At 61.9% G+C, this 57,186-nt stretch carries 50 protein-coding genes and 1 pseudogene (1 of these 51 only partly in view); 21 read left to right on the top strand and 30 right to left on the bottom strand.

Annotation, left to right across the window (positions count from 1 at the left end; translation table 11 throughout):
* From CO655_RS24555 to CO655_RS24505, 11 genes are all read right to left on the bottom strand, one after another.
* On the bottom strand, positions 1 to 936 hold the 5' portion of the coding sequence (locus tag CO655_RS24555; RefSeq protein WP_097608667.1) for a transporter substrate-binding domain-containing protein. Its footprint begins 198 nt before the window's first position; the window shows 936 of its 1,134 coding nt (coding positions 1-936); it begins with the start codon at positions 934 to 936; its stop codon lies beyond the left edge, outside the window.
* A 260-nt stretch (positions 937 to 1,196) separates the two neighbouring features.
* Positions 1,197 to 2,090: an amidohydrolase gene (locus CO655_RS24550; protein WP_097667184.1), complete on the bottom strand. Its 894-nt coding sequence runs from the start codon at positions 2,088 to 2,090 to the stop codon at positions 1,197 to 1,199.
* A 65-nt stretch (positions 2,091 to 2,155) separates the two neighbouring features.
* Complete coding sequence (locus CO655_RS24545; protein WP_097667198.1) at positions 2,156 to 3,133, bottom strand: substrate-binding domain-containing protein; 978 nt, start codon at positions 3,131 to 3,133, stop codon at positions 2,156 to 2,158.
* A gap of 40 nt (positions 3,134 to 3,173) precedes the next feature.
* Positions 3,174 to 4,184 carry an ABC transporter permease gene (locus CO655_RS24540; protein ID WP_097667183.1) on the bottom strand — a complete coding sequence of 337 codons (1,011 nt, stop codon included), beginning with the start codon at positions 4,182 to 4,184 and terminating at the stop codon, positions 3,174 to 3,176.
* Positions 4,181 to 5,683, bottom strand: coding sequence for a sugar ABC transporter ATP-binding protein (locus CO655_RS24535; RefSeq protein ID WP_097667182.1), 1,503 nt, complete (start codon positions 5,681 to 5,683; stop codon positions 4,181 to 4,183). The genes CO655_RS24540 and CO655_RS24535 overlap by 4 nt, the downstream gene beginning before the upstream one ends.
* Before the next feature lie 10 nt (positions 5,684 to 5,693).
* The gene (locus CO655_RS24530; RefSeq protein WP_097667181.1) at positions 5,694 to 6,953 is read right to left on the bottom strand and encodes a TRAP transporter large permease subunit; all 1,260 of its coding nucleotides are present in this window, start codon (positions 6,951 to 6,953) and stop codon (positions 5,694 to 5,696) included.
* Entirely contained in the window at positions 6,950 to 7,480 is a 531-nt protein-coding gene (locus tag CO655_RS24525; protein ID WP_097608663.1) for a TRAP transporter small permease subunit, read from the bottom strand. The genes CO655_RS24530 and CO655_RS24525 overlap by 4 nt, the downstream gene beginning before the upstream one ends.
* Before the next feature lie 26 nt (positions 7,481 to 7,506).
* Positions 7,507 to 8,514, bottom strand: coding sequence for a TRAP transporter substrate-binding protein (locus CO655_RS24520; RefSeq protein ID WP_097667197.1), 1,008 nt, complete (start codon positions 8,512 to 8,514; stop codon positions 7,507 to 7,509).
* Between the two features lie 59 nt (positions 8,515 to 8,573).
* The gene (locus tag CO655_RS24515) at positions 8,574 to 9,611 is read right to left on the bottom strand and encodes a transketolase family protein (RefSeq protein ID WP_097667180.1); all 1,038 of its coding nucleotides are present in this window, start codon (positions 9,609 to 9,611) and stop codon (positions 8,574 to 8,576) included.
* Complete coding sequence (locus CO655_RS24510; RefSeq protein ID WP_097667179.1) at positions 9,608 to 10,447, bottom strand: transketolase; 840 nt, start codon at positions 10,445 to 10,447, stop codon at positions 9,608 to 9,610. Before CO655_RS24510 ends, CO655_RS24515 begins: the two co-directional genes overlap by 4 nt.
* A gap of 24 nt (positions 10,448 to 10,471) precedes the next feature.
* Entirely contained in the window at positions 10,472 to 11,233 is a 762-nt protein-coding gene (locus CO655_RS24505) for a glucose 1-dehydrogenase (protein WP_097667178.1), read from the bottom strand.
* 140 nt (positions 11,234 to 11,373) lie between these two features.
* Between CO655_RS24505 and CO655_RS24500 the strand changes: the two genes are divergently transcribed.
* Positions 11,374 to 12,246 carry a LysR substrate-binding domain-containing protein gene (locus tag CO655_RS24500; RefSeq protein WP_097667177.1) on the top strand — a complete coding sequence of 291 codons (873 nt, stop codon included), beginning with the start codon at positions 11,374 to 11,376 and terminating at the stop codon, positions 12,244 to 12,246.
* A 239-nt stretch (positions 12,247 to 12,485) separates the two neighbouring features.
* On the opposite strand, the gene CO655_RS24495 is transcribed toward CO655_RS24500, so the two are convergent.
* Entirely contained in the window at positions 12,486 to 13,082 is a 597-nt protein-coding gene (locus tag CO655_RS24495; RefSeq protein ID WP_097608658.1) for a TetR/AcrR family transcriptional regulator, read from the bottom strand.
* Between the two features lie 103 nt (positions 13,083 to 13,185).
* Here CO655_RS24495 and CO655_RS24490 point away from each other — a divergent pair, with 103 nt between their 5' ends.
* Positions 13,186 to 14,232: a saccharopine dehydrogenase NADP-binding domain-containing protein gene (locus tag CO655_RS24490; RefSeq protein WP_097608657.1), complete on the top strand. Its 1,047-nt coding sequence runs from the start codon at positions 13,186 to 13,188 to the stop codon at positions 14,230 to 14,232.
* Between the two features lie 285 nt (positions 14,233 to 14,517).
* On the opposite strand, the gene yghX is transcribed toward CO655_RS24490, so the two are convergent.
* Complete coding sequence (yghX, locus tag CO655_RS24485) at positions 14,518 to 15,405, bottom strand: YghX family hydrolase (protein WP_097608656.1); 888 nt, start codon at positions 15,403 to 15,405, stop codon at positions 14,518 to 14,520.
* A gap of 332 nt (positions 15,406 to 15,737) precedes the next feature.
* Between yghX and CO655_RS24480 the strand changes: the two genes are divergently transcribed.
* The 5 genes from CO655_RS24480 (at position 15,738) to ugpC (ending at position 21,153) form a co-directional block, all read left to right on the top strand.
* Positions 15,738 to 16,895: a Gfo/Idh/MocA family oxidoreductase gene (locus tag CO655_RS24480; protein WP_097667176.1), complete on the top strand. Its 1,158-nt coding sequence runs from the start codon at positions 15,738 to 15,740 to the stop codon at positions 16,893 to 16,895.
* A 13-nt stretch (positions 16,896 to 16,908) separates the two neighbouring features.
* Positions 16,909 to 17,793, top strand: a complete 885-nt coding sequence (locus CO655_RS24475) for a sugar ABC transporter permease (protein ID WP_097667175.1) — start codon at positions 16,909 to 16,911, stop codon at positions 17,791 to 17,793.
* Positions 17,790 to 18,647, top strand: a complete 858-nt coding sequence (locus tag CO655_RS24470; protein WP_097667174.1) for a carbohydrate ABC transporter permease — start codon at positions 17,790 to 17,792, stop codon at positions 18,645 to 18,647. The genes CO655_RS24475 and CO655_RS24470 overlap by 4 nt, the downstream gene beginning before the upstream one ends.
* 75 nt (positions 18,648 to 18,722) lie before the next feature.
* A complete protein-coding gene (locus tag CO655_RS24465) occupies positions 18,723 to 19,928 on the top strand; it encodes an ABC transporter substrate-binding protein (RefSeq protein ID WP_097667173.1) in 1,206 nt (401 codons plus the stop codon).
* Between the two features lie 91 nt (positions 19,929 to 20,019).
* Positions 20,020 to 21,153, top strand: a complete 1,134-nt coding sequence (gene ugpC / locus CO655_RS24460; protein WP_097667172.1) for a sn-glycerol-3-phosphate ABC transporter ATP-binding protein UgpC — start codon at positions 20,020 to 20,022, stop codon at positions 21,151 to 21,153.
* 115 nt (positions 21,154 to 21,268) lie between these two features.
* Here the strand turns inward: ugpC and CO655_RS24455 are convergent, their stop codons facing one another.
* From CO655_RS24455 to CO655_RS24445, 3 genes and pseudogenes are all read right to left on the bottom strand, one after another.
* Complete coding sequence (locus tag CO655_RS24455; RefSeq protein ID WP_141514356.1) at positions 21,269 to 24,835, bottom strand: ATP-binding protein; 3,567 nt, start codon at positions 24,833 to 24,835, stop codon at positions 21,269 to 21,271.
* Between the two features lie 549 nt (positions 24,836 to 25,384).
* A pseudogene (locus tag CO655_RS24450) lies at positions 25,385 to 25,685 on the bottom strand (D-TA family PLP-dependent enzyme); the annotation flags it as partial.
* Between the two features lie 28 nt (positions 25,686 to 25,713).
* Positions 25,714 to 26,613: an AraC family transcriptional regulator gene (locus tag CO655_RS24445; RefSeq protein WP_097667170.1), complete on the bottom strand. Its 900-nt coding sequence runs from the start codon at positions 26,611 to 26,613 to the stop codon at positions 25,714 to 25,716.
* Positions 26,614 to 26,783: 170 nt separating this feature from the next.
* Between CO655_RS24445 and CO655_RS24440 the strand changes: the two genes are divergently transcribed.
* The 3 genes from CO655_RS24440 to CO655_RS24430 are packed head-to-tail and all read left to right on the top strand — an operon-like array spanning position 26,784 to position 28,933.
* Positions 26,784 to 27,542, top strand: coding sequence for an SDR family oxidoreductase (locus CO655_RS24440; RefSeq protein WP_097667169.1), 759 nt, complete (start codon positions 26,784 to 26,786; stop codon positions 27,540 to 27,542).
* Between the two features lie 47 nt (positions 27,543 to 27,589).
* Positions 27,590 to 28,264, top strand: a complete 675-nt coding sequence (locus tag CO655_RS24435; RefSeq protein ID WP_097667168.1) for a glutathione S-transferase family protein — start codon at positions 27,590 to 27,592, stop codon at positions 28,262 to 28,264.
* 54 nt (positions 28,265 to 28,318) lie between these two features.
* Positions 28,319 to 28,933: a cysteine hydrolase gene (locus tag CO655_RS24430; protein WP_097667167.1), complete on the top strand. Its 615-nt coding sequence runs from the start codon at positions 28,319 to 28,321 to the stop codon at positions 28,931 to 28,933.
* Between the two features lie 75 nt (positions 28,934 to 29,008).
* On the opposite strand, the gene CO655_RS24425 is transcribed toward CO655_RS24430, so the two are convergent.
* The 3 genes from CO655_RS24425 to CO655_RS24415 are packed head-to-tail and all read right to left on the bottom strand — an operon-like array spanning position 29,009 to position 32,098.
* Complete coding sequence (locus tag CO655_RS24425; protein WP_097667166.1) at positions 29,009 to 30,109, bottom strand: D-TA family PLP-dependent enzyme; 1,101 nt, start codon at positions 30,107 to 30,109, stop codon at positions 29,009 to 29,011.
* Positions 30,110 to 31,585 (bottom strand): M81 family metallopeptidase, encoded by a 1,476-nt coding sequence (locus tag CO655_RS24420; protein ID WP_097667165.1) that lies wholly within the window; start codon positions 31,583 to 31,585, stop codon positions 30,110 to 30,112.
* Positions 31,586 to 31,615: 30 nt separating this feature from the next.
* Positions 31,616 to 32,098 (bottom strand): hypothetical protein, encoded by a 483-nt coding sequence (locus CO655_RS24415; protein ID WP_097667164.1) that lies wholly within the window; start codon positions 32,096 to 32,098, stop codon positions 31,616 to 31,618.
* 111 nt (positions 32,099 to 32,209) lie between these two features.
* Here CO655_RS24415 and CO655_RS24410 point away from each other — a divergent pair, with 111 nt between their 5' ends.
* The 5 genes from CO655_RS24410 to CO655_RS24390 all read left to right on the top strand — a co-directional run bounded on the left by CO655_RS24410 (position 32,210) and on the right by CO655_RS24390 (position 36,891).
* Positions 32,210 to 32,599: a RidA family protein gene (locus CO655_RS24410; protein WP_097667163.1), complete on the top strand. Its 390-nt coding sequence runs from the start codon at positions 32,210 to 32,212 to the stop codon at positions 32,597 to 32,599.
* Positions 32,600 to 32,620: 21 nt separating this feature from the next.
* Positions 32,621 to 33,484 (top strand): MurR/RpiR family transcriptional regulator, encoded by an 864-nt coding sequence (locus tag CO655_RS24405; RefSeq protein WP_097667162.1) that lies wholly within the window; start codon positions 32,621 to 32,623, stop codon positions 33,482 to 33,484.
* Positions 33,485 to 33,509: 25 nt separating this feature from the next.
* Positions 33,510 to 34,286, top strand: coding sequence for an SDR family oxidoreductase (locus CO655_RS24400; protein WP_097667161.1), 777 nt, complete (start codon positions 33,510 to 33,512; stop codon positions 34,284 to 34,286).
* 103 nt (positions 34,287 to 34,389) lie between these two features.
* Positions 34,390 to 35,610, top strand: a complete 1,221-nt coding sequence (locus CO655_RS24395) for an MFS transporter (protein WP_097667160.1) — start codon at positions 34,390 to 34,392, stop codon at positions 35,608 to 35,610.
* A 78-nt stretch (positions 35,611 to 35,688) separates the two neighbouring features.
* Positions 35,689 to 36,891, top strand: a complete 1,203-nt coding sequence (locus CO655_RS24390) for an ROK family transcriptional regulator (RefSeq protein WP_097667159.1) — start codon at positions 35,689 to 35,691, stop codon at positions 36,889 to 36,891.
* A gap of 71 nt (positions 36,892 to 36,962) precedes the next feature.
* Here CO655_RS24390 and CO655_RS24385 read toward each other — a convergent pair whose 3' ends face one another.
* Positions 36,963 to 37,973 (bottom strand): DMT family transporter, encoded by a 1,011-nt coding sequence (locus CO655_RS24385; protein WP_097667158.1) that lies wholly within the window; start codon positions 37,971 to 37,973, stop codon positions 36,963 to 36,965.
* A gap of 277 nt (positions 37,974 to 38,250) precedes the next feature.
* Here CO655_RS24385 and CO655_RS24380 point away from each other — a divergent pair, with 277 nt between their 5' ends.
* Positions 38,251 to 38,991: an AraC family transcriptional regulator gene (locus CO655_RS24380; RefSeq protein WP_097608690.1), complete on the top strand. Its 741-nt coding sequence runs from the start codon at positions 38,251 to 38,253 to the stop codon at positions 38,989 to 38,991.
* Between the two features lie 113 nt (positions 38,992 to 39,104).
* Here CO655_RS24380 and CO655_RS24375 read toward each other — a convergent pair whose 3' ends face one another.
* Positions 39,105 to 41,126 carry a beta-N-acetylhexosaminidase gene (locus tag CO655_RS24375; RefSeq protein WP_097667157.1) on the bottom strand — a complete coding sequence of 674 codons (2,022 nt, stop codon included), beginning with the start codon at positions 41,124 to 41,126 and terminating at the stop codon, positions 39,105 to 39,107.
* 396 nt (positions 41,127 to 41,522) lie between these two features.
* On the opposite strand from CO655_RS24375, the gene CO655_RS24370 reads away from it, so the two are divergent.
* Positions 41,523 to 42,431 carry a flagellin gene (locus CO655_RS24370; protein WP_010056808.1) on the top strand — a complete coding sequence of 303 codons (909 nt, stop codon included), beginning with the start codon at positions 41,523 to 41,525 and terminating at the stop codon, positions 42,429 to 42,431.
* Between the two features lie 217 nt (positions 42,432 to 42,648).
* Positions 42,649 to 45,936 carry a cellobiose phosphorylase gene (locus CO655_RS24365; protein ID WP_097667156.1) on the top strand — a complete coding sequence of 1,096 codons (3,288 nt, stop codon included), beginning with the start codon at positions 42,649 to 42,651 and terminating at the stop codon, positions 45,934 to 45,936.
* Between the two features lie 115 nt (positions 45,937 to 46,051).
* Here the strand turns inward: CO655_RS24365 and CO655_RS24360 are convergent, their stop codons facing one another.
* The 6 genes from CO655_RS24360 to CO655_RS24330 form a co-directional block, all read right to left on the bottom strand.
* On the bottom strand, positions 46,052 to 46,798 hold the full coding sequence (locus tag CO655_RS24360; RefSeq protein ID WP_097667155.1) for a FadR/GntR family transcriptional regulator: 747 nt from the start codon (positions 46,796 to 46,798) through the stop codon (positions 46,052 to 46,054).
* A 123-nt stretch (positions 46,799 to 46,921) separates the two neighbouring features.
* Complete coding sequence (gene kduD, locus CO655_RS24355; protein WP_280953073.1) at positions 46,922 to 47,686, bottom strand: 2-dehydro-3-deoxy-D-gluconate 5-dehydrogenase KduD; 765 nt, start codon at positions 47,684 to 47,686, stop codon at positions 46,922 to 46,924.
* Positions 47,683 to 48,519: a 5-dehydro-4-deoxy-D-glucuronate isomerase gene (kduI, locus tag CO655_RS24350; protein WP_097667154.1), complete on the bottom strand. Its 837-nt coding sequence runs from the start codon at positions 48,517 to 48,519 to the stop codon at positions 47,683 to 47,685. The genes kduD and kduI overlap by 4 nt, the downstream gene beginning before the upstream one ends.
* A gap of 593 nt (positions 48,520 to 49,112) precedes the next feature.
* Positions 49,113 to 49,259, bottom strand: coding sequence for a DUF1127 domain-containing protein (locus CO655_RS24340; protein ID WP_010026285.1), 147 nt, complete (start codon positions 49,257 to 49,259; stop codon positions 49,113 to 49,115).
* 184 nt (positions 49,260 to 49,443) lie between these two features.
* A complete protein-coding gene (locus CO655_RS24335; RefSeq protein ID WP_097667152.1) occupies positions 49,444 to 50,424 on the bottom strand; it encodes a 3'-5' exonuclease in 981 nt (326 codons plus the stop codon).
* 108 nt (positions 50,425 to 50,532) lie between these two features.
* Positions 50,533 to 51,423: a haloalkane dehalogenase gene (locus tag CO655_RS24330; protein WP_245423901.1), complete on the bottom strand. Its 891-nt coding sequence runs from the start codon at positions 51,421 to 51,423 to the stop codon at positions 50,533 to 50,535.
* On the opposite strand from CO655_RS24330, the gene CO655_RS24325 reads away from it, so the two are divergent.
* From CO655_RS24325 to CO655_RS24315, 3 genes are all read left to right on the top strand, one after another.
* Entirely contained in the window at positions 51,424 to 51,936 is a 513-nt protein-coding gene (locus CO655_RS24325) for a MarR family transcriptional regulator (RefSeq protein ID WP_097667150.1), read from the top strand. It abuts the gene before it with no gap.
* Between the two features lie 309 nt (positions 51,937 to 52,245).
* The gene (locus tag CO655_RS24320; protein WP_097667149.1) at positions 52,246 to 53,514 is read left to right on the top strand and encodes an FAD-dependent oxidoreductase; all 1,269 of its coding nucleotides are present in this window, start codon (positions 52,246 to 52,248) and stop codon (positions 53,512 to 53,514) included.
* A gap of 223 nt (positions 53,515 to 53,737) precedes the next feature.
* A complete protein-coding gene (locus tag CO655_RS24315) occupies positions 53,738 to 54,769 on the top strand; it encodes an aldo/keto reductase (protein WP_097667148.1) in 1,032 nt (343 codons plus the stop codon).
* 257 nt (positions 54,770 to 55,026) lie between these two features.
* On the opposite strand, the gene minE is transcribed toward CO655_RS24315, so the two are convergent.
* From minE to minC, 3 genes are all read right to left on the bottom strand, one after another.
* Entirely contained in the window at positions 55,027 to 55,287 is a 261-nt protein-coding gene (gene minE, locus CO655_RS24310) for a cell division topological specificity factor MinE (RefSeq protein WP_012490694.1), read from the bottom strand.
* Entirely contained in the window at positions 55,284 to 56,099 is an 816-nt protein-coding gene (gene minD / locus CO655_RS24305) for a septum site-determining protein MinD (protein WP_016736745.1), read from the bottom strand. Before minD ends, minE begins: the two co-directional genes overlap by 4 nt.
* A gap of 83 nt (positions 56,100 to 56,182) precedes the next feature.
* Positions 56,183 to 56,905, bottom strand: coding sequence for a septum site-determining protein MinC (gene minC / locus CO655_RS24300; RefSeq protein ID WP_097667195.1), 723 nt, complete (start codon positions 56,903 to 56,905; stop codon positions 56,183 to 56,185).
* Positions 56,906 to 57,186: the final 281 nt, after the last annotated feature.

Raw genomic sequence — 57,186 nt, 5'->3', positions numbered from 1 at the left:
TTCTTCGGAAATACGATGGGTATCGAGCGAGCCAGCCCGGGCAAGCGCACGGGCGAAGAGGTGAACCTGCGCATAGGCTGGCTGCGACCACACGCTCGTCGTGCAGTCCTGGCCGAAACGGGCCTTGAACGCACTTACAAAGCGCTCATTTGCCTCGTTCTCGACCGTCTGGAAATACGTCGCCGAAAGAATATGGCCGGTGCAAGCGTCGGCTCCGATCTCGCGGATCTCGCTCTCGGCCATGGTCAGGCTGGCGATCGGAACCTTCTTGCGATCGATTCCGGCCTCGGCATACATGCGGTAAAAGCGCTGCGCCGGCCGGCCGATGATCGTCGAGAAAATAGCATCGGGCTGAAGGCGGACAATATCGGAAATAACCGAACGCAAGGTTTGTTCGTCGGCATGAAGGGGAAGATATCGCTCGCTGACGACTTCGCCGCCCTTTGCTTCTACCACATCGCGCATCACCCGATTGGATTCGCGCGGATAGATATAATCCGCGCCGACGAAGAGGATGCGGCGTCCATGGTGGCGGAGAAGATATTCCGCGAGCGCGAAAGTATTCTGATTGAGGGTGGCGCCGGTATAGACGACGTTCTCCGAATATTCGAAACCTTCATACATCGACGGATAAAACAGCAGTCCATTGTGCCGCTCGACGATCGGCAGCACGGCCTTTCGGCTGGCCGACATCGAGCCACCGAAAATGATGTTGACGTCGTCGTCCGCCAGCAAGCGCCGCGCCAGATTGCGATAGGCGGTTTGGTCCCCGCCGGGATCATAGGCGATCGGGACAATGGGCTTGCCAAGCACGCCGCCCGCCGCATTGACTTCCTCGATCGCAAGTGCGGTGCCAAGAAAGTGCTCGGTTTCCGTAACTTCGCTAATTCCGCTTCTGGAAAACAGCACTCCCACCCGCCATTCGGAGCTTGTCATCTTTGCCTTTTCCGACGTGTTGGAGGATCGAAAGCGGTGAATGCCTCAGTTCCGCGCCTTCGACTTCCATACCCTTAGTGCTTTTTAATGGGATGCTGCAAGCGGGTACGATGCGGGGTCGCTGTCCCAGTGGACGAAGACGGGACGACATCGGCATCCGGCCCGGAAATCGCGGTACAAATTTTGCTGAGTGCAACCCAACGAATGTCGGGAACCGTCGATCCCTATCTGTGGCCGGTCCCCATTCTCATACATTTGCATCAAATCCGATATAGGCGAGCGGCGTTATGATGAAATAAGGCAAGCTGCTCGTCGCCGGTGTAGTTCGCTGTAATCACCTTGAAGGCGTCCATGATCTTGTCGTAGCTGCCGAACAGCTTGTCGACCGGGAAGTTCGAAGCGAACATGCACCTCTCGACGCCGAACGCTGCAATCGCCTCCTCCACATAGGGCCTGATGCTTTCGACCGTCCAGGTCCAGTCGCCCATTCCGAGGCCTGAGATTTTGCAGGCCACATTGGGCGCCTGCGCAAGCATGCGCATCCCACTTCGCCACCCCTCGAGATGGCTTGGGCCGTCGACCTGCATGCCTGTGTGGTTCAGTATGATCTGCACGTCGGGAAAGTCGCGGGCAAGATCGAGAAATTCTTCCATCTGCCAGTAGTAGAGCTGGAGGTCGAAACTGAGATCCCGTCGGGCAAGTTCCTTGAAGCCCCTGCGCCATTCCGGCGTGCGGCTAACGCCAGGTTCGGTCAGGTAGGTCTTGGCAGGATCCTGGTGATAGTTCATCGACTGCCGGATGCCGCGGAAGTTCGCGAAAGTCATGTGCTCGTCGAGGAGATCGCCGACGTCGGGTCTGCGGAAATCGGCATATCCGACGATGCCGTGAGGAAAACCGTGCTTGTCGGCCACGCCCTGCAGCCACCGCGTCTCGCCGGCCGGATCCTTCGGATCGTATCCGACGTCGAGGTGGACTGCCTTCACCAGGTTCTGATTCCTGGCGTCCGCCAGGAAGTCGTCGATGAGGTAAGTCTTGTTGATGGCGGTATAGTCGCCGAAGGCAGACTGTTTCACGCCGTCCGACAGCCACGGATAGTAGTTGTTGTCGAGATCCCAGAGATGAAAATGCGGATCGATGATCGGGAGGTCTTTCATGCCTGCGGCCCTTCAAGAGATTGCCGAAAAGGACGCCGGCCAGAACAGCCGGCGTCCACACCACCTTAGTTGGCGGGCGGGAACACCCGCGCGATGACGGCCTTCGCTTCCGGCGCGTCGACCTTATCGGCCGTCACCAGCGGCATGACGAGAGCGAGGTCTTTCTTGACCGGCGCGCCGGAGATTGCATTGAACACCTGCTGCGTCCCGTCTATTCCTTGTCCGACCGCCTCCTGGAAGAAGATGCCCTGGATGGCGTTCGACTTCAGCAGCGAGATCGTCGTCGGGCTGCCGTCTGCAACCGCAATGCCGACCTTGCCGGTAAGACCGCGGGTCTGCAGCACTTTCGCGGCACCTGTCCCGGCCTCATCATACATGCCGTAAATGGCCTTGATATCAGGATGGGCGGTGAGCATGTCATTGGCCTGCGTGACCGCCTCGTTGACGGTAAGCCCCCTGGTCTCCAGCATCTGCGCCAGATCGCAGCCGCTCGCCTTGAACGCTTCTTCCGCCCCCTTCAGATATTTCTGGGCGTTCTCGCGGTCCTGCGGCAATGAGAGCATGCCGACCTGGTTGCCGCCGCGGTCCTTGGCAAGCTTGCAGACGAATTCGCCCTGCGCCTTGCCGGTCTCGTAATTGTTTGCCGTAACCGACGACGTGTAGTCGGTCTGGCCGGGCTGCGGGCCGATGCCGGCGAAGGCGATCGGGATGTTCTGCGATTTCAAATAGGCGAGGAGCGGCGGCGTGCTCGTCGAGCTCACGGGGCCGATCACGATCGCGTCGACGCCCTTGGTCACGGCAGTGCGGGCATTGTCCATCTGCTTGGCCGGCGAATTTTCCGACGTGTACTCGACATAGTCCATGCCGAGTTCCTTGGCCTTCTCCTTCACGCCATAGCCGACCCACTGCCAGTAGGAGATGTCAAGCGACGGCGCCAGGTACGCCACGGTCTTCTTTTCCTCAGCATGGGCGGCAGCCGAAAGTGAAAGGGCCACCATTGCAACGCCGGCAAACAACCTCATTGCGTGTTTCGTGCTTTTCATTTTCATTCCTCCTCCAAAGACCGGCTTTGCCGGGTTGATGTCAAACGGCCCCCCGCCGCGACTTGCTGAAGCGGTCGATAAGGACCGCGATGAGAATGGCGACGCCGGTGACCGACCCCTGCCAGAAGCTGTTGATGCCGATGAGATTGACGCCGTTCTGGATGACCGTGATCATCAGAGCCCCCAGCACGGCGCCGACCGCGGTGCCCGTGCCGCCGAGCAGGCTTGCACCGCCGATCACGACCGCCGCTATAGCCTGAAGCATCAGGCTCGACCCCGCCGTGGATTCGGCGTTGAGAATGTAGGAGATCGTCAGGAGGCCGGAGAACGATGCAAGCAGCGACGACGCGACATAGGCCATGAATTTCGTTCGCTTGACCGGGATGCCAAGCAGATAGGCAGCCGTCGAACTGCTGCCGACAGCATAGAACCATCGGCCCGCCACCATCTTCTTCAGGAAGAGCTCGATCGCGATCAAAAGGATCACGCAGAAGAGGATGTAATTCGGAACGCCCGGTATCAGGCTGCCGCTGTTAAGGAGCCAGAAGTCCGGATCGCCGATTGGCATCGAGCGCCCGTTGGTGACGATGAAGGCGAGCGAGCCGGCAACGGCAAAGGTGATGAGCGTCACGACGAACGGCGCCAGGCCGGCGATCGTGACGAGGAAGCCGTTGATCGATCCGAAAAGAAGTCCGACGCCTAGACCGATCAGGCTTGCCGAGATGCCGCCAAACCCATTTGCCATCGCCTGAGCCGTCACCATGCCGGTCAAGGAGAAGACCGAGCCGACGGACAGGTCGATACCGCCGGTGATGACGACAAGCAGGACGCCCAGCGACATGATGATAAGAGGCGCACCTGCCTGTGTGATATTGGCGAAGTTGCCCCAGGTGAGCGCCTGCGGAACCCGCGAGCCGACCGCAAGGGCCAGCAGCACGATGGCCAGAGCGATGGCGATCTCGGTCCTGTAGGCGCTAAAGAGGCTTTCCCTCTGTTTGATTTTTGTTGCGGGCGCCTCAGTCGGCGCGATGTGTGCCCGGGTCTCAGTCATGCGGCCATTCCAGTTAAAGTAACAAGTTTCTCTTCACTGAAGTCGACGCGGTCCATCACGCCGGCACAGCGTCCCTCGGTGTCGAAGCCGATGACTCGGTCGCAGACTTCCAGCAGTTCGACATTTTCGGTAGACCACCAGACGATCACTGTGCCTGAAGCGGCCATCTGTCTGATGAGCTGATAAATCTCACGCTTGGTTCCGATATCGACGCCTCTGGTCGGTTCCTCGAGGACCAGCAGCCGGGAGGGCACGCCCAGCCAGCGGGCAAGCAGCAGCTTCTGCTGCGTGCCACCGCTCAGCGTGCTCGGCAGATCCCAGACGGAAGCGGCCTTCACCTTCAAGGCCTTCAGCAGATCGAGGCATTCGCCCCCTTCAGAGCCGCCGGCGAGGAGCGCGCCTCTGGTCACACGGCGGGACGCCATCACGTTATCGATGATCGGAAGACTGTGGAGGACTCCCTTGTGTGCCCGATCGCCGGTCACATATCCCGCTCCCAGGCGGGCGGCTTTGCGCGGCGATCGGAGCTGGTCCGGCCATCCCCCACGCGCAACCGTCCATCGCTTCTTCCGGGCGGCGCCTGTTAGCGCTTCGATCAGTGCCGCCGGTCCAGCCGGTGCGCCGGCCACGCCGAGGACGGTGCCCGGCAGCAGTTCCAGTCTGAAACCTGCCTCCTCGATGGTGATGGTGTCCGTCGCAGCGGAGGCGTCCGACCGGTATTCGGGCTGCGGCGCCCGTTCCGGTGCATGAGAGGCTGCCACCTGCCCCATCTTTTCGATGATGCCGGCGTCTGTCAGCTCTGCCATCGCCTGACGATCGACTACCGTCCGGCCGTCGCGGATGATCGTGCAGACATTGGCGATCTGCCTGATCTCCTTCATCCGGTGCGAGACGAACACGACCGACAGACCGGTGTCCCGGGTGAGCCGCCTCAGGACCGCAAACAGCCTCTCCGTCTCAAGAGTTGTGAGATTGGCAGTCGGCTCGTCGAGGAGGATTAATTCCGCACCCGAAGAAAGAGCCCGGGCAATTTCGACCATCTGACCTTCGTGGAGGCTCAGGCTGCCCACCAGCCTGTATAGAGACTTGGCGGCGAAATCCTGGTCGATCATTCTCAGCGCATCGTAGGCCTGTCCCGCTGCGGCCGCACGCCGAAACAAGCCCGCACCTCTGCGTTGATGCGGCAGGGCAATGTTTTCGGCGACGGTCAAATGCGGCAGGAGCGCAAGTTCCTGGTGCACGACTGCGACCTTCGCCCTACCCTCTGCCTCGCTGCGTTCGCTGCCGTCGCTGTCGAAGAAGCGGATCTCTCCATCATTGCGCGAGGTCGCGCCCGTGATGATCTTGATCATCGTCGACTTGCCGGCGCCGTTACCGCCAAGCAGCGCATGAACCTCCCCTCGCGCAACGGAGAAGTCGACGCCTTTGAGGACCGAGGTCGCACCATAGGACTTTGTAAGTCCTCGGACGGTGATGACGTTCTTTGACGTTTCACTCATCGGACGCTCCTCAGTAGATCGTCAGCGCCGGCACGAAGCTGACCGCGAGGAGGAGGAGCATGGCCATGCCGAAAAACGGCCAGAGCTCGTTCGTCGTGGTGCTGAGCGGCGCCTTTGCGATCGACGACGAGATGAACAGGGTCGTGCCGATCGGCGGCGTGTAGAGACCGATCCCGAGGTTGATCACCATCATCAGGCCAAGCTGGACCCGGTCGAGACCGATGGAATCGGCCAGAGGAACGAAGATCGGTCCGAGCAGGAGGATCGCCGGCGGCATGTCGAGCGGCATGCCGACCACCAACATGATCAGGTTCATCATGAGAATGATGACCATCGGGCTGGAGATGTGCGTCGAGACCCATTCGGCCATGTGCTGCGGGGCCTGATCGAATGTCAGAACCCAGCCGACCGCCGCGCTGCCCATGATCACGAGCATGACGACACCCGTCGCGACGCCCGCCTCCACCATGTTCTCGCAGAAGCGTTTCCAGGTCAGGTCACGGTAGAAGAGGATGCTGAGCAGCAGCGAGTAAACGACCGACAGGACCGAGACCTCTGTCGGCGTCGCCAGGCCGGAACGCAGAAAGACGATGATCAGGATCGGCAGCAGGATTGCCGGCAAACTTTGTAGTGCCAGTCGCGCCAGCTCACGCTTGCGGACCTTCACGGCCGCGGCGGCATACCCCCGCCTCACGGAGACATACCAGCAGACGAAGACGAAGCTCGCCGCCATGATCAGCCCCGGAACGATGCCGGAGATGAACAGATCACCGACGCTGACGCCGCTGATCAGAGCGTAGAGGATCATCGGGATCGAAGGCGGGATGAGGACGTCAATGACGGCGGAGGTCGCGTTGTTGGCGGCGCAGAGTGCCGGCGGGAACCCGTGCTTCTTCTGCCATGGGATGAGAACGGAGCCAAGCGCACTGGCATTCGCCACGGCCGAACCGGATACGCCGCCGAAGACGACCGAGGATACGACCGTGGTCGAAAGCGGTCCGCCCCGCCACCGCTGCATCGCGCGAGAGGCGAGCTCCAGGAGCTGACGCCCCAGCTCGCCGCCAAGCATCAGCGTGCCTGCAAGCATGAAGAACGGGAGCGCCAGCATCGGGAAGGACTGGGTCTGGTCGTAGACCTGCTGGGCGACAACCGAGAGCGGGACGTAGCCATTGAACAGCACTCCTAGTGCTGCCGCGATGATCAGCCCATAACCCACGGGGACGGCAAGGACCATGAGGATGAAAAAGGAAAAGATCATGACGAGTGTCATAGCGCGATCTCCTCGGGCTTGATTTCGAGGCGGTGATCCCAGCCGAGGCGGAGAACGCGGACGGTCGCGGCGATGGTGACGATAGACACCAGCACGGCACCGATCGAAAGCGAGTAGTATCCGATGCTGTTCGGAAGCTGCAGAACGGGGCTGCGTTCAGCCCCGGCGATCTCGGCCACCACGGTCGCCTGATATGCCAACACCAGAAATGCGGCGACGCTGATCGCGTTCGCTACGATGAGGGCCGTCGTCCGAGCACTGCCGTCGAGCTTTTCGTAGAGCCATTCGACGGCCATATGCCCGCCCGTGTGGGCCGCAATGATGATTCCGGCGATGATGAACCATGGAAACATCAGCATCGGCAGCTCCTGGGCGAACGACAGTCCCCCGCTCGCCGAAGCGTATCGAGCGACGACGTTGGCCGTGGTGACCACCGTCAGCGCTACGCCGCTGACGATGATGACCAAACGGGCAAATAAGACGATGATACCGGCGACCAGATCGACGGCTGAATAGAACCTGCTCATGAGGCCTCCGGATCGTTGGAGAAGCCTCAGCCCCTCGCAGCCGCTTCCACCTGGGTGACAAAATCGCCGAAAGGCTTCTTCTTCCAGGTGTCGGCGACGGGCGCGGTCGCCTTGACGAAAGCGTCGTGGTCGACTTCCACCACCTCGACGGCGGAGTTCTTCTTGAAGTTCTCGAGCACTTCAGCGGCCTTCTCGCTCGAGAGCTTCCGCTGCAGAGCACCCGCCTCCTTTGCCGCGGCCTTGACCGCATCTAAATCAGACCCCAAGCGGGCCTGAGCGATCTTCGACATCAGGAACGGAGTGGATTCCCATTTGTGGGCGGTCAGGCTGATGTATTTGTTAACCTCGTGAAGTTTCGAGCTTTCGATATTGGCGAGCGGATTCTCCTGCCCATCGACAACGCCCTGCTGCAGGGCGATGTAGAGCTCGCCGAAGGCGATTTGTTCGGTGCCTGCTCCCAATGCCTGGAAGATGTCGATGGTCATCGGATCGGCGGGCGTCCTGATTTTCATGCCCGCCAGCTCAGCAGGCGAAGTCACCTTCCGCTTCGAGTTCGTCAGGTGCCGGATGCCGTTGTCCCACCAGTCGAGCGGTACGACTCCGACCGCTTCGAAGCGGCGGTTGAGCTCGGCCCCCACCGGACCGTTCAGGACAGCCACGGCCTTGTCGGTGTTTTCGAACAGAAACGGCAGGCCGAGCGCGCTGAGTTCCGGAACGATCGCCGAAGTTGCGCCCTGGCTGTTGGCGGTGAAGTCCAGCGCGCCTGTCCTGAGACTGGTGAGCATCGCGGAGTCGCTGCCAAGCGTCTCGGCGCCTGCGACGTTGATCTGGATACGACCTTCGGTCTTCTGCTTGACGAGTTCCGCGAACTTAGCGGCAGCGACGGTTCGGGGGTTGCCGGGCGCGGCGCCATGGCCAAGGGTCAGGGTCGTGGCGGCAGCGCTGGCGGATCGGCTTGAAAGCACGATTGCCGGGGCCGCGAGCGCAGCAGTGGCGCTCGCCAGGAAAAATCTTCTGTTCATCTGCAAGCTCATATCATCCTCCATCACAAGCTTGTTTGATCGGCCGGCATCTCCTCAACCGGCCGACGTCGTCAGGTCGAGAGCCAGATCTTGACCGCCTCCGTCACCTTCACGGTCGATAGCCCGTATTGGTCATGAAGCGTCGGCAAGGCGCCCGCCTCCAGGAACTGGTCGGGCAGGCCGATCTGGCGGAAGGCCGGCGGTGCGACGCCGGCACGCAACAGCGTTCCGGCGACTGCCTCTCCAAGGCCGCCAATGACCGTGTGGTTCTCCGCGACGACCACGAGCCGCCCACCTTTGCGGCACTCGGCGACGATCGCCGCCTCATCGAGCGGCTTTATGGTCGGGACGTGCAGGACGGCAGCGTCCACGCCGTCGTTTCGAAGCTGCTTGGCAGCCTCGAGCGCGCGCATCGTCATCAGCCCCGACGAGATGATGAGAGTGTCCTTGCCATCACAAAGGAGCTTGGCCTTGCCGAGTTCGAACTTGTAGCCGTATTCCTCCAGAACCAGCGGAACGTTGCCGCGCAGCAGGCGCATGTAGACCGGCCCCCTATGGGCGGCGATCGCCGGAACCGCCTGCTCGATTTCGCTCGCGTCGCACGGATCGACGATCGTCAGGTTCGGCATGCCGCGGAACATCGCGAGATCCTCAGTCGCCTGATGGCTCGGCCCATATCCCGTCGTCAGGCCCGGAAGGGCGCAGACGATCTTCACGTCAAGCATCTCCTCGGCAATCGCCAGGCAGATGAAGTCGTAGGCCCGCCGGGACGCGAAGACGGCATATGTCGTCACCCAAGGTTGAAAGCCTTCGCGCGCCATGCCGGCCGCCGACATCATCAGCAACTGTTCCGCCATGCCCATCTGATAGAAGCGGTCGGGATGGGCAGCGCGAAACACATGAAGGTCCGTGTATTTCGCGAGGTCGGCGGACATGCCGACAATACGCTCGTCGTTCCGCGCCAGGGCGGCAAGCGCATTGCCGAAGGGTGCCGGTCTCGTCGGCTGATCGGGACCGGCGATCGATGCGATCATCGCCGACGTCGTCAGGCGGGGCTTGTCGATGCCGCTTTCAAGATGGGCAGGCCGGATGTACTTCGAACGCCTCATGCTTCAACTCCCGCATCGATGATCCTGAGGGCCTCGGCCCATTCGTGGGATTCGACGCGCAGGAAGTGGTTTCGATCGCGCGCCTCGAGAAAGGGCACCCCCTTCGCCATTTTCGTGTCGCATATGATGATGCGGGGCTTCGGCTCGGCGTGGTGACGAGCGGCGTCGAACGCCTTTACGAGCGCGTCGAGATCGTTGCCGTCGACCCGCTGGACGAACCAGCCGAAGGCCTCGAATTTGGGGCCCAGCGGTTCGAAATTGAGCACGCCGACCGACGGGCCGTCGGCCTGCATCTGATTGACGTCGACGATGCCGATCAGATTGTCGAGCTTGTAGGAACCCGCCGACATCGCGGCCTCCCAGGTCGAACCTTCGTCGAGTTCGCCGTCTGAAAACAGATTATAGACAAAGGAAGAGGACTTCTTCCGCTTCAGCGCCAAGGCCATGCCGACCGCGATGCCGAGCCCGTGTCCGAGCGAGCCGCCGGTGATTTCCATGCCGGGCGTGTAGGCGGCCATGCCGGACATCGGCAGCCGGCTGTCATCCGTGCCGTAGGTTTCCAGCTCGTCCTCGGGAATGATCTTGGCTTCGATCAGAGCTGCGTAAAGCGCGATCGCATAGTGGCCGATCGACAACAGGAACCTGTCGCGGCCGTCCCATTCCGGATCTTCCGGCCGGTAGTTCGTGGCGTGGAAGTAGGATACGGCAAGGACGTCGGCGACGCCGAGCGCCTGGGCGATGTAACCCTGCCCCTGCACTTCCCCCATGCGCAGCGCGTGACGGCGAATGCGCCTGGCGCGCTCTGTCAGGCTGATATTGTGGCCGATCTGGCTCATGTCGGTGTCTCTCCAGATTGGACCTCAGTGGATCAGCATGCCGCCATTGACGTCGATAACCGCGCCGGTGACGTAGGCCGACAGATCCGAGGCGAGGAACAGGTAGATATTCGCGACGTCGGCGGCGTCTCCGAGCCGGCTCAGAGGGATGCCCTTGATGACGTCGGCGCGCATCTCATCGGTCAGTTTGCCACCGGTGATATCTGTCTGGATGAGGCCAGGCGTGACGGAGTTGACGCGAATGCCGGCTGGACCGAATTCGCGGGCCATCGCTTTGGCGAGGCCGAGTACGCCTGCCTTGGCTGCGGAGTAATGTGGCCCGCCGAAGATGCCGCCGCCACGCTGCGCCGAGACAGAAGACATGCAGGCAATCGATCCGCCACCATTGTCGCGCATGTAGGGGATGAAGGCTTGGCTCAGGAAGAGCACGCCGGTCATGTTGACCGCCACGATCCGCTGCCAGTCTGCTTCGGTGATATCGAGCGTGCCGACGGGCTGGGTGATGCCGGCATTGTTGATTAGCGCGTTTACCGAACCGAACGAGGCGATCACCTTGGATGCGGCATCGGCGCAGGACGACTTGTCGGCGACGTCGCAGCGCAGGCCGACGTGGTTGCCGGACTTGACGCTCGGCAGCGCCGCGGCGGCCTCCGCAGCGGCGTCGGCATCGATATCGAGGATGGCGACGCGAGCACCATGCTCGGCGAAAAGCTGTGCTGTCGCACGGCCGATGCCGCGCCTGCTCGCCGCGCCCGAAATGACCGCGGTCTTCCCATTCAGTAACATGTAATCTCCTCCCGATGCGTCCCGAGCATCTGGCAAATTTTCGACAAGTCAGTTGGCTTGCTGGGTCGAAACTGATCGAGTTGATGCCGTTCGACAAACGCGAAGTTTACAACGGTGGGTGAATCTGGTTCACTAATCCGATGTTACAGATGGCCTCACTTTCCGCGGTCCGCATCTTTGAAGCCGCAGCCAGGCTGGCATCTTTCCGCGCTGCAGCCGAGGAGCTGCACCTCTCACCCAGCGCCGTAAGTCACGCCATTGCAAAGCTCGAGCGTGACCTTGGCATCTCCCTCTTCGAGCGAAGCACGCGAAAGGTCACCTTGACTCTGGCGGGGCAGACGCTCCTCTCCCATGCCTCCAACGCCTTTGAAGAGCTTCGTCGGGGTGTTGAGATGATTTCATCCAACAAGACCCACCTGCTGCGGGTTCACTGCGCGCCGAGCTACGCCGCGCAGGTGCTCTCGGCACGCCTTCCCGACTTCCTGGGCAAGAACGAGGGGGTTGAGGTCCGGGTGGCGGCAAGCACAAACTATGCGCGTTTCGTTGACGGCCTTTTTGATGTCGACATCGTTTATGGCGAACCATCAAACAGAGAAGATTTGATCGTCGTGCCGCTCGGAGAAGAGATCATTTCTCCGCTGTGTTCTCCAAAGATGGCTGAACGACTGAAAAACCCGCGCGATCTCGCGCGTCTTCCCCTCATCCGCAGCGACCTGAAAAGGATCCAGTGGATCGACTGGTTCGAACTCAACAATCTCGGCCCTCCGCCCCTGCCCGCCATGAGCTTCGACAGAAGCTTTCTGGCAGTCGACGCCGCGGCGAACGGGCTGGGGGTGGCGTTAGAGTCCAACACTCTGGCAAGGCGCGAGCTCGACAGCGGGCGTCTGGTTCGCCCGTTCAGCAACAGCCGCGACTACCGCTACATCGGCCACTACCTCGCTTATCCAAAAGTCGGCAGCCAGCGGCGGCTGTCAAAGGTGTTCGCCGATTGGCTGACGTCGCAGACTTTTTGAGGACGTATTTGTTCCTCCCTGAGGAGGCTGGGCGTTCAAACCGTCTCCACTGATAACAACATCGGGAAGGCCGCAAAATGTGGGGGAGCTGCCAAGATGCTCCGCACCATGGCGCGGAACTCGGTATGTCCGAAAACTCGAGCTGTTGGGCAAGCCGGTGGATGCTTGCCGAAACCTGCACTTGCGCGCGATTGCAGCAGCATTACCCCTTTTCCAACTCTGGGAGTGTGCCCCATGAATCAACTGCGGCCAGCGGCGATCAGGGCGTGAGCGGCATCGCGGAGCAAGCCGGTCGCCTCGCCGGGTTCGAAGACCTGCATGCTGACAAAGGCGCCGTTGATCAGCACCGCGAGTTGCCCGGCAAGCCGGTCGGGCGCCGCAACCGCCAGTCGCTCGGCGATGGCCTTTAGGCGCCGCCGCATTTCACGCATATGGGCTTCGGCGACCTTGCGGGCGGGGTGACCGGCTTCCGGAAACTCAGCAGCGGTGTTGATCTGCGGGCAGCCGCGGTAATTGTCCCGTCCGACCCGTTCGCCGATCCATTCGAAATGGGCGTCGAGTTCGGCCAAAGCGTCATCCGCATGCCGCTCGGTTACCCGGTCCCAGGTGCTCCAGAAATCCAGGTCCTCGCGCTTAAGAAAGGCGGCAATCAAATCGTCCTTTGTGCCGAAATGGCGGTAGAGACTGGTTTTGGCGACCCCAGATTTTTCCACCACCAAATCGACGCCGACGGCGCGTACGCCGCGCCGGTAGAAGAGTTCCGATGCCGTCTCGAGAATTCTGTCCCGGACCTCGTTCACGGCTGGGGCAGGTGCGTTCGCTGTGCTTTTCGTCATTCGCTTATCTCCAATTCAGCCACACTAGCAGAAAACTGGTTGACACGCTACAGACCTGTATGTTTTGTAAAGAACAGACAGGTCTGTAGCGAAGGAGAGAGCAATGACCATGCATCAAGCCGCCGTCACCAGAACACCCCAGGCCGCCGTCGCGGTTTTCGGCGCGAATGGCCATACCGGCAGGTTTGTCGTCACCGAACTGTTGCGGCGCGGGTTGAAACCGATTGCGATCGGTCGGAGTGCCGGGCGATTGGCGGAAGCGGGTTTTCCGGAACGTGGCGTCGAATGCCGCGAAGCAGCCATAGAGGATGACGCGGCGCTCGACAGGGCACTCGCCGAAGCGGCGGCGGTGATCAACTGCGCCGGCCCGTTCATCGAGACGGCCGACGCGGTCGTGCGTGCCGCGTTGCGCGCCGGCATCCACTATCTCGATGTAACGGCTGAACAGCCGAGTGTTCAGGCCACGTTCGACCGGCATGGGGCTGCGGCCGGACAAGCAGGCGTAGCCATCATCCCGGCCATGGGATTTTACGGCGGTCTTGCCGATCTGCTGGTGGCAGCCCTGATGGACGAATGGCAGGATGCAGACACTGTCGAAATCCGGGTCGCGCTCGACAGCTGGCTGCCCACGAAAGGCACGCGCGTGACCGGCGAGAAGAACAGGACACAGCGCCTCGCCGTCAGCGGCGGAGAGCTTCGGCCCGTCCATCAGCCACCGGCGGAGAAGGTGGCCGTTTTACCGGCCCCGTTCGGCCGGCAAACATTCGTCGAGCTGCCATTTTCGGAAGTACCGCTCATCGCCCGCCACGTCCGCATCAGGGAGCTGCACACCTTTCTCAGCACGACAGCCCTGCGGGATGTTCGCGATCCGTCAACGCCCCCGCCCCAGGCCATCGATGAAACCGGGCGTTCGGCGCAGCGCTTCGCCGTTGAAGTGATCATCACGCAAGGCGACCTGCGTCGCCGGCTTCTCGCCCAGGGACAGGACATCTATGCCGTCACGGCGCCGATCATCTGCGAAGCGGTCCAGCGGATCCTGTCGGGCGACATCCGCGACACCGGTGCAAAGCCACCGGCTGCCATTTTTGATGCCGGGAGTTTCCTGCAGGCGCTCGGCTCGAATCTGCTGGTTGAGACATCGGAAACCTGAGCTTTCCGCGAGAGATTGCTTCAAAGACGGATGGCGCGCTCAGGCCGCCAAAAATGCTCCCGTCCCGCCTGAAATTGCGGGACCTCAGAAGCAGAGAGAGGTAGAACTGCCGCCATGACCGGGGCCGCCACTCCTAACGAACTTGCTGGCCAGACTGGCCGTCCAGAGTGGAAAACGTCGGCGGAATGATGGTCAGGGACGGCGCAAGGTCGAACGTTCGCAATAACCGGGCGCGACATTTGCCAATCGGCGGGGATCGCTCCCCGCCGACTGGTCACTGCATTCTCAAGCCAGGTATTTGGTAAACCAATCGACCGTCCGCTGCCAGGCGAGCTTGGCGGCGGCCTCGTCGTAGCGCGGCGTGGTATCATTGTGGAAGCCGTGATTGACGTCGGGGTAGATATAGGCCTCGTAGGTTTTGCCGGCGGATTTCAGCGCCGCTTCATAGGCCGGCCAGCCTTCGTTGATGCCCTTGTCCAGCCCGGCATAGTGGATCAGCAGCGGCGCCTTGATCTTCGGCACGTCTTCGGCGCGCGGCTGCCGGCCATAGAACGGCACGGCGGCGGCAAGCTCGGGATAGGCGACCGCCGCGGCGTTGGCGACGCCGCCGCCGTAGCAGAAGCCGGTGATGCCGACCTTGCCGGTGGTGAGATCATTCTTCATCAGGAACTCGACCGCCGCGAAGAAGTCGTTCATCAGCTTTTCCGGATCGACCTTCTGCTGGAGTTCGCGCCCCTTTTCGTCATTGCCGGGGTAGCCGCCGACCGAGGTGAGGCCGTCGGGCGCAAGCGCGATGAAGCCGGCTTTCGCCACGCGCCGCGCGACATCCTCGATATAGGGGTTGAGGCCTCTGTTCTCATGCACGACCACGACGGCGGCGACCTTGCCGGTGGCGTTTTTGGGACGGACGAGATAACCGCGGACATCGCCATTTCCCTTCGGCGAGGGATAGGTGATGTATTCGGCTGAGATATCGGGATCGGTCGCCTCGACCTGGGTCGCCAGCGCATAATCGGGGCTCAGCGACGCCAGGATCGCGGCCGCGGTCACGCCGCCGACAGCGAATTTGCCGGCCCGGTCGAGAAACTCGCGCTTGGTGATCCTCCCATGCGCGTAATAATCATAGAGTTCGAGCAGTTCCTGTGGGAAATCCTTGGCTGTCATGCGGGTCATGATGGCTCCTCCTGGCCTCGGGTTCTCGCAGCATCCTACACAGGTAAGCGCGCGGCTCTTTTCAACATTTCGCGAGATTCGCGTGAGCTTGCCGGCGCGATTGCCGCCAGTTGCAATGAAGCCTGGCGTCGAGGTCCGGGGCTTCAAAAATACGCCTGCTGTATCCGGCGCGCCCGCATCCGAGCCGATCGAAGCGCCTGATCGGCAGCCGCCTACCGACTTATGAAAATTAATTTCATGCTCGCGTCTTGCGGCCCGTTTTCTATTGACGCCTTCCGATTTTTGTCCCAACTTAAAGAAAATAAATTACTTAAATTGGGAACTTGATCGGCATGAAAGTGGGAATCATCGGGCTCGGATTCCGGCTCGGCTATCTCGGCTATGTCTTCAAAGCGATCGATAGCAGCTTCGACATCGTCGGCTATGTGGATCCCGATCCCGCCGGCCTTCCCGATTTGACGGAAAAGGGCATTTCCGCCGGCAAGGCCTATGCTTCGCCGGAAGAGCTTCTTGCCTCCGAGAAGCTCGATCTGCTGATGATCGGCTCGCCCAATCACATGCATCTCGACCATATCAGGCTCGGGCTGCAGGCCGGCCTCAAGGTCTTCTGCGAAAAGCCGATCGTCACGACGATCGCCGAAAGCATCGAGCTTGCCCATCTGATGGCGAAGTTCGGCCATGAGCGGCTGATGGTCGGCCTGGTGCTGCGTTACTCCCCTCTTTACAAGGATCTGCGCGCCATCCAGGCCGAGGGCAAACTCGGCCAGATCGTCTCGATCGAGGCTTCCGAACATATCGAGCCCTATCACGGCGCTTTCTTCATGCGCGACTGGCGCCGCTACGAGCGCTATTCCGGCAGCTTCATGCTGGAGAAATGCTGCCACGACCTCGACCTTTATAATGGTGTCGTCGGCGCAAGGCCTGAGCGGGTCGCCAGTTTCGGCGGCCGCAAGAGCTTCATTCCGGCCAATGATCCGGCCCGCGAAGGCATCAACGATCTCGAGCTTTTCCATCGCAAGCCGAGCGGCTGGATGGGCTCCGACAAGGTCTTCGACAGCGATGCCGACATCATCGATTACCAGGTGGCGATCGTCGAATATGAAAATGGCGTCGGCATGAACTTCCACACCAATCTCAACGTGCCCGACCAGTTCCGCCGCTTCGCCATCATGGGCTCGCGCGGCATGGCCGAGGGCGATTTCGTCCGCGGCTATCTCGACGTGCACGAGCAGCTGACCGGCAACAAGATCGTCGAGAATAAATATGCCGCCACCGAGCTCTCGCAGCATTACGGCGCCGATGAGCAGATGGCGAGCGACCTGCTGGAGAGCGTGCGCACCGGGCTCGAGCTGCCGGTTTCCACGCTGAACGCGCTCGAAGCCGGCATCCTGGCGCTGGCCATGGACGAAGCGAGGATGAAAAAATCCGTCGTCGACCTGCGGCCCATCTGGGACCGCTTCGACGAAGCCCTTCACGCAAGAGCGGCTTGAGGACGGCGGCAAGATGAGTGTCCAACGAAGCGCCTTCATCTTTGCCTGGATCCTTCTTCTTCCGGCCGTTCTCTATGTTCTCGCCATCGTCGCCTATCCCCTGGTCGATACGTTCATTCTCTCTTTCACCGACGCGTCGCTGAAGAAGACCACCAATTGGGTCGGCTGGGTCAATTACGAGAAGATCTTCAACGCCACCTTTGCCGAGGTCATTCTCCGCACCTTCATCTGGACCTTCTTCTCGGTCGCCCTGAAAATGGTGATCGGCACATTCGGCGCCTGCATGCTGAACGCCGCAGTACCCGGCCGCTCGCTGTTCCGGCTGCTGACCATGCCGCCCTGGATCGTGCCGATGGCGATCGGCATCTTCATGTGGGGCTGGATGTATAACGGCCAGTTCGGGATGATCTCCGGCCTGCTGCAGCGCTTCGGCCTGGTCGACGGCCCTGTCGCCTTCCTCGCCTATGGCAACACCGCCTTCTGGGCGACCATCGTCACCGATGTCTGGATCGGCGTGCCGCTGGTGACGATCTATTTCCTGGCGGCGATCCAGTCGATCCCGAAGGATCTTTACGAGGCCGCCTGGACCGACGGCGCCGGCCGCTGGTACCGTTTCCGCCGCATCACCCTGCCGCTGATGGTGCCCGCGATCATTACCATGTCGATGCTGTCGCTGATCGCCACCTTCAACTCGTTCGACATTATCTGGATCCTGACGCAGGGCGGACCGAGCGGCGAGACGACGACGATGATCATCGATACCTACCAGACGGCGATCGGCTCGAAGAAATACGGGGAAGGTGCGGCGCGCGCCGTGCTCATCTGCATCTTCCTGTCGCTCTTCTGCTTCACCTATTTCCGCGTCACCCGCCGCCTCAACCCGGAGAAGCGCGCATGAGCAGTGCTGCCATGATCGACCGTTACCGCTGGTGGGAGATCATCCTGATCTATTGCGGCATCGCGCTGTTTTTATTCTTCGTGCTGGCGCCCTTCGTGGAGGGCTTCCTGGTGTCGCTGAAGCCGCTCGCCCAGCTTTTCTCCTCGCCCTACCGCTTCTGGCCGGAGAACGGCTCGTTCGAAGCCTACCGGACGATGTGGATCAGCGTGCCGGGTTTCGGGCGCTATATCTTCAACTCCTTCTTCATCTCGATCATCGTCACGCTGATCGTGCTCTGTCTCGTCATTCCGGCGTCCTATGCCTTCGCCAAGTTCGAATTCAAGGGCATGGGGATCCTGCTCGGCGCCTTCCTGACGGTGAACATGTTCTCCGGCGCCGTGCTCCTGATCCCGCTCTTCCGGCTGATGCGCAGCATGGGCGTGCTAAACACCTATCTCGCGATGATCGTGCCGGGTGTCGCCTTCCTCATCCCGTCGGCGATCTGGCTGCTGCGCACCTATATGATCCGCATTCCCCAGGAGCTCAACGAAGCCGCCTTCATGGATGGCGCCAGCCACTTCTACACGCTTCGCCGCGTCATCCTGCCCATTGCGATGCCGGGAATCATCGTCGTCGCCATCACCACCTTCATCGGCGCTTACGCCCAGCAATTCATCTTCGCGCTGACCTTCAACTCGAAGAGCGAATACATGCCCTTGCCGGTGGGGCTCTTTGCTTACTTCGGCAAGCAGGAGGTCATCTGGAACGAACTGATGGCGGCTTCCTTCGTCGGCATCGCGCCGGCGATGGTCGTCATCTTCTTCCTTCAGCGTTACCTCGTCGGCGGGCTGACCGCCGGTGCGGTGAAACAATAAGACTAAAAAAACGAGTGAACAGCTAACAACCACGATGGGAGTCACGACGTGAGCATAACAATCAAGACAGGCCTTATGGCGCTCGCCTTGCTCGGTTCGACGGCACTGACCGCAGTCACTGCCCATGCAGCCGACAAGGAAATCAGCTGGATCTATTGCGGCGACACGATCGACCCGGTCCACACCAAATACATCAAGCAGTGGGAAGAGAAGAACGCCGGCTGGAAGGTCACGCCTGAAGTCGTCGGCTGGGCGCAGTGCCAGGACAAGGCAACGACGCTGGCCGCCGCCGGCACGCCTGTGGCCATGGCCTATGTCGGCTCACGCACGCTGAAGGAGTTCGCCCAGAACGACCTCATCGTCCCCGTGCCGATGACCGATGACGAGAAGAAGTCCTATTATCCCAATATCGTCGACACCGTGACCTTCGAGGGCAACCAGTGGGGCGTTCCGATCGCCTTCTCTACCAAGGCGCTCTACTGGAACAAAGACCTGTTCAAGCAGGCGGGCCTCGATCCCGAGAAGCCGCCGAAGACCTGGGCCGAAGAAATCGAGATGGCAAAGACCATCAAGGAAAAGACCGGCATTCCGGGCTTCGGTCTCTCCGCCAAGACCTTCGACAACACCATGCACCAGTTCATGCATTGGGTTTACACCAACAACGGCAAGGTGATCGACGCCGACGGCAAGGTGACGCTCGACAGCCCCGAGATCCTCGCCGCGCTGAAGGCCTATAAGGACATCGTCCCCTACTCCGAAGAAGGCCCGACGGCCTATGAGCAGAACGAAGTCCGCGCCATCTTCCTCGACGGCAAGGTCGCGATGATCCAGGCCGGATCGGGCGCGGCCTCCCGCCTGAAGGAGACGAAGATCAGCTGGGGCATCACGACGCTGCCGCTCGGTCCCAACGCCAAGGGCCCCGGCACGCTTCTGATCACCGACAGCCTGGCGATCTTCAAGGGTTCCGGCGTCGAGGACAAGGCGACCGAATTCGCCAAGTTCATCACCTCGCCGGATGTGCAGTCGGAATATGAACTGCAGGGCGGCGCCGGCCTCACCCCGCTGCGTCCCTCGGCAAAGGTCGACGAATTCGTCGCCAAGGACCCCTACTGGAAGCCGCTCATCGAAGGCATCAGCTATGGTGGTCCCGAGCCGCTCTTCACCGACTATAAGGGCTTCCAGAACTCGATGATCGAGATGATCCAGTCGGTCGTCACCGGCAAGGCCGAACCGGAAGCGGCGCTGAAGAAGGCTGCCGGCGAAATCGAAGCCTTCAAGTAAGCCCTCCTGAATCTCCCTGGGGTCGCGGCACAAGCCGCGGCGCCTCCCCTCTATCGAATGTGCGACGAAGGCCGCCGGCGGAGACAGATTTTTGGGACAGCTCCTTCTCAACAATGTTCAGAAATTCTACGGCGACTACGAGGTCCTGAAGGGCGTGCAGCTCGAGGTGCGGAACGGCGAGTTCGTCGTTTTCGTCGGGCCGTCGGGCTGCGGCAAGTCCACGCTCTTGCGGATGATCGCCGGCCTCGACGCGACGACGGCAGGCGATATCATCATCAACGGCGTCAGGGTCAACGACCTGCCGCCGGTCAAGCGCGGCATCGCCATGGTGTTCCAGTCCTACGCGCTCTATCCGCACATGACTGTTTTCGAGAACATCGCCTTTCCGCTGCGCGTCGAGAAGATGGAAGAGGCAAAGCTCAAGGCCAAGGTGGAAAACGCCGCGCGCATCCTGCATCTCGACCAGCGGCTGCAGCAGAAGCCCGGCATGCTCTCCGGCGGCCAGCGCCAGCGCGTCGCGATCGGCCGCGCCATCGTGCGCGAACCGAAGATCTTCCTGTTCGACGAGCCGCTCTCCAACCTCGACGCGGCGCTGCGCGCCGACATGCGCATCGAGCTTGCCAAGCTGCACAGGCAGCTGAAGGCGACGATGATCTATGTGACGCACGACCAGGTCGAGGCCATGACGATGGCCGACCGCATCGTCGTGCTCGACGCCGGCAATATCTCCCAGACCGGCGCGCCGCTGGAGCTCTATCACAAGCCCGCCAACCAGTTCGTCGCCGGCTTCATCGGCAACCCGAAAATGAATTTTCTGCCCGTGACCTGCAAGGGCGTCAGCGCCGCCGGCGTCGAGGTCGATTATCTCGGCCAGACCGCCCTCCTGCCAGTGACGCCGCGCGACGGCATATCAGGCAAGACCCTGACGCTCGGCATCCGCCCGGAGCATATCCAGCTCAATGGCGGCGATATCGTCTTCACCGTCACCCCGACGGTCATCGAACGCCTCGGCGCCAATACGGTCGCCTACGCCTCGCTCAACGGCGAGGCCGAAAATTTCTGCGCGATGCTCCCCGGCAGTGTCGGCATCCGCCCCGATGCGCCTGTTTCAACCGGCATCAACGCCGCCGACTGTCATCTTTTCGATGAGGCGGGCATCGCGTTTGAGCGGCGGGTGGAGCTGACGGAAATCGATATGAACGTGATCAACCCGACGGCGGCATGAACGGGCTGGCTTCGTGTGGGCGGTTTGTCCTGTCAGATGGACCCGGGAGCACGCCGCGGCGACCGCGACACGCTCGGGCTGCTTTAGCTAGAAGCTCGTAGCGGCGTCGCCGTCGCTAGGGCTCCTTCCTGAACGTGTTGATCCGAATGGCTCCAAACATCGTCGGTGCGAATGACGAGATCAGGCTTCGTTCCTTGAGCCAGGAAGCAAGTTGTTGGTTGATTTCGCTGTTGTCGATCCGCGGATACCTCCCAAAGAGAGCTATGTCGCGATACGGGTCGGGCAGGTCTCGAAGTACGTCGCGCACCTCTGTTGTTGAGAGCACGCTCTGCAGCTTATTGAGCAGCGATATTTGGAGTTCGTCCGGGCGTGAGTTCAGGACGACGGCTCGGACAAAATCCGGTCCGTAGTCGCTCGTCACAATCGCCGAACGATCTAGAATCGGCCCGATGGCTGCGGCAACCGACACATTGCCGGCAACAAAAACGGGGTCAATGTCGGCGATGATTCTGAGCTTTTGAATATCCGTAATGTGCGAATCCAACAGCTTTCTGCGGAATTCGTCTTGGATGGGATACTTATCTCTGTTGCGTTGATAAGACTCAAAGTTCGAGGCGATGAAGAGCACTTTGAGGTTCTCATCCTCCATCTTTCCGAAATTTTCGGGCGAGAATGTCACCTTGTTCTCATCAATTAATACCTTGATCTTTGTCGCGCCAACAGCCGGGAAAGCATTGAAGGAATTTGGCAGCTTCCGGACGTATAATCTGTAGACATCGTCCGGCAGGTCGTCGTTTTCGATCAGGAACCTGCGCAATTGAGCCCAGGCATCGCCGCTCGGGACCGGTTCCTGAGACAGAGTGGCACTCGTGTCGATACCCCGCAGATAGGCGGTGAGGACTTCCGGGCTATATCCCTCGCTGGCAAGGAATGTCCTGCAGTTCTCCCATTTGTCCTCGATCTTCTGCTCTTTCAGCAGTGAAGGATGAAACGCCGCGGGGACGCCCTCGAACGAAGGGAACCTCGCAGTCTGCATGCTGAGAAACTCAGCACGGAACTCGAACTTTACCTCTTCGCGGCTCAGCACCTCGGTGATCGCGGACAGGTCCTCGGCTGTGTTCTTTTCCAGCTTGAGCAGAACTTCGCTTACATATGTTTCGAAATTCGAGTTGATGAGCCTTAGCAGCCCGTCGTCATTGGCTTCACGCACTGAGGAAAAGTGCCGGGTTTCCAAGCTGTCAAGCGCCGGGAAGTTGACGACGTGCTCCATGATATGTCGAATGTTGCCGACGGAAATCCGATAGAGCCCGTTGGCTGCGACGAACGAAACGATGTGGCCAAAATCTTGGATGCTCGGAATGTCGGCAAGTTGGATCCCAATTGACTGCAGGCGGCTCAAATCGAATTCGAGTTGCTCATGGAGAACCCGGTTCAAGTTGAGGGAAAAGTATCGCGATAAGGAGAAGGCAACAGGAGTTCCCCTGACGAATACACTCTCCGGAGCGTACGCAAGGATTCGAGCCGCATGCGATGCGCTTTGTGCACTCCTCAAGGCCACCACGGGGAACGACGGCCAATTGCTGGCCAGTGTCGAAACAAGCCGATCGACGTGTGCGCCTCTCGCATAATAACTCGAAAAGAAATCAGCGCAGTCATCGAAATGACCAGCTATAAACTCAACTGCAGCGGCAATATGCTGCGAGCTTTTATGCGTATGTTCCAGCAGATGATCAACGATGAATCGGTTTAGGACGAAGTTTCGTCCGAAATCATTTTCACGCATCGAGGCAACGACCTCTGATACGTTGTCCAACTGGAAATCAGGGTCAGGAGTGTTGTAACTGCGGATTTGGATTAGGAACTTGTTGTCATTGGGCGACAAGCGTCCACTGTGGAAGAGCGAGATATATTGGTAGTAGGTATCATCGAGGTAACCTTCTAGAATCAGAAATTTTAGAAGATCTCTGTTTTCCCCGACCTCGGCAAAGACTTCTTCGATGAGAGCGGCGCTCTCCCTGACCACCTCGTTGAACTTCGTTGTTCGCAAACCTGCAAGTTGATCCTTAAGCTCCTGGATCTTCTTATCCATCCGTTCCTTGGAGTCAGCGGACTTGCTCAAGATCGCAGCCTTGCGTTCGACAAAAGTCCTTGTCGGGTCTACCACGGCTTCCACTCCACGAACTTCCACACCTCTCTGCTGACCTTGGTTGTTCATGGCACTGAGGGAGGTGTGAGAGAGGAGGTTCTCAAATTCGGCATGCCTCGAGAGCTGACCAAGTGCGATTTGGCCAAATTCGGTGCTCAAATGCGTAAAGTGGGATGGAATCCGCTCAATTATAGCCATGGCATAAACGCTGCGGAGCTCTTCTAGATCCCTTAAGCATTGCGCTTCGCCGTTGGCGAGGTCCGTCTGAATGACGACTAGTTCTGTACGTATCCTACTCTCGACCTTCGCAACGTATTCATCGTATCGATTCAACACATTCGAAAGCGCACCTTCCTGTCGGTGTAGTGCGGCAAAGTCCTTCGGCATGACGTTTTTGTATATCAAGATGGCAAGCAGCTTGTTCGGATCGAGCACGCCGTCTCTGTCGGCCTTGAGATTGGAAGAATAGATCACGTACTCGTTGAAGATATTTCCAATAAGCCTCATGTCACTGAGATATCGTGAGACGTCGCGGACAAAACGCCGCTCCAGCCGGGCGTCAAGCTCGATGCGCTGACCATGCTCGAGAACCTTGTCGATCGAATTTGAGTGATTGATCAACGGAATGACCGGAACAATGAACTCAAAAAACTTGGTTCGATCGGTGTTGATAAATATGTCGTCGCGGAGAGCGTAGAGAAATCGAACGCGTCGATGAATCCCAGCGTTGGCGTTCACCAATCCATTTATCTCGCGAAGTGTGACGAAGATGTCGGGGTTCTCAAATCGATCTAAATCCTCGATCACCACCAGATCGTACTTTGTCGATTGGAAAAAGTAGATAATCTCGTCGAGGTGTCTATTCAAAATAGACTCCTGGTCGGCCGCGTTCGGAGCGATCTGGATGTCCTTGAGAGAAATGCTTTTCAAGGAAAAACCGAAGCTTTTCAGGTATATGTTATGGACCAATCGCCAAACGAATACCGCCCCGATAAAAAAGGAGAGAAGATTAAACCAGTTGGAAGATTCAAATGGCTTGAAGAATTTTCCTGATGTGACATCAGACTGATTCGTGAAAAGGTACCAAAGGCAGGACATGCCGACGCAAACAGCCAAAGAACTAATTGCGGCCCCCCTGCTCGGCGTCTGAATCCTCTTAAAGCGCGATAGCGGGAGCCTGTCTGCATCGGCGCCGTATAAAATCTGCTGTAGAATGCTTCTTTCAATTTCCTGCTTGCTCACAGATTTCCCCGAAGCCTCACCCTCCGGCAAGAAGGACGCCAGGGATAGCTGGAGCGTTTTTCCTCGATACTTCAGAAGAAAGGATTTGATAACGCTACTTTTTCCCGAACCATAAGGACCGGTGAGCGCAATATTGAGCACCTCCTTATTGGTCGTGGCGTACTGCAGGGCTTCAAAGTATACGCCGTTTTGATCGGCGTTGCTTGCGGGGGCGAGGTCTACAAACCTGCTAACTGAAGACTTCTGAGGAGACCTGTGGAAGAGGCATTTCCACATTATCGGGAAAGGATTCACTGAATGAGTTTCCGTGCTCGAATTGGGTATGCAAATCGCATTCCAGCCGAGTTCTCCTCGATTTCAATAGTGGAATGCGGCAGCCTTCGTTGAAATTAGTATAGCAAACAGCCGGGCTGGCAACGCCTGGAGTAGCAAAGATTTCAACTATCCCGTGCTATTTGAGGATACTTGGACTTCGCAATCGTTGGAAAGGATTATCATCTTGATGAAGGTGCGAGCGCGACACCGCTTACTTCCACCCGCGTACAGGTTTTGACGCATCGTAGCGACGTCGGAGATAAAGACCTTGTGAGGAGCCTGGGACCGCGCCCGAAACCGGTAGGGCGCGGTCGCCAATGCCGTCGTTAGGAGTTGGGAGGTTTTGATTAAGTTGGTTCCAGTCGCCTAGCTTGTTCGACACGTCTTCATCGTGCACAAGGTGTGAGCGGCACATCGGATACAAAGAGGTCATCCGCCGCGCGCACGCCTCGCGATACAGCGACCGAATCCTTGCTGATACTAAACCCGTCGGTGATCAGGGCAATTCGCCCTCGACCGAATCGGCCCCTACCAGAACAGCCCACGAGCAGCGATGTCCTCGACGCGCGTCACCACCCCACCTCCATGAGACACCATCGTATCGAACAGGTTGGAAACCACGCAGGTGGGTTCGGGATGATGAAGAGCTTCTCGCCGATCTGCGGCCGGGGGCCGGTGCGGTTCGCAAGATTGATCACGCCGTGTTCTTCGAGAGGCTGGTGATCCGCGCCTGGGGATAGCCGACCACCAGCCCGTAATCGCTGAAGCCCTGGAGGTCCGCGGTCAGCGCTTTCGAGCCGGCATCGATGACGGCGCGGTCGGCGGGTTTGGGGGCGAAATGAGATGCAGATGGCCGATTACGCCGCTGCCGGGCTGCCGATCGTCTGCCTGAGCTGACGTATGTCGCGCACCGGGGGTGCGCCGAATTGCCTGAGATATTCCCGACTGAATTGTGAGGCGCTTTCGTAGCCGACGGCGAAGGCGACGTCTGAAGCGGTTCGGGCGCCGGAGAGCAGCAACTGTCGCGCCTCCTGCAATCGAAGCTGCTTCTGATACTGGATCGGGCTTAGCCCGGTCAGCGCCACGAAGTGGCGGTGCAGGCTGGCGCGGCTCATGCCGCTTGCGTCGCACAGCGCTTCGATCCGCAGCCGCCCGTTCTGGTGATCGCGAATCCATTCGACCGCACGCCGGATCCGGCCCAGCGCCCCCTCGGGTTGGGCGATATGGCGCAGCAGGCGTCCCTGCGGGCCTTGCAGGAGACGATAAAGCAATTCGCGTTCCGCCATCGGCGCCAGAACCGGAATGTCGGCCGAAGTGTCGAGCAGCGCCAGAAGACGCAGCAGCGTGTCGCGCAGCGGCGGGGTCATCGGATTGATTGCGATGCCCATGCCAGGCGCATCGGCGTCGCGCACCGGCGGCATGGTGGACGCGACCTCGGCCAGCAATGCGGGGTCGAGGACAAGCGATACCGCGACATAGGGCCGGCCGCCATCGGCATCGTGGATCTGGCCGCTCAGCGGCAGATCCAGCGCGCTGACAAGATACTGCGCGGAGTCGTAGCGTAACATCGTGTCGTGGATCACCACATCCTTCGACCCCTGCAGGATGAAGCAGATCATCGAGCGGTACAGGCACGGCGCCGTGCCTGATGTCGCTTGCCCCACGCCGATCTCCAGTCGCTGGATCGGCGTAACGGTCATCCCCGATCGCGCGTGGCGCAGGGCAAGGTCGATATGCGGCTGGAGATACTCGGTCATCAGCCTTCTATGGCATTATTTTCAGGACAAGCAAAGAGCTTGAGACAATCAGGCAAGAGATTGAGAGCATTGGGCGGGCGGGCGCGGGCCGCTCTGCTTATCTGGTTGGCATCGGAACGACGCCGCAGCGGTGCGGCCTTCCGGAAAAACCATTCCACGAAGGACAGACCATGACCAAACAGATCGCACTCATCACCGGCGCCAGCCGCGGCCTCGGCCGCAGCATGGCGCTGCATCTCGCCAAGCGCGGCGTCGCCATCATCGGCACCTATCGCAGCGCCGCCGCAGAGGCCGATACGCTGCGCCGGGAGATCGAGGCGCTGGGCGGCAAGGCCGCGATGATCGCGCTCGACGTCAGCGATGCGGCGAGCTTCCCGGCATTTGCCGAGACGGTGGCCGAGACGCTGAAGACCCGGTTCGGACGCGAGCAGTTCGATTTCCTGGTCAACAATGCCGGCCAGGGCCTCTACGCGCTGCTGACCGACGCGACCGAGGAACAGTTCGACTCGCTGATCGACACGCATCTGCGCGGTCCGGTCTTCCTCACGCAGAAGCTGCTGCCGCTGATCGCCGATGGCGGACGCATCCTGAACGTCTCGTCGGGCTTCGTGCGCGTCACCATGGCGGGCTACGGCCTCTATGCGGCGGCGAAGGCGGCGATCCAGACGCTGACCAAGTTCATGGCGGTCGAGTTGGGCGCGCGGCAGATCCGCGTGAACACGATCGCGCCGGGCGCCATCGCGACCGACTTCGGCGGCGGCGTGGTCCGCGACGATGCGAACGTCAATGCTTATGTCGCCGGGACCATCGCGCTCGGCCGCGTCGGCGAGCCCGACGACATCGGCGGCGCGGTCGCGGCCATCCTGTCCGACGACATGGGCTGGGCGAACGGCACCACCTTCGACATCTCGGGCGGCCAGGCGATCTGACCGTTGCGCCGCTCCTTCATCCGGAATTGTCACATCGAGAGGCCATCATGCCCGACCCCAGCCTGACACTCATCAGCCACCCGCTCTGCCCGTTCGTTCAACGCGCCGCGATCGTCCTTCTCGAGAAGAACGTGCCGTTCGAGCGGATCAACGTCGACCTTTCGGCCAAGCCCGACTGGTTTCTGGCGCTGTCGCCGACCGGCAAGGTGCCGCTGCTCAAGGTGCACCAGACCGAGGAGGAGGACGCTATCCTCTTCGAAAGCGTGGTGATCTGCGAGTATCTGGAGGAAACGCAGGGCGGCGCGGCGATGTATCCCGACGATGCGCTGCAGCGCGCCCGGCAGCGCGCGTGGATCGAATTCGCCACGCAGACCCTGGCCGATGGCTGGCAGTTTCTCAACGCCACCGATCCGGCCACCGCGGACGCCAGGCGGGCCGCGTTCCGCGACCGGCTCCGGAAGCTGGAGGCCGAGCTCGGGGCGGGGCCGTATTTCGCCGGCGCCGCCTTCGGCATGGTCGATGCGGTCTACGCCCCGCTCTTCCGCTATTTCGCGATCATCGATCCTGCGGTGTCGCAGGCGATCTTCGAAGGCTTCCCGTGTGTCTCGGCGTGGCGGGCGGCACTGGCGGCGCGCCCGAGCGTCAGGAATGCGGTGGTCGGGGACTATGCCGACCGCTTCCGCGCGCATCTGCGCCAGCATCAGGCTCTCCTCGCGGCCTGACGCCGACCGCAGGGGCTAAGCACCCGAACATCATCCAAACAAAGGAACAACACCATGACCGACCACGCATCCCACGAAGCCGGCGCCAGGAGCGCGCTGATCCTCATCGAATATCAGAACGACTGGCTGGCCCCCACCGGCGGCATCAACGGCCAGTTCCAGGACCGCGAGCAGATCGACACCGCGATCGCCAATTCGAAGAAGGTCCTCGAAGACGCCCGTCGCCGCAACATCGAGATCATCCATGTCAGGATGGTGCTCGAACCGGCCTACCGGGTGCTGGGCGAAGGGAAGTACGGGCTGCGCAAGATGGTGCGCGACTATGGTTCGTTCCTCGGCGAGCAGACCGATTTCTTCCCGGGGTTCGAGCCTCGGGACGGCGAATATGTCATCAGCGAGCGCACCGGCGGCAGCAGCGCCTTTGCCGCCACCACGCTCGACAGCTATCTGCGCAACAACCGGATCTTCGACATCTACGTCATGGGCTTCGCCTTGCGGCAGTGCGTCGAGTCGACCGTGCGCAACGCCCACGACCTCGGCTATCACACCAACGTCATCTACGATGCGTCGGCGGCCTTCACCAGGGAGCAGCAGACCTCGTTCCTCAGCGACATCGCACCTTTCTACGCAAATGCGATCACGACGCAGGCATTCATGGCGCAAGCTTAAGCCATTGCGATGCCGAGCGCCACGGAGGTGGCGCCGGGCATCGTTATTCCCCCAAGCGTGCGACCGGAGCCGCCCCTACCAGACGAGCCCGCGGGCGGCGACCTCCTCGACGCGGGTCACCACGCCGCCGCGATGAAACACCATCGTATCGAACAGGTTGGAGACCACGCAGGTGTGGTTCGGGATGATGAAGAGCTTTTCGCCGATCTGCGGCCGAGGGCCGGTGCAGGTTGAGAGATCGATCACCCCGTGTTCTTCCGAGAGGCTGGTGATCCGCGCCTGGGGATAGCCGACGATCAGGCCGTAATCGCTGAAGCCCTGCAGGTCCGAGGTCAGCGCCTTCGAGCCGGCATCGATGACGGCGCGGTCGGCGGTCGGGCGGGAGACGACGGTGGCGAGCACGTGCATGGCGCAGTCGTCCTCGGTGCAATGGCCCATGCGCACCATCTGGCGGTCGTTGTAGATATAGGTGCCGGCGCGGTGTTCGGTGGCGGATTTGACGAGATGCGCCTCGAACAGGCTCGGGGTTCCGCCATTGCTGACGATCGGGCAGGCGATGCCGTCGGATTGCAGGCGGTCCAGCGTCTCGGCGATGAAGGCCTCGACGGCGGCGGCTGATTGCGGCTTCGGATAGGTGACGATGCCGCCGAAGGTGAGGCCGTCGGCCGCGTTGATGCGCCTGGCGAGCGAGGCAGCTTCCTCCGGCGTCTGCACGCCGCAGCGGCCGCCGCCGGTGTCGCATTCGACCAGCACGGTCAGCGGCTTGTGGCCGGAAAAATGGGCGGCGAGGCCATCGACCGTCACCTCGCTGTCGGCGACGACCTTGAGGGCGGAAATGCGCTCGTTCAACCTGGCGAGGCGCTCGAGCTTCTGCTGTCCCAGGATGTTGAAGGTGATGAGGATGTCGTTGAAGCCGGCTGCGGCGAAAACCTCGGCTTCGGTGACCTTCTGGCAATTGATGCCCTTGGCGCCGGCGGCGACCTGGGCGACGGCGAGCGCCGGGATCTTGTGCGTCTTGATATGCGGGCGGAAGTTCAGCCCGTGCTCATCCATATAGGATTGGACGCGGGCGATGTTGGCAGCCAGCCGGTCTTCGTCGATCACGGGGCGCGGCGTCGAGAGATCGGCGATCCGGTCTCCTGCCTTGGCGACGACGGCAAAGCTGCGATCAGGCATTCAGGCGGCTCCGCGTTCTCTTCCGTGTGGATCGGCCACGATCGGCCATATCGTCTTCGGCGCCCGCCGGTACGGCGTCGTCGCCGGATTATTGGGATAGGGCGTTCCGGCGGAGCAGTAAAGGATTTCCGCGGCGATCTTCGAAAAGGAGGCGAAGAAATGATTGGTGGATTTGATCACCAGGATCTTCTGCTTCTCGGGATCGATGCCCATCGCCGAAAACAGGCTCGGATCGAAGCTCTGGGCGCGCGTCGAATTGAGGATGATGTCGATGCCGTCGAGCACGATATGGGCGGCATCGCCGAACGGCGCCAAGCTCTCGCCGAACTGCATCTCGGCATTTTTCACCAGCCTGACGACCTTGACCGTGCCGTCGATCGGATTGCCGGTGCCGGGCGCCGATTTGGCGCCGAAGCGCAGCGGGATTTCCGCCCCCTCGCCTGCCGCAAAGCAGATCTGCACCGCCATCGGATCCCAGATGGTGCCGACCGCGGCACTCTCGACGCCGCGGGCCATCAGCTCGGCGAGGATGACGGTCGCGTCACCCGCCGTGCCGCCGCCCGGATTGTCCCAGACATCGGCGATGACGACGGGCCATGCGGTGGCGGCGATGGCGCGCGAGACCGCTTGCCTCTCGTCGATTTGCGGCACCATAAAGGTGCCGCGCTTGGAAAACAGTTCGAGGCCGAGCTCGCGCGCCAAGGCGGCGCCCTTTTCCGGCTTGTTGTCGGTGACGACGAGCAGCTTCGTTCCCATTTCGGGAACGTCGCCGACCATGAAGCCGTGGATCACCGAGATCGACAGGATCTCGGGGTCGTCCTTTTCGATCCGCATGATCTTGTCGACGAAGGAGCGCATCGGGTCGCGCGAGGTCGGGAAGACGTCGATCATGCGGCAGTCGAAGACCGACATGCGGGGCTTGGCCCGGCCTTCAAGCGTGTCGACGGCGATGCGCCAGAGATCCTCGGCGCGGTCGACGAAGTCCGTGTGCGGAAATTCCTTGAAATAGACGGCGAAATCGAGCGCGGCGACGCGCTTGGCGGTCAGATGGCTGTGCGGATCGAGTTCGGCGCAGATCAGGACGTCGGGGCCGACGATCTCGCGCATGCGTGAGAGAAGATCACCTTCCGTGTCTTCATAGCCGGCCGCCACCATGGCGCCGTGCAGTCCCATGACGACGGCATCGACCGGCATGGCCGCCCGGAGCTGGTCGAGGATTTCGTCGCGCAGCTCCTCATAGGTCGCCCGGTTGACGAGGCCGGCCGGATCGGCCCAGGTGGCGGTGCCCTCGATCAGCTCCCAGCCCTTTTCTCTCGCGACGCGCCGGCCGACGGTGATCGGCGCAGTGCAGAGCGTCGGTGTATCAGGATGCTGGCCGGGCGGGGCATAAAGCGAGGCTTCGAATGCGCGACGATCCACGCAGATCGGGGAGAAGGTGTTGGTCTCGGTCGCCAGTGCTGCGGTGAATATGCGCAAGAAAGTGGCCTTCGTGTTGTCGGCCCCGCTTCACCCCATCGGGTTCGGCAGGTAGCCGGTGAAACCTGAGATCTTCCAGCGTCCCTCGTGCAGCCGGCAATAATACAGCGTCTGCCATTGCAGGACATCGCGGGTGCCGTCGGCCTTGGTAATGCCGCCGTCGAATTTCTTGCGGACCAGCGCCGTCTCACCTTCGATCTCGATATCTTCGAGCGTCGTCGTGGTGAAGATCGCCGTGCGCGGATCTTCGGCGAAGCTCTGCTCGGCGAAATCTCTCGCCTGCCTCAGCCACTCCTCGCGATAGGCGGCGAGCGAGGGAAAGGCGAGCCGCCAGTTGTCGGGGTTCACCTCCTTGCGGCCGTCGATGCCGATGAAGCCCTCTTCGACGAAATCATCCTCGACCATCGACCAGTCGGCGGCGAGAAAGGCATCGATATCGCGCGAAACGAGCATTTCCCAGATCGCCTGCCGGGCGCGGTCGGACGGGAAAGGGTTCTGAAAAGGATCGCGCATGTGTGCCCCGGATTGAAATTCTTTTCATAAATCGCGTTTTTCACTGGTCAAATTCTGCTTTCTATGGTCATTTGTCAACGTATCAAGAAAATAATTTGCAAGGACTTCAGCATGCCCATCAAGCGCTATGGCACGGTTCAAACGGGCGCCGGCGGCAAGGCGCTGCCATTCGCGCGTGCGGTCGAAGCCGATGGATGGCTCTATGTTTCCGGCCAGGTTGCGATGGAAGACGGCGAAATCATCGACGGCAATATCATCGCCCAGACCCACAAGACGATCGCCAATGTGCTGGAGATTCTCGAGGAGGCCGGCTACGGCGTCGAGGATGTCGTGCGCGTCGGCGTCTGGCTCGACGATCCGCGCGACTTCTGGACCTTCAACAAGATCTACCAGGAGTATTTCGGCGAGCATCCGCCCGCACGCGCCTGTGTGCAATCGTCGATGATGGTCGATTGCAAGGTTGAGATCGACTGCGTGGCCTATAAGAAGAAGGACGCATAGGAAAAATCGGTGGGAGTCGGTTTGGATATCTTTTCGACATTGCAGGAAGATAAGAGCCGGCTTTCTCCTTCGGAAAACCGCATCGCGGAGATCATCGTCAACGATTTCGAGTTTGCGGTGAATGCCTCGATCATCGAGCTCGCCGAACGGGCCGAGGTCTCGCCGCCGACCGTCACCCGCTTCTGCCGGCGGCTGGGCTGCGAGAGCTTTTCCGATTTCAAGGTGCAGCTCGCCCGCACCGCCCATATCGGCGTGCGTTATCTGAAGCCGGAATCGAAAAGCACCGATCCGGCCGATGTCGCCCAGGATATCATCACCAAGGCGCAGAACGCGCTGTTTCTCCTGCATCGCTCGCTCGATCTGGCGGCGATCGAAGCGGCCGTTTCCCATATCGCCAAGGCCGAGATGATCTATGCCTTCGGCTCAGGCGGCAATTCGTCGATGATCGCCGACGAGCTGCAGAACCGCCTCTTCCGTCTCGGGCTTCGCATCACCGCCAGCTCCGATCACAGCATGCAGCTGATGATGGCGGCCGCGGCCCGGCCGGGCGACGTGCTGATCGGCTCGTCTTTTTCCGGGCGGAATATGGAGCTGGTGCGCGCCTTCGAGCTTGCCCGCGGCGCCAAGGTGAAGACGATCGCCCTGACCCAGACGGCAAGCCCGGTTGCCAAGGCGGCCGAAATCGTCGTGCCGATCGACCTTCCCGAAGGCAACAACATCTACCGTCCGACCTCGACGCGCATCGCCTACCTCGCGACGGTCGATATTCTCTCGAGCCTGGTCGCCTATGCCGTTCAGCCGAAGGCGACGACCACGCTGCGGCGCATCAAGCAGCAGCTCGTCATCCACCGCGACGGCGACGACCGGCAATTGCTTGGAGACTGAAATCTATGAGCGGGAGTCTGGGAAAATGACCCAATCGGCAGCCATCGTCACCGGTGCGGCGGGCGATATCGGCGCGGCGATCGCCGCACGCCTTGCCGATGATCACGACGTCGTGCTGCTTGCCGATATCGACGCCGCGGCTGCGGCCGCCGTCGCGTCGAAGCTCGGGCCGGCCGGCCGCTTCGTCGCCGTCGGCTGCGATGTGACCAGCGAGACGAGCATTGCCGAGTTGGCAGGACGCGCCGCCGATGCCGGGCTGGTGCGAACCCTCGTCAACAATGCCGGCGCGGCGCGGGCGACCAGCCTGCATGATACGACGCCGGAGATCTGGCGGGCGGACAATGCGCTCAATCTCGAAGCCGCCTTCCTGTGCTTCCGCGCCTTCGAGCCGATGCTGAAGGCGTCCAAGGGCTCTGTCGTCAATATCGCCTCGGTCAACGGCATGAACGTTTTCGGGCACCCGGCCTATAGCGCCGCCAAGGCCGGCCTTCTGCACTTCACCCGGCTGGTCGCCGTGGAATACGGCAAGTTCGGCATCCGCTCGAATGCGGTGGCGCCCGGCACGGTCAAGACGCAGGCCTGGGAGGCGCGCGCCGCCGCCAATCCCAACGTTTTCGAGGAGGCGCGCCGCTGGTATCCGCTGCAGCGCGTCGTCGATCCCCGCGATGTCGCCAATGCCGTAGGCTTTCTGGCCGGCCCGCTCGCAGCCGCCATTACGGGGGTCTGCCTGCCCGTCGATTGCGGGCTGACGGCCGGCCAGGCCGAGCTGGCGCGGACCTTCTCGCAATCGGAGCATTATTGATATCAGGCGCTCCGACCTCTGAGCCGACAAGACAGCATAGCGTGACTTTCAGGACTGCCCGCCGCGGCCGCGCCTGCCGATTTCCCTGACGATTGACGACCCGATGAGCCGCCTCTTTCCTGATGTCTTCCGCAATCCGGCGATCCGCGCCAGCATGATCGCCATCTTCACCTTCGGAATGGCGGGGGCGATGACCGCGCCCTATCGGTCGATCGTCGGCATTCGCGAACTGGGCTTGAGCGACGGGCTCTATTCCTTCCTCGCCTTCGTCTCGGCGGCGGTGAACGTGGTGATCAGCGTTCTGCTCGGCAATCTCGCCGACCGGCTCGGCGAATACCGTTCGGCGATGATCGGCGCCTGTCTCTTCGGCATCGTGGGCTACGGCATGATCTATGCCGTTCCGAGCGCGGCGATCTTTGCCGTCAGCGCGCTGCTGCCGATGCCGATCTACGGGGCGCTGAACTCGCTGCTGTTTGCCAATGCGCGCGCGGCAATGCAGGGCATGAGCCGCAACGACATGGTGACGGCCAATTCAGGCGTGCGGGCGATGATCTCGCTCTCCTGGGTGCTGATCCCCGGCATGACGGGCCTTGTGCTCTCCGGTGCATCGAGCATGCTGCCGGCCTATCTCTTTGCCGCCATCGCCTGCGTTCTATGCCTGGGCATCATCCTCTTCGCCCTGCCGAAGCGCGCGGCAGCGATGACGGCGGAGGTTCGCCGCCTCACCTATTTCGAAGCGCTCCGCCAGGTGGTTTCGCCGCGGATTTCGGCGCATATCGCAGGCGTGGCGCTGATCACCAGCACGCTGCATCTGAACGACGCCCTGCTGCCGCTGATCGCCACCGGCGCAGCCCATGGCCGGCTCAGCGATGTCGGCATTCTTGTCGGCATCGTCGCGCTTCTGGAGGTCGTCTTCATCATCGTCTGGTCACGGATCGCCCGGAAGACCGGGCAGATGACGGCACTGGCCGCCGGCACCGTCATCTATGCACTGTTCCTTGCCCTTCTCGGCTTTGCCTCCGCGCCATGGCACCTCTATGCGCTGACCGTGCTTGCCGGCATAGGTGCTGCGGCGATCATCAGCATTCCGATCACCTATCTGCAGGATCTCATCGCCGACCGGCCGGGGCTCGGCAGCGCGCTGATCTCCGTCAATATCTTTGCGAGTGCCGGGATCGGCGCGCTGGTCTTTGCCGCCGGCACGTGGATCACCGGTTATTCCGGAACCGCCATTCTGAGCGCCGTCACCGGCCTGTCGGGGATCGCCCTCCTCGGCCTCCTGCACCGACGCAAGGCCCATCGAGCCGAGGTCGCCGGCAAATAGGACGTGACGCAGAATGTGGGGCTTTCATCGATGTTCGTCTTGTGACAAGGGTGAGACTGCATTTCCTTTGAAGGCGACATGAAGGCGATCTCCGGCACGAATCTCGAGCAGGCCAAGTCTCACAATCGGCGGGTGGTGATCGAGTTGATCCGCACGCACGGTTCGCTGTCGCGGGCGGCGATCGCCCGGATGACGGCGCTGACGCCCCAGACGGTGTCGAATATCGTCGAGGAACTGGAAAGGTCGCATCTGCTCGTGGCCGCCGAGGCGCAGAAGCTGGCGCGCGGCCAGCCGATCATCCCCTATTCGATCAATCCGGCCGGCGCCTATTCGATCGGCCTCGAGCTTGGCCGCCAGCGGGCGAGCGGCGTGCTGACCGATCTCTCCGGCGCCGTCTGCGCACGCGTCGAACGCCAGGTCGAACACCCCGATCCGCAGCGGGCGATGCCGGTCCTCCAGTCGATCGTCGAGCATCTCAAGCAGGCCTTCGCCTTCGACCAGGAGCGGCTGCTCGGCGTCGGCCTCGCCCTGCCCGGCCGTTATGCCGAGGGCGGCACCACCTCTCTCAGCCCGCAGAGCCTGCCCGGCTGGCAGGGTTTTCCTGTTGGCCGCGAGCTGGAACAGCGGCTCAACGTGCCGGTGCTGGTCGAGAACGATGCGACGGCCGCCGCGATCGGCGAGCGCCTTCACGGTGTCGCCCGCGGCCTCGCCAGTTTCGTCTATCTGTTTCTGGCCGGCGGCGGCGGCATCGGCGCCGGCATGTTCCTCGACGGCCATCTCTACAAGGGCAGCCGCAACAATGCCGGCGAGATCGGCCATATCATCGTCGAGCCGCATGGCAGGCTCTGCAGCTGCGGCAAACGCGGCTGCCTCGATCGGTATGTCTCGCCGTCGGTCGCCTATGAATTCATGGGCATCGCCAATACAGGCGAGCTGTCGCCCGACGCGCTCGACGCGCTGATCGAAAGGGGCAGCGACGGTCTGGACGCCTGGCTCGACCAGGCCGTCCAGCCGCTGCGGCAGACCATCGATTTCCTCGAGCTCGCCTTCGATCCTGAGACCATCGTGCTCGGCGGCAGCCTGCCGCCATCGCTGATGCGCCGGCTCGCCGAACGGCTGGAGCCGCTGCACGATCCGATCGATCCCGGCCGGCAGCGGACGGTGCCGCGTGTGATGATCGGCATGACCGGCCAGGACACCGCCATCCTCGGCGCCGCCGCCCTGCCGATCTTTTCCGAAACCAATCCACGCTTCGACGTGCTGCAGAAGCCGGTCGGCTAAAAAGGTTGGCCGATATTTTGACGATTTCCCGTTAGCTTAGAGAGTAGGTCAACGGCCACGGGATATGCCCCTCACCCTAACCCTCTCCCCGTTACGACGGGGAGAGGGGACGTGCCCTGCGAGACGTTGGCGAGGGACGGAGGGGTTGCGGCATCTTCCCTTCTCCCCGCGGGCGGGGAGAAGGTGGCGGCAGCCGGATGAGGGGCAGCCCTCTTGAGAGGGCGCGCAAAGATAACCACGTTCCCGAGCAGCGTCAGTGCCAGGCCGATCAGGCTGAGGCCGCTCCAGTGGTAGCCCTCGAACACCGTCGACAGCGATAGGGCGACGATCGGGAACAGCACGGTGGCGTAGGCCGCGCGTGAGGAGCCGATGCGGGACACCAGCATCAGGTAGGTGGTGAAACCGATCACCGACCCGATGGCTGCGAGATAGAGCAGCGCGGCAAGATAGGTGATGCCTGATGGTGCCACGATCGGCGTCTGCGTCACGGCAATCAGGACGAGGAGGACGATCGTGCCATAGGTCATGCCCCAGGCATTGGCGGTCAGTGGTGAGATTCCGGCCGCGCTGTTGCGGCGCGATGCCATGTTGCCGAGCGAGAAGAACAGCGTGCCGAGCGCTGCGAGCCCGATCCCTTTCAACGTGCCCATATCGAAATCGACGACAACCTCCTCTCCGAACAGCAGGAGAAGGCCGGTTGCGCCGAGCGCCGCTGCGAAGAGCGTGCGGCCTGTTATGCGGTCGCCGAAGAAGAGGCGTGCATTGACGGCATTGTAGATCGTCGCGAGCGAGAAGATCACCGAGATCAGCCCTGAAGGGATCGAGGCGGCGGCGTTGTAGAAACAGATGAAATTGAGGCTGAACAGGCAGAGGGCTTGCGCAAGGATGAAAGGTTGATCGCGCAAGGCAGGAAGCTTGAGCCTTCGCATGACGGCCAGGATGGCGACGAGGATCACCGCTGCCAGCGCAAATCGGTAAAAGACCGAGACCAGGACCGGCACGGGACCGACCTGCATCGCAATGGCGATCCAGGTCGTCCCCCATATCAGGACGGTCGCGATGAAAAGAACGGCGTTTGCCATGGAGTAATCCTCGTTTTCTCCACGAATAGGCAAACCGTGAGCAGGTCTCTTGCAGATTCTTGCTATGAAATCGATGTGCCCGGACTTCCCCCTCGCCATATCAGGCGTCTCTTCGTATTGTCCTGAACGCGTGGCCAGCTGTGGGAAAGAATTGGTGAAGGATAGCCGCCTCTCGGTATTCAGGTTTTTGTCCGCCTCTCCCAAGGCGCGGATGTCACAGTCGATCGATCTGGGTTTCGGGCGATCGGCCGCCATCTGGAGCAATGCGCATGACCGGATGAGCTATGAGCGGCCGGACGGTCATACGTTCAGTCTTTATCTGAGCGGCGGCGCCGGAACGCGTCGGCTGGATGGCGGCCCCGACGCGCGCGGCCGTCCTGGTGTGCTGTGCATCATGCCGCAGGGGCATTCGTCCGAATGGGAGATCACCGACTTCTTCGAATTCGTCCATCTCTATGTTCCCGACGATCAGATGCGCCGGATGTTTGCCGAGACGTTTGACCGCGATGCGCGGCTCATGGCTCTTCCCGAAGTGACCTTTGCCGATGCCCCCGCTTTGGCGCTGAGGCTTCGGCAGATGACGGAAGCGATGTTGGCGGGCGGTCATCTGCTGGCCGAAGAAGCAATGACGCAGGCGATCAACGATCTCTTCGTCGATCCGCGTTATGGAGGCATGCGCGCCCGCGCGATCAGCGGCGGGCTTGCGCCGCATGTGCGCCGCCGAACGCTGGACTATATCGAGGCCCATCTCGGTGAGACGATCCGCTTGCAGGATCTGGCTGATATCGGGCAGCTCAGCGCCTTTCATTTTCAGCGGATGTTCCGGGCAAGCTTTGGTGTGTCGCCGCATGGCTGGGTGGCGCACCGGCGTGTCGAACGCGCCAAATCGATGCTGTCAGGCATGGAGCCGATCGCGCAGATCGCATCGGCCTGCGGCTTCAGCAGCCAAAGCCACCTGACACGGGCCTTCAAGCTGGGCACCGGTCTCACGCCCTCCGCCTACCGGCAGCGACAGTGAAGGCCGGCGCTAAAGCGTGTCGCGATCTTTCAGATTCGCTTGTCACGCTTTAGGTCTTTGCTTTTACGCATGTCTTTATCGCAAAACCGCTGCACACTTTTGCGAGACATGCCTTACGACTCCTGCAGCCCGTAAAGCAGCGGCATCAGCCCTGCGAGCGCCTTGAAGCGCTCCCAGGACTTGGCCGACGGCTTCGTCCAGCCGGTTTCGGCAAGCCCCGAGATGCGCGGGAAAACCAGGCGGTCGAAAACGGCGCGGTCCGTCATCGGTTCCGACCAGATGCAGGCCTGGATGCCGAGCAGCTGCTGCTTCTGCGCCGCCGTCCAGCCACTGAGCGGATCGAAGTTGTAGAGCTTTTCCGCATCCGAATTCCCCGCCCAGCTGGCGCCGGGCTCATCCCAGTCCGGCCTCAGCGCCATGTCGAGGTAATAGACCTGCCCGGGGCAGACGACCATTTGATAGCCGCGTTCGGCAAGCTCGGCCGAGACCTCGACATTGCGCCAGCTGCAGAGATAGCTCTTCTCCTTGTCGATGACGTCGCCATGCGCCGCCTCTTCCCAGCCGCCGGTGATGCAGCCCTTACCCGCTAGGAAACGCTGCACGCGCTCCAGGAACTCCGCCTGCAGGATCGCCGCACCCGAGCCGTGAATGTCGTCGGCGCCATGCGTATTGGTGACGACGTTCAGCCGCTTGGCATGGGCATCGGCAACCGCGTCGCCGGCGACGGCGCGCAGGCGATCGAGTGCTGCCGGCGAGCCGGACCATGCGCCGAGCGGCACCTCGTCGGCGCCGAGATGGATGACCTTGAACGGAAAGAGCTCGATCAGTTCGGAAAGAATGGTCTCGACGATCTCGTAGGTCTGCTCGCGGGCCGGGTTGATGCAATTGTCGGGAAAGCCCTGGACGGAGTAGTAGCTGCCCTTCTCGGCCGGATCGCGCAGCTCCGGTATCGCCTGCTGCATGGCGTAGCAATGGCCGGGCATGTCGATCTCCGGTACGATCTCGATGCCGAAGCTTTTCGCCTGGGCGACGATCTCGCGGATGACGGCTTTGCTATAGTAGCCGCCCGTCCGCGCCGGGCTCGACCCGAGCAGCGGCGGCACGGCAAGGCCGTGGCCGCGCCAGGCGCCGATCTCGGTCAGGGCGGGATAGGCGTCGATCTCGACGCGCCAGGCCTCGTCGTCGGAAAGGTGCCAGTGGAAGCGGTTGAGCTTGTTCCAGGCAAGCACCGCCAGCAGCTTCTTGACCTCGGCGGCGCCATAAAACTGGCGAGCGACATCGAGATGCAGGCCGCGCCAGCCCATCGCCGGCTCGTCGACGATCTCGCCGGCTCCGGGAAACTGGAAGACCCCGGGATGCAGCCTGGCGCCGCGCCAGATCTGACCGAGCGTGACGAGGCCGTAGAGAAAGCCGGTGCGGCTGCTCGCCTCGACCGTCAGGGTCTCCTCGTCGAAGCTCAGCCGATAGGCTTCGGGGCCGAAGCCGGCGGCATCCTTCAGCACGACCGGCACCGCGCCTTCCGCCTCGGTACGCACGATGCCTTCGACGGCGAAGAGATGGTCGACCAGCGCCGCGAAGCCTTTTGCCGCCGCCTCCCCTTCGGTGCTCTGCGCCCGCGGCGTAAAACCGGCCGGCAGCGGACGGCGGGAGGCGACCGCGACATGGTTCGGCCAGGGGATGACCGAAATCTGAACCGGTGCGTTGGCGGGAACCGGATAGATTTCGGCGCCGCGCTTCAGGGCCGCGTTGCTGACCGAAGAGCGCGTCGGCTCGATGCCGAGCACGACGGTGCTGCCATCGGAAAGCGCGAGATAGGCGCTCGTCGCGCCGTCCGTCCAGTGGCGGAACTGCCAGCTCAGCGCATAGACGGAGATTGTCCAGGTCTCGCCGGCGCCGAGCACGAAACCGGCCGGCGGCCGGAATTCGGTGAAATTCGAAAGCCGCTGCGAAACGGTCGCGCCTTCGACGCGCCCGGCGGGGTCGACGCGGCCCGGGCCGCTGACGCAGAGGGAAAAATTCGAAAGCGGTTCGCTGCCGAGGTTCTTGAGGCGCAGGACGTAGGAGAATTCCTTGCCGTCGGCAGGCGGGGTCCAAAGGGTTTCAAGCCGCAGGGCGTTCGGTCGCGGTGTCGACATCATCACTCTCCCTTGAGGGAAAACCAGGTTTTTGAGCGTTCCGGCACAGGCGCCGGGATCGGCATGGCGGTTGAAGTCAATCAAATTGATTTAATATTGATAGTCGGTTTTTCACCGAGGCGTCAATCGGCGATGCGGAATTTCGGCGGCCGACCCCAGGGCCAATGCCGGCCGCCGATCACAGGATAAGCGCCCCATGGTCGAGGTGTCGCAATTCGGGAAAAAATTTCGGCCGGCCGCCGCGCGTTAACGATTAAGGTACCTTTAAGTACCATAATTGATCCAACGATGGCGAATTGACCGCCCGATACGGGTCGATAAGCATGAGGCTGCTCGCCACGGCCCGGATGTTCCCGGGATGCAACCCGTCCAACTTCCGAATCAGGCGAATTTCCAATGACGAGCATCAATACGAACAATTCCGCGATGGCTGCCCTTCAGACGCTGCGCAGCATCAACTCCAACCTCGAATCGACCCAGAACAGCGTTTCGACCGGTTATCGCGTCGACACCGCATCCGACAACGCCGCCTACTGGTCGATCGCCACCACGATGCGCTCCGACAACAAGGCCCTTTCGGCCGTCTCCGACGCCCTTGGCCTCGGCGCAGCAAAGGTCGATACGGCTTACACGGCCATGGAAAGTGCGATCGACGTCGTCGACGAGATCAAAGCCAAGCTCGTGGCCGCCACCGAAGACGGTGTCGACAAGTCCAAGGTCCAGGAAGAAATCAGCCAGCTGCAGGAGCAGCTGATGAGCATCGCCCAGTCGGCGTCCTTCTCCGGTGAGAACTGGGTCGCCGGCGAGAGCGGCACGAAAAGCGTCGTCTCGTCCTTCGTTCGCGACGGCTCCGGCGCCGTGTCCGTCAAGATGACGGAATATGCTTTGGACACCAGCTCCGCCGGCAATGTGCTGTTCGGCATGAGCAGCGGGTCGATCGAAACCTCCTCGGGTATCCTCGGAACGGCGGATGCAAACGGCGATTCCGTTTACTCGCTCGACATTACCGACTTTACCACCGGTCAGATCCAGTCGGCGCTGTCGACCATCGAATCGGCGCTGTCGGCGATGACCTCGGCCGGTGCGCAATTGGGTTCGATCTCGACCCGCATCGAACTGCAGGAAGACTTCGTCAGTGCGCTTTCGGATTCGATCGACTCGGGCGTCGGCCGGCTGGTCGATGCCGATATGGAGGAGGAATCGAGCAAGCTGTCGGCCTTGCAGACGCAGCAACAGCTGGCGATCCAGTCGCTGTCGATCGCGAATTCGTCGTCCCAGAACATCCTGTCGCTGTTCCGCGGCTAATTCTGGTCGATGCAAAGGGAGCCGGGCGCATAGAACGCCCGGACCACATTCGCTGATCGAACCCCGAGCCTGGCCTTCCGGCCAGGCTCGGTCGCATTTCTGGCATGGAGCCGCCATTTCACGAGACCTTGTCGATCTGCCGATCACCGGTAAGATTTCTCTCACTCTTTTTGCGCCATCCTCTGATTCCCCTCTGGCACTCATCGACGAGATCTCCATGGCCCCCAACCGGACGCGCAGCTTGCAAATGCCCCGACGCGAAGAGCTTGGGCTCTTTGCGATCAGCAACCGTTCCGGCCTGTCGATATCGGCGCTGCCGAACGGGACGCTGTTTGCCATCGACTATGCCGACGACAAGGGATCGATGCAGATCAACCAGATCCAGGGCTCGCCGCTCATCGGCGGCATCGGCCGCCTTTATCTGCGCGTCGGCGGCGCCCGCCCCGATGTCGTCGAGATCGTCGGCCCCCGTGCCAAAGGCAGTTTCGCCTATGATGCGACGAGCTTCTCGTGGAGCGGCAAGACAGGCGATATCGCCTATGACGTCCGCCTCGCGCTTCATCCCTCCGAAACGGCATGGTTCTGGCGTGCCTCGATCCGACATCTGAAAGAGGGAACGCTGCCGGCGGATCTGGTGCTGGTCCAGGATGTCGGCCTCGGCGACCGCGGCTTTCTGATGAACAGCGAGGCCTATGCCTCGCAATATGTCGATCACCACATTGCCGAGCACGAGGCCTATGGCTGCGTCGTGATAAACCGGCAAAATCTCAAACAGTCGGGCGGCCGCAACCCCTGGCTGGCGCAAGGCTGCCTCGACGGGGCTGTCGCCTATGCCACCGATGCGATCCAGCTGGTGCAGGCAAAGGGCCGGCTCGACGACCTGCTGGTCGGCGCTTTCGGCACGCCGCTGCCGAGCGAACGGCGGCAGCAGGAGACCGCCTGCCCTGCCGTTCAATCGCGATCGCTGTCGGTCGCACCAGAAGGCGCGACGGCGACTTTCTTTGCCCTGTTCGCCGCCGATCATCCCGAGGCGTCGAGCGATGCCGATCTTTCGCGGCTCGACGGCATCGCGCTGCCGGACGATGCGGCCGTCGAGCGAGAGGCGGCAGCACCGGTTCGCAGCCTGCTCCAGGACGCGCCTCTGTTGGAGGTTGAGACGCTGGATAAAAAGGCGATCGCCCGGCTCTATCCCGAGCGGAGCCTGGAAGAGCGCGGCCACGGAAAACTGCTATCGTTTTTCGTGCCGGACGGTGCGCTCAACCGCCATGTCGTGCTGCGCGACAAGGAACTCGTCGTCGCGCGCCGCCACGGTGCGATCGTCCGAAGCGGCCAGAACATGCTGCTGGATGATGCCACACTCGCCGCCACCTGCTGGATGCAGGGCATTTTTGCCGCGCAGCTGACGATCGGCAACACGTCCTTCCACAAGCTCTTTTCCGTCTCGCGCGATCCCTACAATCTGACGCGCGCCAGCGGACTGCGCATCATGGCGGATGTCGGCGCGGGCTGGCAGCTTCTGGCGGTGCCGTCGGCTTTCGAGATGGGTTTGAGCGACTGCCGCTGGATCTATCAATGCCCGGAGCAGACGATCATCGTGACGGCCGTCGCCTCCGGCGAGGATGCGGCGATGCAATGGAGCCTCTCCGTCGAGGGCAAGCCGTGCCGCTTCCTGGTCTTCGGTCATATCGTGCTCGGCGAGCGCGAATATGATGCCGGCGGGCAGATCGACTTCGACCCCGCGCGCAAACGCGTCGCCTTCCGGCCCGACCCCGCCTGGCTCTGGGGCGGGCGTTACCCCGATGCCGTCTATTGGCTGGTCAGTTCGACGCCCGATGCCATCGACGAGATCGGCGGCGACGAGCTGCTCTATAGCGATGGCCTCGCGCGCGACGGCGCTTTCGTGGCGCTGCGCTCCCGGCCGACGCAGGCCCTCTCCTTCGCCGTCGTCGGTTCGATGACCGATGCTGAAGACGCCGAGCGGCTGGCGCAACGGTATGAGGCAGGCGTCAGCGACGAAGCGATGCTCGCGCCGGCATCGACATTCTGGCGCAACGCCGTGCGCGGCATGCGGATCGACAGCGCTTCGCCCGATCTTGCCGCCCAGGCGACCCTCCTGCCCTGGCTTGCCCATGACGCCATCGTGCATCTGAGCGTGCCGCATGGACTTGAACAATATACGGGGGCGGCCTGGGGCACGCGCGACGCCTGCCAGGGGCCGATCGAATTCCTGCTCGCCTATGAGCATGACCGCGAGGCCAAGCAAGTGCTGAAAACCGTCTTCAGCGAACAGTACCTGGAAAAAGGCGACTGGCCGCAATGGTTCATGCTGGAGCCCTATGCCAACATCCGGGCGGGCGACTGCCACGGCGATATCGTCGTCTGGCCGTTGAAGGCGCTGTGCGACTATATCGAAGCGACCGGCGATCTCGCCATTCTCGACGAGAAGGTGTCCTGGCGCGATGAAAAGACCATGCAGAAGGCGCCGGAGACCGACACCATCGCCATCCATGTCGAGAAGCTGCTCGATACCGTCCGCGAGCGTTTCATCCCGGGAACCCATCTGATCCGTTATGGCGAGGGCGACTGGAACGATTCCCTGCAGCCGGCCGATCCGCATCTGCGCGACTGGATGGTCAGCAGCTGGACCGTCGCCCTGCTCTACGAGCAGATCGTCCGTTATTCCGCCATCCTGCGCCGTCTCGGCCTTGGCGAGAGAGCCAAGGCCCTGAGGAAGAGCGCCATGGCGATGCGCCGGGATTTCAACCGCCATCTGGTGCGGGACGGCATCGTTGCCGGCTATGGCATTTTCGACCCGGCCCATGACGGCGTCGAATTGCTGCTGCATCCGAGCGACACGCGCACCGGCCTCTCCTTCTCGCTGATCGCGATGACCCAGGCGATGCTCGGCAAGCTGTTCACGCCGGCGCAGCGGCGCGATCATATGCGGCTGATCGAGGAGCATCTGCTTTTCCCCGACGGCGTGCGGCTGATGGAAAAGCCCGCGACCTACGCCGGCGGGCCTGAAACGCTGTTCCGCCGGGCCGAATCCTCCTCCTTCTTCGGCCGCGAGATCGGGCTGATGTATGTGCATGCGCATCTGCGTTATTGCGAAACGCTTGCCCTGGACGGAGCGGCCGACGCGCTCTGGGAGGCGATCGCCGTCGTCAATCCGATCGCCGTCACCGCGGCCTTGCCGCAGGCGTCGCTGCGCCAGCGCAATACCTATTTCAGCAGCAGCGACGCGGCCTTCCCTGATCGCTATCAGGCGGCGGATGATTGGGCGCGCGTCAAGGCCGGAAAGGTCGCCGTCGACGGCGGATGGCGCATCTATTCGAGCGGGCCGGGCCTCTACACCAGGAGTTTCGTGGAAAACATCCTGGGCTTCAAACGACGCTTCGGCCGGCGCAGCCGCAAACCGCTGCTGCCGGCGGCGCACGCCGCCGTCGATCTGCGGACCGATCATGCCGCCTGGCGGCGGTTGATGAAGCCGAAGCCGCAAATTTGAAATTCAGGAAAGGCCAGAGCATGATGCCGAAAAGTGTGAGCGGTTTTCGGACGACATCATGCTCTAACTCTTTAATTTAGAACAGGATTCAGATTTTAGGCCGGCCGGCCTAAAATCATCCTGTTCTACTCGCGTCGCGCAGCTCTTCGAAGCGCGCCGCACTCTTCGACAGGTGGCTGCGGATGGCGCGGCGCGCGGCCGCTTCGTTGCCGTCGCGGATCGCCGCGAAGATGGCGTGGTGTTCCCGGCGCATGCGGGCGGCATGGCGCTTGCGCTCGAAGCTGGTCATCTTGTCGAGGCGCGCCCATTGGCGCGGCACCATGATGTCGCCGAACGTGTCGAAGAGGCGGCTGTAATAGGAATTTTGCGTCGCGACCAGGATCGACCGGTGGAAGGCGTAATCTTCCTGTGCGCCGTATCCGCCCTTTTCCAGTGCTTTGTCGAGGGCGTCTAGACGATCCTGCATACGATCGATGTCTTCCGGCGTGCGCCGCAGCGCGGCAAGACCGGCGGCTTCATATTCGACCCCGATGCGCAGCTCCAGCACACGCAGCACCTCATCGATCGACTGCAGGTCGTTGGGAATGATGGAGAAGGAGCGCGGGTTGGGATCGTTCGAAACGAAAGCCCCCAGGCCCTGATGCGTGGTGATCAGGCCTTTGGCGCGCAGCGTGGCGAGCGCCTCGCGCACGATCGTCCGGCTGACGCCGGTTGCCGCCATGATCGCCTGCTCGGTCGGCAGGCGCTGGCCGGGCTTCAAGTCGCCGGATTCGATCTGCGCCATCAGCGTGTCGGCAAGGCCGCTGCGCAGGTTCGGCGGCTGGCGACTGGTGGTGAAGAGCGCGTTGTCCTTGTCCGTCATCCAGATCGAAATCCTGCCTTCGAGGCGGCGGCACCAGCCGCTATCCCTTTGCTAACGCACGCCGCCGGGAAAGGCAAAAACGACGCGCGGCCTGGCGGCTGTGCTCGGGACCGGCGACGCGGATCACCGCGCCAGCCAGCCGCCATCGACCGGCAGCACCGTCCCATGCACATAGTCGGATGCCGACGATGCCAGGAAGACGGCCGCACCGCCGAGTTCATCGGGCTTCCCCCAACGCCCGGCCGGAATACGGGCGAGAATAGCGGCATTGCGGTCCGGATCCTCGCGCAGTGCCGTCGTATTGTTGGTGACGAAGTAACCCGGCGCGATGGCGTTGACGTTGACGCCCTTGCCGGCCCATTCGCAGGCAAGCAGCTTGGTCAGGCCGGCAAGCCCGCTTTTCGAGGCGGTATAGGAGGGGATGCGGATGCCGCCCTGGAAGGACAGCAGCGAGGCGATGTTGATGATCTTGCCCCTGCCCTTGTCGACCATATGGCGGCCGGCCGCCTGCGACAGGAAGAAGGCCGTCTTCAGGTTGACGTCGATCACTGCGTCCCAATCTTCCTCAGTGAAGTCGAGCGCATCGGCACGGCGGATGATGCCGGCATTGTTAACGAGGATGTCGAGGCCGCCGAAGGTCTGGATGGCCTCGGCGACGATCCCTTTGACCGGTTCGATCGTGCCGAGATCGGCCTTGATGACATGGAAGCGGCTGCCCGCTTCCTTCACCAATGCTTCGGTTTCGTCCATCGAGGAACGCCCGACGGCGACGATCGAGGCGCCGGCCGCGGCGAGCGCGGCCGCGATGGCCTGGCCGATGCCGGTATTGGCGCCGGTGACGACGGCCGTCTTGCCGGAAAGATCGAAGGGATTGGCCACGGCGCTCACCTCAGATCCGCAATGGCGATATGGTCCATGTCGGTGAAGCTCTTGTTGTCGCCGGCCATCGCCCAGATGAAGCTGTAATTCTTGGTGCCGGCGCCGGAATGGATCGACCAGGGCGGCGAGATGACCGCCTGCTCGTTGGCGACCAGCATATGCCGGGTCTGCTGCGGCTCGCCCATGAAGTGGAAGACGCGCTGCTCGGCTTCGAGATCGAAATAGAGATAGGCTTCCATGCGCCGGTCATGCGTGTGGGCCGGCATGGTGTTCCAGACGCTGCCGGCTTCGATCATGGTGAAGCCGAGGGTCAGCTGGCAGGACTGGCAAACCTCAGGATGGATGAACTGGTAGATCGACCGCTTGTTGGCCGTCGCGGCTTCACCCGGCGTCAGGTGGCGGGCCTTTTCGCGGGTGAGCAACACCGTCGGATGCGTCTGATGCGCCGGCGTCGAGATCAGATAGAATTTGGCTGGATTGGCGGCATCCGCGCTTTCGAACCTGACGTCCTTTGCGCCCTTGCCGGCGTAGAGGCAATCATATTTGGCAAGATCGTAGCTGGTGCCGTCGACGATGATGCGGCCGGCGCCGCCGATGTTCAGCGCGCCGAGTTCACGCTCGGCAAGGAAGGTTTCCTGTCCGATCGCCGTCGGCGCCGTCAGCGTCAGCCCGCTGCCGAGCGGCGTGGCGCCGCCGATGACCATGCGGTCGTAATGGGAATAGGTCAGCCGGATTTCGCCGCCTTCGAAGATGGTTTCCACCAGAAAGTGACGCCGCAGCGTTTCGGTGTCGTAACCGCGCACGGCCTCGGGGTGGGAGGCGTGTCTCACGTCGATCTGCATGTCAATTTTCCTTCAGCTTCATTGTCGTCAGGCGGTAGCGCTATTGCGGAAAGCTGGTCATATCAGACGGTTTTCCGCTGCGGTGGTATCCGTCTGGTTACATAGTTGTACGACAAGTTCGGTGTCAACAGCTTTGTCCGTGCTTGCCTTAAAGACAGGCGAGGCGGCAGGAGCATTCAAGCAGAGCTGAGAACAGACAGGAGAGTTTGCCTGGGATTGATGACGACATCCCCATCGCAAGCGGCCGCTCTCGGCGTGGTCCGGTGGCCAAAACGAAAAAGCCTGCCGCGGGAGGAGGTGCGGCAGGCTTTTCGAAAAGAACCGAACGACAGCTGGGAGGAGGAGTGCTGTCGTTCCCGCAGGCGACCTTGGGAGGAGGATGGGCGCCTGCATATCGAAGGGATGCGGGAGGAGATGCATCGCTTCGATAGAAATAATCATACTTATTTTATGCCCAGTTGATAGGCATTTCTTTGCAAGGCAGCCATGCATTATGCGAAATGCTCATGGCTGGCAGGCACCGCAAAAGCAAAGCGCCCGCTCGGGAGAAGCAGGCGCTGGGCAAGGCTCGAAGATGGTCGTCTGTGAGGCCGTTAGCGGCCGATGGCTGCACGGGCGATGTTGCGGATTTCGCCGCGGCCGATGCCGAGGTCGTCCAGTTCGCGCGTGGTCATACGGCCCAGTTCAGCGACCGTCTGACGGTACTTGCGCCAATTGTTGAAAGAGCGTGCTACGTTCATGATGATCCCCTTTCCGTGGGCTTTCGAAGCCTAGCTGCCAGTCCTTGGAGCTTCGTTCGCTTCGATGAGCCGTATGTAATATGAGACGCGCGATTGTTGCAGCGCCAATGCATCACTGCACCTATGCGGCCTTTGCATGGGTCGTGTCGGGAGGGGTTAGTTCAGGATCCGAACCGCTTCGCGGTCAGAGTTTGAAACGATCGAAGGCCGTCAGCCGCACGGTCGGCGGATCCGCCTCTCTCCATCGGTAGATTTCCGCGCGCAGATAGGAGAGTTCGTCACCGAGGTCGTCTTCGCCGACTTCGATCCACCAGGACTTCAGGCGGCCGTCGCTTCCGTCAGACCAGCGATAGCCCCTCGCCTTCAGATGGTCCTTCATTTCGAACGGGCTGTGTTCGGCAAAGATGCGGATGCGCGAGCGCTGGCTGGCCCGGTAGATCTCGGCAAACGGGCTTTCACCCTCACCGTGCTGTCGGTCGAGGATTTCCAGGAGCGCGTGGCAATCGTCCACCGCGCGATGGCCCTCATGGAAATAACCGGCCTGGCCGACGAGATAACCGAGTTTGGTGCCCTCGAAGCCGCGTGCGCTCCAATCGATTTCCGACACCGAGCATGCCCAGGCCTTGCCGGCGAAAATCCTGGAGAAGGCCTCGCAGAACGGCCGGTCGAAACCGGCATTGTGGGCGATGATCAGATCGGCCGGCTCGATCAGGGCGCTCAACGACCTCATATCGATGACCTGGCCTTCGACCATCGCATCGGTGATCCCCGTCAGCCGGGTAATCTCCGGCGGTATCGGCCGCGACGGCTGTTGCAGGCCGCCATAGATGCCGACGATATCGCCAATCGCGCCGTCGTCGTCGAACGTGAAGGCAACGGCGCCGATTTCGATGATCTCGTCGTTGCGGTGATTGAGACCGGTCGTCTCCGTATCGAGAATGACGCCGAGCCGCGAAAATTCCGGCCGTCTGACCGTTGCGATCGGCCGGGCTGTCAGTTTCCGCAGGATGCGATAGTTGCCGCTTTCTTCAAGAGTGCGCGCCATGTCCTCATCGGTACTGGCGGCCGACTGCGACAGCGGCCGGCGCGAGGGAGCGCGCGCCTTGGCGACTGCCGGCGACGGCTTGGCAAACATGTCGAGTTGCGAATCTCTCTGCACGCTCATCGGACCTGTATGTCACGGAGACGCGGTTTAATCCACCGCGCGCGGCACGCGCGTCGCTGCCCGTCACTTTGACTAGGCGCCGCCCGCTGACGCCCCCGTCGAAGATCTTCATGCGTGAGACGCGATGCGCCGATGCGCTGATCTGAGCCCCTTCCGGTCGATCCAGCTTTTAATTTCGGCGGCAATGGCCTCGGGCTGGTCTTCGGGGGCAATATGGCGCGCCGGCCCGCAACCTCGAATCTCCAACCCGGCGATGTTGTCACGACACCACGAAATCATCTCGCTACCGATCAACAGCGTTTCGGGCGGCCCGTCGAAGGTCAGGAGCAGCTTGGCAGCCTCGGGACTGGTGGAAAGCCAGCGGTCATAGGCTTCGATCCTGGCGACTACATCGGCCGGCTCGCCGTTGATCGGCGTGGCGCGTGGCCATTCCAGCAGCGGGCGACGGCTGTCGCGGTCCGGATAGGGTGCGCGGTACACATCCCAGTCGGCATCGCTGAGCCCTTTCAGTGTGGTCGCGCGCAAGGCCTGTTCGATGAAGAAATTTTCATCGAGGACCTTGGCCTCGCCGGTTCCAGCGCCTCGCAACAGTTCATAACGCGCCTTTCCGCCGCCTGGCAGATCCTCCCAGCTCATCGGCCGCAGGATGGTTTCCATGAAGGCGATGCCGCGCACCCGTTCGACGTGGCGTGAAGCCCAGTCGAATGCCAGCGCACCGCCCCAGTCGTGGCCGACGAGTACGACGTCGTCGAGCGCCAGCGCATCGAACCAGGCATCAAGATAGGCGATGTGATCGCCATAGCGATAGCCGATGTCCGGTTTGCCGGAGCGTCCCATGCCGATGAGATCGGGCGCGAGGCAGCGGCCGGGTCCGATGGCGGGCATGATGTTTCGCCAGAGATGCGATGAGGTGGGGTTGCCGTGAAGGAAAACGATCGGGCCGCCCTCCCCCAATTCCTCGTAGGAGATGAACGAGGCGAGAATATCGATGGTCGGCATATGGAGCTCCGCGCTTTTGGCGTGTATAGGCAGGCAGCTGTCCATTTATCTTATAGACAGGTAACTGTCTATATCGCTGCGCGGGGTTTCATGTCGTCTTCTTCCCTTGGCCTGTTGTTGCGTCTGGTTCATCAGCATTGGACACAGGCAGTCGAAGCGGCACTCGATGAAGCTGGCTACGGAGATATCCGCCCGCCGCATGCCAATGTCTTCACGTTCGCACGGCCTGAGGGCATCCAGGTCAGCGAGCTTACCAAGCTCGCCCGTGTCCGTAAGCAGACGATGGCGCAGGCCGTGGAAGAACTCGAGCGCTTAGGTTACGTCGAGCGCCGGCCCGATCCGAACGATAGGCGCGGCCGTCTGGTATTTCTGACGGAAAAAGGCCAGGGGGTCAGGCCGGTAGCGGTGGCGGCGGGCCGGCAAGTGGATGAAAGCTGGGCTGAGTTGACCAGCCAGCAGCAGATGGAGGATCTGCGTACAGCGCTTCGACGGCTGCTGGAACAGCTGCAATAGCCCAGCCGAACTGCCCTGAGGACGACCCTTTGCACGGGGTCGGAGGAACGGCGCCGGCTTGCGCCGGTCTTGGCGGCGCAGAGGCGGAAAAGCCCAGGGTTACGCGTTTGCCGGATCGGTCCAGTTGCTGCGCGATCGGTCCGCAATGGCCGGTCGTTCGCCGCTTGCGTTTCAGGAATATGAGGCTTAGCTGTTTGATCAAGGGCCGGCATCCTCCTGCAAGGATTGCCCTGTGCCGGCAGAGCAGGCCGCATCTATGGCAAAGGAGGCTGGCGTAGGGCTTCGCCGTCATGCGGCCAAGGAGAATGCATGCCTGGTGACAACGGTAGGGGTGTCGAACAGGACGTCGTCATCATCGGCGCCGGCGCCGCCGGCATTGCCGCCGCCCGGCACCTGCAGGCGATCCGCCCGGATCTTTCGATCCTGCTTCTGGAAGCCGGCGATCGTCTCGGCGGCCGCGCCTGGTCGGTCGGGCTGCCGGGAGCATCCGATATCGCGCTCGATCTCGGCTGCGGCTGGCTGCACGGGGCGCGGACCAATGCCTGGACCGGTCTTGCCGACGCGGTCGGATTGACGGTCGATCGCACACCGGCGCCCTGGAACGGCGGCCGGCGGCTGCAGCGCGACGATGCGGAAACCCAGGCCGCCCAGGAAGCGATCGGCGCCTATTTCGAACGGCTCGACAATCACGAAGGCGATGACACCGATCTGGCCGCGATGCTCGAACCCGGCAATCCCTGGAACGGCCAGATCCGGGCGATCGGCACCTATATCACCGGCGCCGAGCTGGAACGCTCATCGGTCGTCGACTACACCAGATACGACCCCGGCCCCGGCCCCGATTGGCGGGTGCGCCAGGGCTACGGAACCTTGATCTCGCTCTATGGCAGGCCGGTTCCGGCAAGGCTCGGCGTCGAGGTCACGCGTTTAAACCACCGCCCTGCCGGCGGTGTCGGCATCGAGACGAACCAGGGTGGGCTCAGCGCCCGTGCGGTGCTGGTGACCGTTTCCACGAATATGCTTGCCACGGGCAGGATCGTCTTCGACCCTCCCTTGACCGAGAAGGTCGAGGCGGCGGCGCGCCTGCCGCTCGGGCTTGCCGACAAGCTCTTCCTCAGGCTCGCCCATCCGGAGGCGCTGCCGGCCGATACCCATATGCTCGGCTCCGTCAGCCGTGCTGCGACCGGCACCTATCAACTCCGGCCGCTCGGCGCTCCTGTCGTCGAAGCCTATTTTGCCGGCGACCTCGCGCACGATCTGGAGCGGGAGGGAAAAGTGGCCGCCTTCGCCTTCGCTGGAGATGAACTGGCGGCAGAATTCGGCGCCGATATCCGCAAGCAATTGTCGGTGGCCGCGATCTCGGCCTGGGCCGCTGCCCCCCATATCGGCGGCTCCTATTCCTATGCCGAATCCGGCGCCTCCGATCTGCGCGGGCTCCTCGCCGCACCGCATGACGGACGGATCTTCTTTGCCGGCGAAGCCTGTTCGCGCACGCGTTATTCGACGGCGCACGGCGCCTATGAGACCGGCATCGCCGCGGCCGATCTGATTGCCGAATCGCTTTCGCGAAAAGCATAGGTCGCCGGCTGCGCGGCAGGCGGGAATATGTTTTCCCACTTGTGGCACAGGCGGGATTGGTTATGCTGCCCTCGCCCCTGCGCTGGATGAGCCCAGGGCGCCATACGTCATCCGGCGGCAGCGGCCGCCTCAAGCTCGATATTGTCATTGGATTGCGGAAGCCCCGGCTTCTACCCCGGCGATTTTGCGCGTCGGCTGCGGGTATCCGCATGAGGAGGAATAAATGGATTATCGCAAGCTCGGTCCCAGCGGGGCCGTCGTCACCGCCTATTGCCTGGGCACCATGACCTTCGGCGCGGAGGCCGACGAGACGGCCTCGCACAAGCTGCTCGACGATTATTTCGCTTGGGGCGGCAATTTCATCGATACCGCCGATGTCTATAGCGCCGGCAAGTCGGAAGAGATCATCGGCCGCTGGCTGAAGGCGCGCCCGACCGAGGCCCGCCAGGCGATCGTCGCCACCAAGGGCCGGTTTCCGATGGGCAATGGACCCAACGATATCGGCCTGTCGCGCCGGCATCTCGGCCAGGCGCTCGACGATTCGCTGCGCCGCCTCGGCCTCGAACAGATCGATCTCTACCAGATGCATGCCTGGGACGCGCTGACGCCGATCGAAGAGACGCTGCGCTTCCTCGACGATGCGGTTTCATCAGGCAAGATCGGCTATTACGGCTTCTCCAACTATGTCGGCTGGCACATCGCCAAGGCGTCGGAGATCGCCAAGGCGCGCGGTTATACGCGGCCGGTGACGCTGCAGCCGCAATACAGCCTGCTCGCCCGCGACATCGAGCTCGAAATCGTCGCCGCCTGCCAGGATGCCGGCATGGGCCTCTTGCCATGGTCGCCGCTCGGCGGCGGCTGGCTGACCGGCAAGTACAAGCGCGACGAGATGCCGACCGGCGCCACCCGCCTCGGCGAGAACCCCAATCGCGGCAGCGAATCCTATGCGCCGCGCAATGCCCAGGAACGCACCTGGGCGATCATCGGCGCGGTTGAGGAGATCGCCAGGGCCCGCGGCGCCAGCATGGCGCAGGTGGCGCTCGCCTGGACGGCGGCGCAGCCGGCCGTCACCTCGGTCATTCTCGGTGCCCGCACGCCCGAACAGCTCGCCGACAATCTCGCCGCCATGAAGGTCGAGCTTTCCAAGGAAGAGATGGCCAGGCTGAACGAGGTCAGTGCGCCGCAGTCTCTCGATTATCCCTATGGCAAGGGCGGCATCGCCCAGCGCCACCGCAAGATCGAGGGCGGCCGCTGAGCCTTTCGGCCGGAAAGATCGACGCAAAAAGCCGCCATGTTTTCCATGGCGGCTCAGACTGCTGGCAAGGTCGGCCAAGCCCTCATTTCGTCGTGCTCGGGCTTGTCCGAGCATCTGCCCCCGGTCGATAGGGCAGCAGATCCTCGGCACAAGGCCGAGGATGACGTCGGGGAGAGCAAGGTTGCCATCAACTGAGCTGCCATGTTCTATGGCGGCTTTCGTATCTTCAGGGCAACGAGATAAGCGTGTCTTTACCCTCAAGCGGCCTGTACGGCCGCGTTCAGCGGGATTTCGACGTCGATCTCGAGCGTCGAGACAAATTCGTTGCGGTCGATCGTCACCTGCACCTTGTCGTGGTCGAGTTCGACGTGCTTGGCGATCACCGCAAGGATTTCCTCGCGCAGCAGGGTGACCAGGTCCGATCCTGCCGAGGCGCGCTCGTGGGCGAGAAGCACCTGCAGGCGTTCACGGGCGGCGGGCGCGGTTCTTTGCTTGTTGAAGAGACGGAAAATATTCATGCCGCCCTCCGTCCGAAAAGTTTGCCGAAAATATTGCGCTTTTCCTCGGGGATGGCCATCGGCAGGGTCTCGCCGGCGAGCCGGCGGGCGGCATCGAAATAGGCCATGGCGGCCGGGCTGCGGCTTTCGGCCAGCGTGACCGGCGCACCGACGTTGGAGGCGCGCAACACATCCATGCTTTCCGGCACGATGCCGAGCAGCGGGATGGAGAGGATTTCCAGCACGTCGTCGACCTTCAGCATGTCGCCGCGTTCGGCGCGGTTGGCGTCGTAGCGGGTCAGCAGCAGGTGCTTTTCCATCCGCTCGCCGCGTTCGGCTTTGGCGGTCTTGGCATCGAGCAAGCCGATGATGCGGTCGGAATCGCGCACCGACGACACTTCCGGGTTGGTGACGACGACGGCGACATCGGCATGGCGCATGGCAAGTGTCGCGCCGCGTTCGATGCCGGCGGGGCTGTCGCAGATGATCCAGTCGAAATAGCGCTTCAGATCGTTGATGACGCGCTCGACGCCCTCGGCCGTCAGATTGTCCTTGTCGCGCGTCTGGGACGCCGGCAGCAGGAACAGCGTCTCCAGTCGCTTGTCGCGGATCAGCGCCTGGGTGAGCTTGGCGTCGCCCTGGATGACGTTGATCAGGTCGTAGACGACCCGGCGTTCGGCCCCCATCACCAGGTCGAGATTGCGCAGGCCGACGTCGAAGTCGACGACGACGACCTTTTCATTGCGTTGCGCCAGCGCCGCTCCCAATGCGGCCGTCGAGGTCGTCTTTCCGACCCCGCCCTTGCCTGACGTGACGACGATCACTTTCCCCATTTCTCTCTCCTTTGCCGTGCCGCAGTAATTCAAAGTGTTGCGCCGCGTCCTTTGCGCGTCTTTTGAAGACGCGCGGACCGTAGTCAGATCAGTTTTTCCGCCATGATCGCATCGTCTTCGAGCCAGAGCTGAACAGCCTGTCCGCGAAGATTGGGCGCCATGTCTTCCGCCATTTTGTAGATGCCGTCGATTGCGACCAGCTCGGCCTCGAGCTTGCGGCAGAAGATCCGTGCCGAGGCGTTGCCGATCGAGCCCGCCATGGCGCGGCCGCGCAGCGCCCCGTAGATATGCACCGAACCGCCGGCGATGACCTCGGCGCCTGAGGCGACCGACCCGACAATGGTGACGTCGCCTTCCGGAAAGATCACCGATTGCCCGGAGCGCACCGGCTCGCGAATGACGATCGATTGCGTCGTTGCCGGGCGGATCTCGGGAGCCGCCGGCTTACTCGACGATTCGACCGGATCACTCGTCTGAACCTCGATGTCGGAAGCCGAGCGGCCGCCTTTGAGCGCCGGCGGCATGCCGGAGCCGAGAAGGGACGGCCGAGCGCCTTCGATGCCCATGATGCTGACATTGCGCTTGGCAAGCTCGGCAATGAGCTCCTTCAGCTGCGGCTTGTCGATTTGCAGGTCCGTCAGGTCGAGAACAACCGGGCGTCCGAGGAAGAACCCGGCCGAACGCGCGGCCAGATCGTCGAGCCTCGCCAGCCAATCATCGAAAGGAAGGTCCGGAGACAACATGACGGCCAGGAAGGAGCGGCCCTTGATGCGGATAGAGCGAGCGTCTGTTAGCACTTTGGTCATCTGTGTGAAGAAATCGTTGACCATGTCTACCGCTGACATGGTTAACAAAAAGTTAACGCGGCCTCGATATTCCCTAACGTGACGGGGCCGCATTCCGTTGATGAATTTATCTAACTAATTGAATAAACTCACATTTATGCAAAGAATGAATAATCCTCATATATGGCCGGAATGAAGATCCGTTGCCGACGATCTCATCGACGGCATGATCGAGATTCTTGCCGCCGCGTTAACCTCTCGGCGACTCAGCCCATGCGTTCGGAGGCGTAGCTTCCGGGGCT

This window comes from Rhizobium sp. M1, from assembly GCF_002531805.1.
In the GTDB taxonomy this organism is placed as follows: domain Bacteria; phylum Pseudomonadota; class Alphaproteobacteria; order Rhizobiales; family Rhizobiaceae; genus Rhizobium; species Rhizobium etli_C.
Note: the sequence above shows the minus strand (reverse complement) of the source record. Positions and strands in the feature narration are given on the sequence as shown.

Coding starts and splice junctions, on each gene's coding strand:
- CO655_RS24550 (WP_097667184.1), bottom strand. CDS start 2,090: ATGAAAGACCTCCCGATCATCGATCCGCATTTTCATCTCTGGGATCTC.
- CO655_RS24545 (WP_097667198.1), bottom strand. CDS start 3,133: ATGAAAAGCACGAAACACGCAATGAGGTTGTTTGCCGGCGTTGCAATG.
- CO655_RS24540 (WP_097667183.1), bottom strand. CDS start 4,184: ATGACTGAGACCCGGGCACACATCGCGCCGACTGAGGCGCCCGCAACA.
- CO655_RS24535 (WP_097667182.1), bottom strand. CDS start 5,683: ATGAGTGAAACGTCAAAGAACGTCATCACCGTCCGAGGACTTACAAAG.
- CO655_RS24530 (WP_097667181.1), bottom strand. CDS start 6,953: ATGACACTCGTCATGATCTTTTCCTTTTTCATCCTCATGGTCCTTGCC.
- CO655_RS24525 (WP_097608663.1), bottom strand. CDS start 7,480: ATGAGCAGGTTCTATTCAGCCGTCGATCTGGTCGCCGGTATCATCGTC.
- CO655_RS24520 (WP_097667197.1), bottom strand. CDS start 8,514: ATGAGCTTGCAGATGAACAGAAGATTTTTCCTGGCGAGCGCCACTGCT.
- CO655_RS24515 (WP_097667180.1), bottom strand. CDS start 9,611: ATGAGGCGTTCGAAGTACATCCGGCCTGCCCATCTTGAAAGCGGCATC.
- CO655_RS24510 (WP_097667179.1), bottom strand. CDS start 10,447: ATGAGCCAGATCGGCCACAATATCAGCCTGACAGAGCGCGCCAGGCGC.
- CO655_RS24505 (WP_097667178.1), bottom strand. CDS start 11,233: ATGTTACTGAATGGGAAGACCGCGGTCATTTCGGGCGCGGCGAGCAGG.
- CO655_RS24500 (WP_097667177.1), top strand. CDS start 11,374: ATGTTACAGATGGCCTCACTTTCCGCGGTCCGCATCTTTGAAGCCGCA.
- CO655_RS24495 (WP_097608658.1), bottom strand. CDS start 13,082: ATGACGAAAAGCACAGCGAACGCACCTGCCCCAGCCGTGAACGAGGTC.
- CO655_RS24490 (WP_097608657.1), top strand. CDS start 13,186: ATGACCATGCATCAAGCCGCCGTCACCAGAACACCCCAGGCCGCCGTC.
- yghX (WP_097608656.1), bottom strand. CDS start 15,405: ATGACCCGCATGACAGCCAAGGATTTCCCACAGGAACTGCTCGAACTC.
- CO655_RS24480 (WP_097667176.1), top strand. CDS start 15,738: ATGAAAGTGGGAATCATCGGGCTCGGATTCCGGCTCGGCTATCTCGGC.
- CO655_RS24475 (WP_097667175.1), top strand. CDS start 16,909: ATGAGTGTCCAACGAAGCGCCTTCATCTTTGCCTGGATCCTTCTTCTT.
- CO655_RS24470 (WP_097667174.1), top strand. CDS start 17,790: ATGAGCAGTGCTGCCATGATCGACCGTTACCGCTGGTGGGAGATCATC.
- CO655_RS24465 (WP_097667173.1), top strand. CDS start 18,723: ATGGCGCTCGCCTTGCTCGGTTCGACGGCACTGACCGCAGTCACTGCC.
- CO655_RS24445 (WP_097667170.1), bottom strand. CDS start 26,613: ATGACCGAGTATCTCCAGCCGCATATCGACCTTGCCCTGCGCCACGCG.
- CO655_RS24440 (WP_097667169.1), top strand. CDS start 26,784: ATGACCAAACAGATCGCACTCATCACCGGCGCCAGCCGCGGCCTCGGC.
- CO655_RS24435 (WP_097667168.1), top strand. CDS start 27,590: ATGCCCGACCCCAGCCTGACACTCATCAGCCACCCGCTCTGCCCGTTC.
- CO655_RS24430 (WP_097667167.1), top strand. CDS start 28,319: ATGACCGACCACGCATCCCACGAAGCCGGCGCCAGGAGCGCGCTGATC.
- CO655_RS24425 (WP_097667166.1), bottom strand. CDS start 30,109: ATGCCTGATCGCAGCTTTGCCGTCGTCGCCAAGGCAGGAGACCGGATC.
- CO655_RS24415 (WP_097667164.1), bottom strand. CDS start 32,098: ATGCGCGATCCTTTTCAGAACCCTTTCCCGTCCGACCGCGCCCGGCAG.
- CO655_RS24410 (WP_097667163.1), top strand. CDS start 32,210: ATGCCCATCAAGCGCTATGGCACGGTTCAAACGGGCGCCGGCGGCAAG.
- CO655_RS24400 (WP_097667161.1), top strand. CDS start 33,510: ATGACCCAATCGGCAGCCATCGTCACCGGTGCGGCGGGCGATATCGGC.
- CO655_RS24395 (WP_097667160.1), top strand. CDS start 34,390: ATGAGCCGCCTCTTTCCTGATGTCTTCCGCAATCCGGCGATCCGCGCC.
- CO655_RS24390 (WP_097667159.1), top strand. CDS start 35,689: ATGAAGGCGATCTCCGGCACGAATCTCGAGCAGGCCAAGTCTCACAAT.
- CO655_RS24385 (WP_097667158.1), bottom strand. CDS start 37,973: ATGGCAAACGCCGTTCTTTTCATCGCGACCGTCCTGATATGGGGGACG.
- CO655_RS24380 (WP_097608690.1), top strand. CDS start 38,251: ATGAGCTATGAGCGGCCGGACGGTCATACGTTCAGTCTTTATCTGAGC.
- CO655_RS24375 (WP_097667157.1), bottom strand. CDS start 41,126: ATGTCGACACCGCGACCGAACGCCCTGCGGCTTGAAACCCTTTGGACC.
- CO655_RS24370 (WP_010056808.1), top strand. CDS start 41,523: ATGACGAGCATCAATACGAACAATTCCGCGATGGCTGCCCTTCAGACG.
- CO655_RS24365 (WP_097667156.1), top strand. CDS start 42,649: ATGGCCCCCAACCGGACGCGCAGCTTGCAAATGCCCCGACGCGAAGAG.
- CO655_RS24360 (WP_097667155.1), bottom strand. CDS start 46,798: ATGACGGACAAGGACAACGCGCTCTTCACCACCAGTCGCCAGCCGCCG.
- kduI (WP_097667154.1), bottom strand. CDS start 48,519: ATGCAGATCGACGTGAGACACGCCTCCCACCCCGAGGCCGTGCGCGGT.
- CO655_RS24340 (WP_010026285.1), bottom strand. CDS start 49,259: ATGAACGTAGCACGCTCTTTCAACAATTGGCGCAAGTACCGTCAGACG.
- CO655_RS24335 (WP_097667152.1), bottom strand. CDS start 50,424: ATGAGCGTGCAGAGAGATTCGCAACTCGACATGTTTGCCAAGCCGTCG.
- CO655_RS24330 (WP_245423901.1), bottom strand. CDS start 51,423: ATGCCGACCATCGATATTCTCGCCTCGTTCATCTCCTACGAGGAATTG.
- CO655_RS24325 (WP_097667150.1), top strand. CDS start 51,424: ATGGAGCTCCGCGCTTTTGGCGTGTATAGGCAGGCAGCTGTCCATTTA.
- CO655_RS24320 (WP_097667149.1), top strand. CDS start 52,246: ATGCCTGGTGACAACGGTAGGGGTGTCGAACAGGACGTCGTCATCATC.
- CO655_RS24315 (WP_097667148.1), top strand. CDS start 53,738: ATGGATTATCGCAAGCTCGGTCCCAGCGGGGCCGTCGTCACCGCCTAT.
- minE (WP_012490694.1), bottom strand. CDS start 55,287: ATGAATATTTTCCGTCTCTTCAACAAGCAAAGAACCGCGCCCGCCGCC.
- minD (WP_016736745.1), bottom strand. CDS start 56,099: ATGGGGAAAGTGATCGTCGTCACGTCAGGCAAGGGCGGGGTCGGAAAG.
- minC (WP_097667195.1), bottom strand. CDS start 56,905: ATGACCAAAGTGCTAACAGACGCTCGCTCTATCCGCATCAAGGGCCGC.